Annotated in this window: 50 protein-coding genes, 4 tRNA genes and 1 other RNA gene (2 of these 55 running past the window's edge); 23 read left to right on the forward strand and 32 right to left on the reverse strand. The window is 37.1% G+C overall.

Features of this window, described 5'->3' with window-relative positions:
• The 3 genes in view from miaA to tsaE are tightly spaced (at most 3 nt apart) and all read right to left on the reverse strand, a layout consistent with a single transcriptional unit that may run on beyond the window.
• A protein-coding gene (gene miaA / locus FIT79_RS03715; protein ID WP_139875663.1) for a tRNA (adenosine(37)-N6)-dimethylallyltransferase MiaA crosses the window boundary here: on the reverse strand, window positions 1-928 show its 5' portion. Its footprint begins 14 nt before the window's first position; only the first 928 of its 942 coding nucleotides appear in the window; the start codon lies at window positions 926-928; the stop codon falls past the left edge of the window.
• Window positions 929-931: 3 nt separating this feature from the next.
• On the reverse strand, window positions 932-2,194 hold the full coding sequence (locus tag FIT79_RS03720; protein WP_139875664.1) for an N-acetylmuramoyl-L-alanine amidase: 1,263 nt from the start codon (window positions 2,192-2,194) through the stop codon (window positions 932-934).
• A complete protein-coding gene (tsaE, locus tag FIT79_RS03725; RefSeq protein WP_139867754.1) occupies window positions 2,173-2,634 on the reverse strand; it encodes a tRNA (adenosine(37)-N6)-threonylcarbamoyltransferase complex ATPase subunit type 1 TsaE in 462 nt (153 codons plus the stop codon). The genes FIT79_RS03720 and tsaE overlap by 22 nt, the downstream gene beginning before the upstream one ends.
• Before the next feature lie 31 nt (window positions 2,635-2,665).
• Here tsaE and queG point away from each other — a divergent pair, with 31 nt between their 5' ends.
• Both queG and pgi read left to right on the forward strand, forming a co-directional pair.
• Window positions 2,666-3,739: a tRNA epoxyqueuosine(34) reductase QueG gene (gene queG / locus FIT79_RS03730; RefSeq protein WP_139875665.1), complete on the forward strand. Its 1,074-nt coding sequence runs from the start codon at window positions 2,666-2,668 to the stop codon at window positions 3,737-3,739.
• A gap of 70 nt (window positions 3,740-3,809) precedes the next feature.
• Entirely contained in the window at window positions 3,810-5,462 is a 1,653-nt protein-coding gene (gene pgi, locus FIT79_RS03735) for a glucose-6-phosphate isomerase (protein ID WP_139870364.1), read from the forward strand.
• Window positions 5,463-5,472: 10 nt separating this feature from the next.
• Here pgi and sppA read toward each other — a convergent pair whose 3' ends face one another.
• From sppA to FIT79_RS03755, 4 genes are read right to left on the reverse strand one after another with little or no spacing between them, the layout of a single operon-like run.
• Window positions 5,473-6,447, reverse strand: a complete 975-nt coding sequence (gene sppA, locus FIT79_RS03740; RefSeq protein ID WP_139875666.1) for a signal peptide peptidase SppA — start codon at window positions 6,445-6,447, stop codon at window positions 5,473-5,475.
• A gap of 21 nt (window positions 6,448-6,468) precedes the next feature.
• Complete coding sequence (locus FIT79_RS03745) at window positions 6,469-6,816, reverse strand: Rieske (2Fe-2S) protein (RefSeq protein ID WP_139870366.1); 348 nt, start codon at window positions 6,814-6,816, stop codon at window positions 6,469-6,471.
• Window positions 6,813-7,466: an HAD family hydrolase gene (locus FIT79_RS03750; RefSeq protein ID WP_139867763.1), complete on the reverse strand. Its 654-nt coding sequence runs from the start codon at window positions 7,464-7,466 to the stop codon at window positions 6,813-6,815. Before FIT79_RS03750 ends, FIT79_RS03745 begins: the two co-directional genes overlap by 4 nt.
• Complete coding sequence (locus FIT79_RS03755) at window positions 7,463-8,452, reverse strand: RluA family pseudouridine synthase (protein ID WP_139870367.1); 990 nt, start codon at window positions 8,450-8,452, stop codon at window positions 7,463-7,465. Before FIT79_RS03755 ends, FIT79_RS03750 begins: the two co-directional genes overlap by 4 nt.
• Before the next feature lie 392 nt (window positions 8,453-8,844).
• On the opposite strand from FIT79_RS03755, the gene FIT79_RS03760 reads away from it, so the two are divergent.
• Window positions 8,845-11,178, forward strand: a complete 2,334-nt coding sequence (locus tag FIT79_RS03760) for an Rne/Rng family ribonuclease (protein WP_139871566.1) — start codon at window positions 8,845-8,847, stop codon at window positions 11,176-11,178.
• Here the strand turns inward: FIT79_RS03760 and crcB are convergent.
• Both crcB and orn read right to left on the reverse strand, forming a co-directional pair.
• A complete protein-coding gene (gene crcB / locus FIT79_RS03765) occupies window positions 11,171-11,554 on the reverse strand; it encodes a fluoride efflux transporter CrcB (protein ID WP_223254700.1) in 384 nt (127 codons plus the stop codon). The genes FIT79_RS03760 and crcB overlap by 8 nt on opposite strands.
• A complete protein-coding gene (orn, locus tag FIT79_RS03770) occupies window positions 11,551-12,099 on the reverse strand; it encodes an oligoribonuclease (protein ID WP_189340310.1) in 549 nt (182 codons plus the stop codon). Before orn ends, crcB begins: the two co-directional genes overlap by 4 nt.
• A 100-nt stretch (window positions 12,100-12,199) precedes the next feature.
• Between orn and FIT79_RS03775 the strand changes: the two genes are divergently transcribed.
• Window positions 12,200-13,429, forward strand: a complete 1,230-nt coding sequence (locus FIT79_RS03775) for a M48 family metallopeptidase (protein ID WP_139875667.1) — start codon at window positions 12,200-12,202, stop codon at window positions 13,427-13,429.
• Between the two features lie 73 nt (window positions 13,430-13,502).
• On the forward strand, window positions 13,503-13,940 hold the full coding sequence (queD, locus tag FIT79_RS03780; protein ID WP_139867771.1) for a 6-carboxytetrahydropterin synthase QueD: 438 nt from the start codon (window positions 13,503-13,505) through the stop codon (window positions 13,938-13,940).
• Window positions 13,941-13,946: 6 nt separating this feature from the next.
• On the opposite strand, the gene dnaQ is transcribed toward queD, so the two are convergent.
• Genes dnaQ through FIT79_RS03795 form a run of 3 tightly spaced genes read right to left on the reverse strand, consistent with a single transcriptional unit; the run spans window position 13,947 to window position 15,786 of the window.
• Window positions 13,947-14,627 (reverse strand): DNA polymerase III subunit epsilon, encoded by a 681-nt coding sequence (gene dnaQ, locus FIT79_RS03785; protein ID WP_139875668.1) that lies wholly within the window; start codon window positions 14,625-14,627, stop codon window positions 13,947-13,949.
• Window positions 14,627-15,076 carry a ribonuclease HI gene (gene rnhA, locus FIT79_RS03790; protein ID WP_420886371.1) on the reverse strand — a complete coding sequence of 150 codons (450 nt, stop codon included), beginning with the start codon at window positions 15,074-15,076 and terminating at the stop codon, window positions 14,627-14,629. The genes dnaQ and rnhA overlap by 1 nt, the downstream gene beginning before the upstream one ends.
• Window positions 15,073-15,786: a class I SAM-dependent methyltransferase gene (locus FIT79_RS03795; RefSeq protein ID WP_139867774.1), complete on the reverse strand. Its 714-nt coding sequence runs from the start codon at window positions 15,784-15,786 to the stop codon at window positions 15,073-15,075. The genes rnhA and FIT79_RS03795 overlap by 4 nt, the downstream gene beginning before the upstream one ends.
• 43 nt (window positions 15,787-15,829) lie before the next feature.
• Here FIT79_RS03795 and gloB point away from each other — a divergent pair, with 43 nt between their 5' ends.
• From gloB to FIT79_RS03825, 6 genes are all read left to right on the forward strand, one after another.
• The gene (gloB, locus tag FIT79_RS03800) at window positions 15,830-16,555 is read left to right on the forward strand and encodes a hydroxyacylglutathione hydrolase (RefSeq protein WP_139871570.1); all 726 of its coding nucleotides are present in this window, start codon (window positions 15,830-15,832) and stop codon (window positions 16,553-16,555) included.
• A 1-nt stretch (window position 16,556) separates the two neighbouring features.
• Window positions 16,557-17,963, forward strand: coding sequence for a transglycosylase SLT domain-containing protein (locus tag FIT79_RS03805; protein ID WP_189644844.1), 1,407 nt, complete (start codon window positions 16,557-16,559; stop codon window positions 17,961-17,963).
• Window positions 17,964-18,089: 126 nt separating this feature from the next.
• A complete protein-coding gene (locus FIT79_RS03810; RefSeq protein ID WP_223259608.1) occupies window positions 18,090-19,610 on the forward strand; it encodes a peptide-binding protein in 1,521 nt (506 codons plus the stop codon).
• 1 nt (window position 19,611) lies between these two features.
• Entirely contained in the window at window positions 19,612-20,631 is a 1,020-nt protein-coding gene (locus FIT79_RS03815; protein WP_139875670.1) for an ABC transporter permease, read from the forward strand.
• Entirely contained in the window at window positions 20,628-21,455 is an 828-nt protein-coding gene (locus FIT79_RS03820) for an ABC transporter permease (protein ID WP_139867782.1), read from the forward strand. The genes FIT79_RS03815 and FIT79_RS03820 overlap by 4 nt, the downstream gene beginning before the upstream one ends.
• Before the next feature lie 11 nt (window positions 21,456-21,466).
• Entirely contained in the window at window positions 21,467-22,249 is a 783-nt protein-coding gene (locus tag FIT79_RS03825; RefSeq protein ID WP_139872353.1) for an enoyl-ACP reductase FabI, read from the forward strand.
• Here FIT79_RS03825 and FIT79_RS03830 read toward each other — a convergent pair.
• The 8 genes from FIT79_RS03830 to FIT79_RS03865 form a co-directional block, all read right to left on the reverse strand.
• The gene (locus tag FIT79_RS03830) at window positions 22,246-24,141 is read right to left on the reverse strand and encodes a SurA N-terminal domain-containing protein (protein ID WP_139871573.1); all 1,896 of its coding nucleotides are present in this window, start codon (window positions 24,139-24,141) and stop codon (window positions 22,246-22,248) included. The two genes, FIT79_RS03825 and FIT79_RS03830, sit on opposite strands and share 4 nt — an antisense overlap.
• A 104-nt stretch (window positions 24,142-24,245) precedes the next feature.
• Window positions 24,246-24,322, reverse strand: a tRNA-Asp gene (locus tag FIT79_RS03835).
• Window positions 24,323-24,340: 18 nt separating this feature from the next.
• Window positions 24,341-24,416, reverse strand: a tRNA-Val gene (locus tag FIT79_RS03840).
• A gap of 62 nt (window positions 24,417-24,478) precedes the next feature.
• Window positions 24,479-26,896: an endopeptidase La gene (gene lon, locus FIT79_RS03845; RefSeq protein WP_139867786.1), complete on the reverse strand. Its 2,418-nt coding sequence runs from the start codon at window positions 26,894-26,896 to the stop codon at window positions 24,479-24,481.
• Window positions 26,897-26,979: 83 nt separating this feature from the next.
• Window positions 26,980-28,260, reverse strand: coding sequence for an ATP-dependent Clp protease ATP-binding subunit ClpX (gene clpX, locus FIT79_RS03850; RefSeq protein WP_139875671.1), 1,281 nt, complete (start codon window positions 28,258-28,260; stop codon window positions 26,980-26,982).
• Between the two features lie 12 nt (window positions 28,261-28,272).
• A complete protein-coding gene (gene clpP / locus FIT79_RS03855) occupies window positions 28,273-28,890 on the reverse strand; it encodes an ATP-dependent Clp endopeptidase proteolytic subunit ClpP (RefSeq protein ID WP_139867789.1) in 618 nt (205 codons plus the stop codon).
• Window positions 28,891-28,892: 2 nt separating this feature from the next.
• Window positions 28,893-30,206: a trigger factor gene (tig, locus tag FIT79_RS03860; protein ID WP_139867791.1), complete on the reverse strand. Its 1,314-nt coding sequence runs from the start codon at window positions 30,204-30,206 to the stop codon at window positions 28,893-28,895.
• A gap of 28 nt (window positions 30,207-30,234) precedes the next feature.
• A tRNA-Leu gene (locus FIT79_RS03865) sits at window positions 30,235-30,319 on the reverse strand.
• 223 nt (window positions 30,320-30,542) lie between these two features.
• Here FIT79_RS03865 and FIT79_RS03870 point away from each other — a divergent pair.
• From FIT79_RS03870 to FIT79_RS03880, 3 genes are read left to right on the forward strand one after another with little or no spacing between them, the layout of a single operon-like run.
• Entirely contained in the window at window positions 30,543-31,913 is a 1,371-nt protein-coding gene (locus FIT79_RS03870; protein WP_139875672.1) for a TolC family protein, read from the forward strand.
• Window positions 31,903-32,976, forward strand: a complete 1,074-nt coding sequence (locus FIT79_RS03875) for an efflux RND transporter periplasmic adaptor subunit (RefSeq protein ID WP_139875673.1) — start codon at window positions 31,903-31,905, stop codon at window positions 32,974-32,976. The genes FIT79_RS03870 and FIT79_RS03875 overlap by 11 nt, the downstream gene beginning before the upstream one ends.
• A 6-nt stretch (window positions 32,977-32,982) precedes the next feature.
• The gene (locus tag FIT79_RS03880; protein ID WP_139875674.1) at window positions 32,983-36,069 is read left to right on the forward strand and encodes an efflux RND transporter permease subunit; all 3,087 of its coding nucleotides are present in this window, start codon (window positions 32,983-32,985) and stop codon (window positions 36,067-36,069) included.
• A gap of 1 nt (window position 36,070) precedes the next feature.
• Here the strand turns inward: FIT79_RS03880 and pabB are convergent, their stop codons facing one another.
• From pabB to tal, 4 genes are all read right to left on the reverse strand, one after another.
• Window positions 36,071-37,453, reverse strand: a complete 1,383-nt coding sequence (gene pabB, locus FIT79_RS03885) for an aminodeoxychorismate synthase component I (RefSeq protein WP_189644845.1) — start codon at window positions 37,451-37,453, stop codon at window positions 36,071-36,073.
• 99 nt (window positions 37,454-37,552) lie between these two features.
• Window positions 37,553-38,086, reverse strand: coding sequence for a 6-phospho-3-hexuloisomerase (gene hxlB, locus FIT79_RS03890; RefSeq protein ID WP_139871586.1), 534 nt, complete (start codon window positions 38,084-38,086; stop codon window positions 37,553-37,555).
• 102 nt (window positions 38,087-38,188) lie between these two features.
• Complete coding sequence (gene hxlA / locus FIT79_RS03895) at window positions 38,189-38,821, reverse strand: 3-hexulose-6-phosphate synthase (protein ID WP_028818081.1); 633 nt, start codon at window positions 38,819-38,821, stop codon at window positions 38,189-38,191.
• A 168-nt stretch (window positions 38,822-38,989) separates the two neighbouring features.
• Window positions 38,990-39,940: a transaldolase gene (gene tal, locus FIT79_RS03900; RefSeq protein WP_028818080.1), complete on the reverse strand. Its 951-nt coding sequence runs from the start codon at window positions 39,938-39,940 to the stop codon at window positions 38,990-38,992.
• Window positions 39,941-40,411: 471 nt separating this feature from the next.
• On the opposite strand from tal, the gene ppsA reads away from it, so the two are divergent.
• On the forward strand, window positions 40,412-42,775 hold the full coding sequence (ppsA, locus tag FIT79_RS03905) for a phosphoenolpyruvate synthase (RefSeq protein WP_139875676.1): 2,364 nt from the start codon (window positions 40,412-40,414) through the stop codon (window positions 42,773-42,775).
• Window positions 42,775-43,590, forward strand: a complete 816-nt coding sequence (locus FIT79_RS03910) for a pyruvate, water dikinase regulatory protein (RefSeq protein ID WP_139875677.1) — start codon at window positions 42,775-42,777, stop codon at window positions 43,588-43,590. The genes ppsA and FIT79_RS03910 overlap by 1 nt, the downstream gene beginning before the upstream one ends.
• A 6-nt stretch (window positions 43,591-43,596) precedes the next feature.
• Here the strand turns inward: FIT79_RS03910 and FIT79_RS03915 are convergent, their stop codons facing one another.
• Complete coding sequence (locus tag FIT79_RS03915) at window positions 43,597-44,130, reverse strand: glutathione peroxidase (RefSeq protein WP_139875678.1); 534 nt, start codon at window positions 44,128-44,130, stop codon at window positions 43,597-43,599.
• Window positions 44,131-44,190: 60 nt separating this feature from the next.
• On the opposite strand from FIT79_RS03915, the gene FIT79_RS03920 reads away from it, so the two are divergent.
• The gene (locus FIT79_RS03920) at window positions 44,191-44,715 is read left to right on the forward strand and encodes a hypothetical protein (RefSeq protein ID WP_139875679.1); all 525 of its coding nucleotides are present in this window, start codon (window positions 44,191-44,193) and stop codon (window positions 44,713-44,715) included.
• Between the two features lie 4 nt (window positions 44,716-44,719).
• Here FIT79_RS03920 and FIT79_RS03925 read toward each other — a convergent pair whose 3' ends face one another.
• The 3 genes from FIT79_RS03925 to FIT79_RS03935 all read right to left on the reverse strand — a co-directional run bounded on the left by FIT79_RS03925 (window position 44,720) and on the right by FIT79_RS03935 (window position 48,990).
• On the reverse strand, window positions 44,720-46,243 hold the full coding sequence (locus FIT79_RS03925; protein WP_139875680.1) for a fumarate hydratase: 1,524 nt from the start codon (window positions 46,241-46,243) through the stop codon (window positions 44,720-44,722).
• A gap of 3 nt (window positions 46,244-46,246) precedes the next feature.
• Entirely contained in the window at window positions 46,247-48,811 is a 2,565-nt protein-coding gene (gene acnB, locus FIT79_RS03930; RefSeq protein ID WP_139875681.1) for a bifunctional aconitate hydratase 2/2-methylisocitrate dehydratase, read from the reverse strand.
• Window positions 48,812-48,899: 88 nt separating this feature from the next.
• Window positions 48,900-48,990, reverse strand: a tRNA-Ser gene (locus tag FIT79_RS03935).
• Between the two features lie 205 nt (window positions 48,991-49,195).
• Here FIT79_RS03935 and adh point away from each other — a divergent pair.
• From adh to recR, 6 genes are all read left to right on the forward strand, one after another.
• Window positions 49,196-50,716: an aldehyde dehydrogenase gene (gene adh / locus FIT79_RS03940; RefSeq protein WP_028818088.1), complete on the forward strand. Its 1,521-nt coding sequence runs from the start codon at window positions 49,196-49,198 to the stop codon at window positions 50,714-50,716.
• A gap of 55 nt (window positions 50,717-50,771) precedes the next feature.
• The gene (locus FIT79_RS03945; RefSeq protein ID WP_028818089.1) at window positions 50,772-51,158 is read left to right on the forward strand and encodes a DUF779 domain-containing protein; all 387 of its coding nucleotides are present in this window, start codon (window positions 50,772-50,774) and stop codon (window positions 51,156-51,158) included.
• Window positions 51,159-51,188: 30 nt separating this feature from the next.
• An RNA gene (gene ffs, locus FIT79_RS03950) (signal recognition particle sRNA small type) lies at window positions 51,189-51,286 on the forward strand.
• A 29-nt stretch (window positions 51,287-51,315) separates the two neighbouring features.
• Window positions 51,316-52,968 carry a DNA polymerase III subunit gamma/tau gene (gene dnaX / locus FIT79_RS03955; protein WP_139875682.1) on the forward strand — a complete coding sequence of 551 codons (1,653 nt, stop codon included), beginning with the start codon at window positions 51,316-51,318 and terminating at the stop codon, window positions 52,966-52,968.
• Between the two features lie 11 nt (window positions 52,969-52,979).
• Window positions 52,980-53,288 (forward strand): YbaB/EbfC family nucleoid-associated protein, encoded by a 309-nt coding sequence (locus FIT79_RS03960; RefSeq protein ID WP_028818091.1) that lies wholly within the window; start codon window positions 52,980-52,982, stop codon window positions 53,286-53,288.
• Between the two features lie 9 nt (window positions 53,289-53,297).
• Window positions 53,298-53,900 carry a recombination mediator RecR gene (recR, locus tag FIT79_RS03965; protein ID WP_139867820.1) on the forward strand — a complete coding sequence of 201 codons (603 nt, stop codon included), beginning with the start codon at window positions 53,298-53,300 and terminating at the stop codon, window positions 53,898-53,900.
• Here the strand turns inward: recR and FIT79_RS03970 are convergent.
• The 4 genes in view from FIT79_RS03970 to FIT79_RS06720 are tightly spaced (at most 6 nt apart) and all read right to left on the reverse strand, a layout consistent with a single transcriptional unit that may run on beyond the window.
• Window positions 53,890-54,540 (reverse strand): HAD family hydrolase, encoded by a 651-nt coding sequence (locus FIT79_RS03970; RefSeq protein ID WP_139875683.1) that lies wholly within the window; start codon window positions 54,538-54,540, stop codon window positions 53,890-53,892. The two genes, recR and FIT79_RS03970, sit on opposite strands and share 11 nt — an antisense overlap.
• Window positions 54,537-55,262, reverse strand: a complete 726-nt coding sequence (gene ubiG / locus FIT79_RS03975) for a bifunctional 2-polyprenyl-6-hydroxyphenol methylase/3-demethylubiquinol 3-O-methyltransferase UbiG (protein WP_139875684.1) — start codon at window positions 55,260-55,262, stop codon at window positions 54,537-54,539. Before ubiG ends, FIT79_RS03970 begins: the two co-directional genes overlap by 4 nt.
• Window positions 55,232-56,566 (reverse strand): TRZ/ATZ family hydrolase, encoded by a 1,335-nt coding sequence (locus FIT79_RS03980; RefSeq protein WP_139875685.1) that lies wholly within the window; start codon window positions 56,564-56,566, stop codon window positions 55,232-55,234. The genes ubiG and FIT79_RS03980 overlap by 31 nt, the downstream gene beginning before the upstream one ends.
• Window positions 56,567-56,572: 6 nt before the next feature.
• Window positions 56,573-57,671: the 3' portion of an adenylosuccinate synthase gene (locus FIT79_RS06720; RefSeq protein WP_189644846.1), read on the reverse strand. The gene runs 215 nt beyond the window's last position; 1,099 of the gene's 1,314 nt are visible here — the last part of the coding sequence; its start codon lies beyond the right edge, outside the window — the gene reads right to left on this strand; it ends in the stop codon at window positions 56,573-56,575.

Consider the following 57,671-nt stretch of genomic DNA (forward strand, 5'->3'; position numbering starts at 1 on the left):
CCCTAACGAAAGCTATCGCTTCATTACATATGTTGTCATTGGAAGCATCAAATAAATTAAGATTTTCCATACTCCTCATCCAAGTCATTTGTCTTTTGGCTAGCTGGCGAGTTGCAAAGATAATCTTATCGATACATTCTTTTTCCTCAATGCCCCCATTAAAGTACTCAAGAGTTTGACGATATCCCACTGATCTCATGGATGGCATATGACTCTGAAGTGTAGGATATTTTTGAAGTAAAGATCTCACCTCTTCAAATAAGCCGGCCTCTATCATTTCATGAACTCTAAACTCAATTCGCTGATGAAGAATTTTTCTATTGCTTGGCATGAGTCCTAATTTACAAACTGAAAACGGGAATACATCTTTATTTTTTGATTGATGATAAGAAGATAGAGGTTTTCCTGATGAGTAAAAAACTTCTAAAGCACGACTGATGCGCTGGGCATCATTAGGATTTAACTTTGCTGCCGTTTCTTTATCAACGGATTTAAGCTTTTCATAAAGCTTAGGCCAGCCGACTTGGCGCGCTTCTTCTTCTATAACTTTTCTAAACTGATCATCAGTCGCTGGCATTTGATTAATTCCTTTTTCAAGGGCATTAAAATACATCATAGTGCCTCCAACAAGGAGCGGAATACGCTTTCGCAATAAAATTTCATCAATACGCTGTAGAGCATCTTGTGTAAATTGCGCTACGGAATACGATTCATTTGGCTTCATGATATTAATAAGGTGATGAGGTGCCTTTTCTAGAATGTCTTGATTTGGTTTAGCTACACCAATATCCATGTCTTGATATATTTGGGCTGAATCAACGCTAATAATTTCGAAAGGAAAGGTTTTAACAAGCTCAACAGCAAGACTTGTTTTGCCTGAAGCTGTAGGACCCATCAAAAAAAATATAGCTGGCTTGTCTATAGCCATAGTTTAAAAATTCTTAGCGATATTAGGATTGGAAGCCAAATATTTTTTTATCCCAATTAAAATATTTTTAGCTAGAAGTTCTTGATGCTCTTCATTATTTAAAATCTGCTCTTCCTTTGGGTTGCTTATAAAAGCTGTTTCCACAAGGATAGATGGAATATCAGGCGATTTAAGAACTGCAAATCCGGCCTGTTCTACATTTGACTTATGTAGATCATTAATGTCGCCCAATTGCTCCAGCACAAAATTTCCAAGTTTTACACTGTCGTTGATCGTTGCTGACTGAGATAAATCGAGCAATGTCTTAGCAAGCATCGGATCTTTATCATCCAAACTTACGCCACCAATTAAATCAGACTCATTTTCTTTATTCGCTAAATATTTAGCGGAAGCTGATGTAGCTCCTCTTTCTGACAATGCAAATACAGAAGAACCTTTAGCCTCTGGATTTGTAAAAGCATCTGCATGAATAGAAACAAAGAGGTCTGCTTTTAATTTTCTTGCCTTAACAACACGTCCATGAAGAGGTACAAAATAATCATCATCCCTTGTAAGCACAGCTCTTAATTGCTCATCATCATCAATAATTTTTTTAAGTTTCCTTGCAATAGATAAGGTAATATTTTTTTCTAAGCTGCCGGCTGCCCCTCTAGCTCCAGAATCTTCACCACCATGTCCAGCATCCAAGGCAATCACGATTTTTTTGTTTAAATTTTTATTTACTTGAGGTGGTAACAGGGCCTCTTGAGATGTTTTTTCTTTTTTAATTTCTGGAGCTGTTAAAACAATCTCTTTTTTTGAAGGCGTGAGATCTTTTTTTTCTTTATCTTGAACGAACGCCATTAATTCATCAACTCTTGGATACACATCTATGACCAAACGATGTTTGTATCCACCTGCAGGCTTTAGAGAAAAAATATTAATTTTAGACTCTGTTCTTAATTCAATCACGACTCGAGATACCTGATTATTAAACTTCGCAACACGAATTTGTTTAATATTAGGATCGCTTGATAATATTTTAGTGCTTAAATTTTTTAAATCGTCATTAAGGTCAATATCATGAAGATCAATGACCAGACGATCTGGATTTTTTAAGATCATTTGATCATTGCTAATAGCTTTGATGGACTCAAGAGTTACACGGGTATACTCTCTTGCGGGCCATACACGTGCCGATTCAATCGAATTTTTTGCCCAAATGTAATTGGGAAGTATCCCCAACGTGAGTATAAAAATAATTTTTAGATAATAGTTTTTAAGCATTCACTTCCTATAGCGGTGCAGCCAATCAGATGAAGATGACGGCCAAATGATTCATGACTTAGCTCAATCGAAATATCAGGCTCCGGAAGAAAATGCCCCGCTTTTTCTGGCCACTCGATTAAACAAATAGACTTTTCATTAAAGTATTCTCTAAATCCAGAATCATCCCACTCATGCTCGCCTTTGAAGCGATAAAGATCAAAGTGATAAATCATAAATTTTTCAAAGTGATAAGGCTCGACTAATGTATAGGTTGGGCTTTTCACTTTATCCTGATAACCAAGCCCGCGAAGGAGACCTCTCACAAATGTCGTTTTTCCTACACCTAATTCGCCTTTTAAATATAAATTCATACCGGGATGTAAATGGTTCGCCATGCTTTCTGCGAAACGAAGTGTTTCACTTTCATCTTTTAAGTCATAATTAGAATCAAACATCATAGACACTACTTATATAAAAAATAATTAAAACATGGCAGACATTTGGGATCAATTAGCATTGCAAATTAAAGACTGGGGCCGAGAAATTGGTTTTAATCAAATTGGCATTGCTGATATAGACCTCAATCATACAAAAGATCATTATCTAGAATGGATTAAACAAGGGTTCCATGGTGAGATGCATTATATGGTAAAACATGGTTCTCGGCGATATCAGCCAGATGAGTTGGTGCCAAATACCATCCGAATTATTACGGCCAGACTCAATTATCTCCCCCACTCTCACAATTCAGAAGCTATTTTAGAGGATGGTCAAAAAGCTTTCATTTCTCGATATGCTTTAGGCCGTGATTACCATAAAGTGATGCGTACTAAATTAAAAAAACTTTCAGAAAAAATTCAAAAAGAAGCACATAAAACATTAGATCGATCATTTGAATTTAGATTGTTTACAGATAGCGCTCCTGTCATGGAGGTTGAGCTTGCTGAGAAATCTGGACTTGGTTGGAGAGGAAAACATACCTTACTCATCAATAAAGAGCATGGCTCCTGGTTTTTCCTAGGTGAGATTTATATCAATTTACCCCTGCCCGTTGATAAAAAAGTAGAAAATCATTGTGGCACATGCACAAGTTGTATCGATGTATGTCCCACCAAAGCTATCGTAGGGCCCTATATGCTTGACGCAAGAAAGTGCATTTCATACCTCACTATTGAACATAAATCCTCTATACCTTTGGAATTTAGAAAACAAATTGGCAATCGTGTTTATGGTTGTGATGATTGCCAATTGTTTTGTCCTTGGAATAAATTTGGCCAAATAACTAAAGAGGAAGATTTTAAAGTAAGGCACGGTTTAGATGATATTGAGCTTGTGGAATGCTTCTTATGGACTGAAGCAGAGTTCATCAAATACATGGAAGGTAGCGCAATCCTTCGTATTGGTTATGACCAGTGGTTAAGAAATATTGCGATAGGACTTGGCAACGCTAAAACATCTGAAACTATCGTGAATGCTCTTAAAGGAAGGTTAAATGAAGCCTCTCCGCTTGTGAAAGAACATATATCCTGGGCACTTGCGCAACATAATTTTCATATGAATTAAGTATGTCTTTGCTATAATGAGCGGCTATATTGAAATTTTCATCATTAAATCCTTGAGTTGAACGTTATACATGTCGCAAATTAATCAGTCGCCTATCTGGCAAGCGCTAAATCAACATAAAAAAGATATCGAACCCATTTCACTCCGCGAGATGTTCAAATCAGACGCTACTCGGTTTGATCAATTTCATATTCAGTTTAATGATTTACTTCTAGATTATTCAAAACATCTGATTTCAAAAGAGACGATCAACCTCTTAGTTAAGCTTGCAAAAGAAGCTGATATAGAAGGTTGGCGAGATCGTATGTTTAAAGGCGAAAAAATAAACTCCACTGAACATCGTGCAGTGCTTCATACAGCACTTCGTAATCAAAATGAAACACCTATTATGTCCGATGGCGAAGACGTCATGCCTAAAGTTAAAAATGTACTCAAAAAAATGAGACGTTTTAGCGAAGATGTAAGATCAGGTCAATGGAAAGGCTTCACTGGTAAAGCAATTACGAGTGTTATTAATATCGGCATAGGCGGTTCTGATTTAGGTCCTGCTATGGTATGCCAAGCCTTGAAACCTTACGGCTCAAAAACTATTACACCCTATTTCGTTTCTAACGTAGATGGTGCTGACCTTTCCCAGGCATTAGAAAAATGTGATCCAGAAACAACACTTTTTATTATTGCCTCTAAAACATTTACAACGCAAGAAACAATGACCAATGCATATTCAGCAAGGGATTGGCTTCTCAAGGCTGCAAAAGATAACCAACATATTAAAAAGCACTTTGTTGCATTATCTACAAATCAACATGTTGTATCGCAATTCGGTATCGACACAGAAAATATGTTTGAGTTTTGGGATTGGGTAGGCGGTCGTTACTCTCTTTGGTCTGCGATCGGGCTTTCTATCGCGCTATATATTGGTATGGATAGCTTTGAAGAGTTACTTAAGGGTGGATTTGAAATGGACGAGCATTTTAAAACAGCGCCCATACAACAGAACATTCCAATGATGATGGGATTGCTAGGTATTTGGAATATTAATTTCTTCAACTTTTCAACCCATGCAATCTTAGCTTACGATCAAGGATTGTCAAAACTCGCACCTTATCTTCAACAAGCAGATATGGAAAGTAATGGTAAATTTATCAATCGCGATGGCGAGCACATCGACTTTCATACAGGCCCTGTGCTCTGGGGTGAGGTCGGCACCAATGGCCAGCATGCTTTCTATCAACTCCTGCATCAAGGTACTGAAATCGCTCCTGCTGATTTCATCATGCCTATAGAATCCCATTATAAGATAGGTAAAGACGGTGATGAGCATCACAAAATCTTGCTTTCAAACTTTATTGCGCAAACACAATCCCTCATGCTAGGGAAAACATATGATGAAGCGCGAACTGAGATTGAAAAACAAGGCTTCGAAGGGGAGGATATTGAAAGCTTTATCCCCCAAAAAACATTTGAAGGTAATCGGCCCACTTCATCCATACTTTTTCAAAAACTAACCCCAAAGACTTTGGGTCAACTTATTGCGATGTATGAACACAAGATCTTCACCCAGGGCATCATATGGAATATCAATTCATTTGATCAATGGGGTGTGGAATATGGCAAGCAAATTGCAAAACAAGTTTTACCTAAACTGTCTGAAAAAACACCTACACATGACTTTGACAGCTCTACAAATGGATTAATTAATTACATTAAAAAATATCTATAACCTGTTGATATTATTTAATAATTAATTTTTGATTTAATATAGCTGTTCGTAAAGATTCATTCATAGAAGAGCCTAAGCTTGCACCAAATTTACGTGCAAAACGATCAGCAAAACCTTCGTAAGTCGTGAAATCAACTACCTCTTCAACTTTAATAATTTCACGCGCAACATAATCGTAATTACCAAAACTATCAACTAACCCTAATTTAATTGCAGCCTCACCATTCCAAAAAAGACCACTAAATGTGTCTGGGGAGTCTTTGAGTCTATTACCACGGCCATCTTTTACCACTTGGATAAATTGTTGGTGAACCTGATTTAGCATTTCTTGAACAAAAGCTTGTTGCTTTGAATTAACTGGAGAGAAAGGGTCAAGCATGGCTTTGTTTGAGCCTGCTGTCATAAGTCGTCGTTCAACCCCTACTTTCTTCATGGTATCTGTAAAACCAAAGCCATCCATAAGGACACCAATAGAACCTACGATACTCGCTTTATCCACAAAAATTTCGTCGGCAGCCACAGCAATATAATAACCACCTGAAGCACAGATATCTTCTACTACAGCATAAACAGGAATATGGGGATGTAATTTTTTTTGTCGTTTAATTTCATCATTAATCATTCCTGCTTGCACAGGACTTCCGCCTGGGCTATTAATTTTTAAAATAATGCCTTTTGTGCCGCGACTGTCATAAGCCCTTTGTATGCTCTCGAAAAAGTCTTTTGCATTAACCTCATCCTTTTCACCTATCACGCCATTTATTTCAATCAATGCAGCGTGGTTGCTAGAGCCGCCTTTGGTATGCGTAGCGCCAAATGCAAAAAACAAAAGCACAAAAAGATATAAAAATGTAATGGATTTGAAAAAAATACCCCAGCGCCTTGCAATTTTTTGCTCACCTAAAGCTGAAAGCGCAATTTTTTCTAAAGCCTCTCTTTCCCAATGCGTATTTGTTTTGCTTGTCGTTTTTTTTCTCACTGCCATTTGCTATGCTCCATAAATGCTTTAAATAATTTCAACACATAATACATTGTTTGATTCTGTTACATTTAATTTTTGTAAAGCTTCACCGCGACAAGGACCTGAAATACATTCTCCAGAAGCAGGATGGTATATGGCGCCATGCGTAGAACATACAATCCATTCTTTTTGGTCATCCATAAACTCATTGGGCTTGTAATCAAGCTCAATTGGCATATGCCGGCATTGATTAAGATAGGCATGGTACTTGCCTTCAAAAAGAACTACAAAACCTGATTGCGTTGCAGAGGCTATTTGATATTCAAATTTAACGGTTGAGCCTTCACCCTGAAAATCTTTTTTATCTATTTCAATTTTTACGTTTGCACTCATGACAACAAGAAATCTACAACTTCATTAAAAGAGTCAAAACAAGCCAAAGGCTCATAACTCAACAACACGTCTTTAGGCTGAGCTCCGTAAGTCACTGCTATAGTTTGAATATGTGCATTCTTTCCCATTTCAAGATCGTAGTGAGTATCACCTACAATCACTGCGCGGTTAGCTGGAATCTGAGTTTCTTCTAAAATAGCTTCTACCATATGAGGATGGGGTTTAGAAAAGCACTCATCGACAGTTTTAGTTGATAAAAAATATCTATTTAATTCAGTATCTTGCAACGCAAACTTCAACCCTTTTCTGCTTTTACCTGTAGCAACAGCGAGCTTACATTTATGCTGATAAAGTCGCTCAATACCTTCTTTTACCCCATCGAAAAGATATGAATTGCCTTCATTTGCATGATAATGCGAGCGGTAACCTTCAGCCACTTTCTCTAATAATTCAGAGGATAAATGAGGAAACAATTTAAGTAATAATTGGTTTAAACCTAGACCCAAAGTTTTTAAAATTAAAGCTCTGGGGGGTGCTATAACGCCAGCGCCTTCGGCTGCTGAAATAACGGCATCCACAATGATGCCTGTCGAATCTGCTACTGTGCCATCCCAGTCTAGAATTACTAAATCAAAACGTGGTGATTTCATATAGCTTGTTGACTTAAAAATGCATCAAGTTCCCGTGGCAAAGGGGCTTTTAACTCCAAAGGCTCCTCAGTTAAGGGGTGTTTCATTTTCATAGAGAATGCATGAAGAAACATCCGTTTTAAGCCCTTTTTTTGGAGCACCTTGTTTAAGGAAAAATCTCCATATTTATCATCTCCTAAAATAGGAAAGCCTAGATGCGCAAGTTGAACCCTTAGCTGATGGGTTCTGCCAGTGATAAGCTTAGCTTCAAGGAGGGTGTAAGGCCCTAAAGATTTTTTTAAATAGAAAATGGTTTTGCTCATTTGATTTTGGCTATCATCTTCATCCTCAGTCACATTGACACGCCTCTCGCCCCCTTGGGTGAATGTTTTTTTGAGCAGAAGTTCGACTGTTTTTTTGGGGTCAGTCCACTCTCCCTCAACCATCATGGTATATTTTTTTTCAATGCGATTATGTCGCATCATGTCGTGCATATTCACGAGCGCCGACCGCTTTTTAGCAATCAATAAAATGCCGGAAGTTTCTCGATCAATACGATGAACGAGCTCTAAAAACTTAGCCTTAGGTCTTGCATGACGAATCAGTTCTATAACACCAAAGTTGAGGCCGCTGCCACCGTGGACAGCATAGCCACTTGGCTTATTAATTGCCAATAACGCGTCATCTTCGAAAATAACATTTGTGTCTAACCAAGCCGTTTGTTGTTGTTTGGGCTCAATAACGTGTGGCGCTCTTTCTCCTTCAACAGCGATAGGAGGAATTCTTACTTCATCATCTATCTGAAGACGATAAGTGGTATCGACTCGCTTTTTATTCACTCTCACCTCGCCGCTTCTAAGGATTTTATAAATATGGCTTTTAGGCACATTTTTTAAAATTTTTAAGAGAAAGTTATCGATTTTTTGTGTTTCACTTGCTTCGTCCACAATAACAAATGTGGCTTTTTCATGAGAAAAAATATTTTTAGTGTTTGTGTTTTGCGTCATATTTTGTTTAATTGGGTTTATACCCTATACTAGATGTGTTCAGTCTCTCTTAATCAATTGAATTGAAGAGATGATTTAAGCTGAATTATACCGTGACAACAAATTACTAAGGCTTTTTCCGCTCGCCTTATTTTAAGTAGCGGCCTTGAAACAAGGTTTAAAAATTTAAAGAATATTTTAGTTTTATTGCACATGTACATAACAAAGATTCATAAATATTTTGCTCAACAATCTTACGAATAAGATCTGTGACTAAGTAAATAATTTAAAAAACTTTTTGAATAGAAAAAGTTTTAATTTAAGAAATACTAACCTTCCTTAAGGTTAGATGTGCACCTGAATAGCTGAAATACATTCTTTATCTTAAAACCTACTTGTAGGAGTTTTAGATAATGAAACGTATGCTTTTTAATGCAACCCAATCAGAAGAATTGCGTGTTGCCATTGTAGATGGTCAAAAATTAATCGATCTTGATATTGAACGTGGAAGTCGCGCTTTAAAGAAAAGTAACATCTATAAAGGCATTGTGACTCGTGTAGAACCTTCACTTGAAGCTGCTTTTGTAAACTATGGTACAGAGCGTCATGGCTTTCTTCCCTTCAAAGAAATTTCTCCGCAATATTTTAAAGATGCAACTCAAAATCGCCCTCGCATTCAAGACGTTATTGAAGAAGGTCAAGAAATTATCGTTCAGGTCACAAAAGAAGAACGAGGCAATAAAGGGGCTGCACTTTCAAGCTACCTTTCTCTTGCAGGACGATACATTGTATTAATGCCAAACAATCCTGATGGCGGAGGCGTTTCAAGACGTGTTGAAGGCGAAGAACGTAATGAATTCCGCGATCATATTTCAAACTTAGATATTCCAGAAGGCATGAGTGTCATTGGTCGAACAGCAGGCGTAGGTTCGTCTCTTGAAGAACTGCAATGGGATTTAAATTATTTAAAGCAATTGTGGACAGCAATTGCTGAAGCATCTCAAGGTCAATCAGGCGCATTCCTGATCTATCAAGAAGGCAATCTTGTGATTCGCGCCATCAGAGACTATTTCCATCCTGAGATAGGTGAAATTCTTATCGATACGCAAGAGATCTATGATCAAGCCACACAATTTATGAATCATGTGATGCCAAATTATGTAGACCGCGTAAAACTCTACGAAGATGAGGTTTCTTTATTTTCCCGCTTCCAAATTGAACATCAAATTGAATCTGCTTTTTCAAGAGAAGTTAGATTACCTTCCGGTGGCGCTATTGTGATTGATCATACAGAGGCTCTTGTTTCTATTGATGTGAACTCATCAAGAGCTACTAAAGGAAGTGATATTGAACACACCGCATTTAATACCAATATTGAGGCTGCTGAAGAAGTGGCTAAACAATTAAGGCTTCGCGACTTGGGCGGTCTAGTTGTAATTGACTTTATTGATATGGAAAGCCAAAAAAATCAACGTGAAGTAGAAAATCGATTTAGAGATGCGCTTCATCACGATCGCGCAAGAGTCCAAACAGGCAAAATTTCGCGTTTTGGATTGCTCGAACTTTCGCGTCAACGACTTCGTCCAAGTATTGGCGAGTCAAGTAATAGTATATGCACTAAATGTAATGGCACGGGCTCAATTAGAGATATTCAATCATCAGCATTACATATTCTTCGTATGATTCAAGAAGAAGCAATGAAAGAACATAATGCAACTATCTCAGCTCAATTACCAATTGAAGTTGCTACATTCCTTTTAAATGAAAAACGTTCAGATATCTTTAGTCTTGAACAACGCTTAAAAGTTGAAATTATATTAATCCCTAATAAACATCTTGAGTCTCCAAATTATTCCATCTCAAGCGCCAAGCAAGAGGATCTTGCAAATCAATCTAAGCCAAGCTATCAAATGATGGAGTCACTTAACGAGGGCAATCAAGTCTTAAATTATAAACAGGCATCTAATGAACCAAAACAAGAGCCTTTAGTAAAAGGTATCATTCCTGACACCCCTGCTCCGTCAGGTTCAGGCAAGCCAAATAAAACATTATTTGGCTTCTTTAAAAATCTGATTGCTGGTGATGATGAAAGCACTGGAAATTCTAGTGAAGAAAAAACGGAAGTTTCTGAAGCAACAGAAAACAATCGTCCAAGACCGCAGCATAATAATCGAGGACGTAATAATCGTAATCAGAAATTTAAACAGCACAATAAAAAGCAACCTCAAGGAGAGATTCAGCCTTCTGAAACGGATGTAAGTTCAGCTTCAGAAAAAGTAACTCCTCCAGTTTCAAGACCGAATCAAGATAATAATAAACGAGGAAGAAACAATAATCGCGGACGATTTAATAAAGATCGTGGTGCGAGATCTAATCAGGGTCCAAATGATTTTGAGAAAAAAGCTTTAGCATCTCAAGAGGCACCCATTTTGAATAAATCTGCTGCTGAAGCAAGACCTAGTCAAGTAACAAAAACAGAGTCTAAGCCAATTGAAGCATCGAAAAAACCTGCTCCTCCCAAGCCTAGAAAAAAAGTAGAAGAAAAGCCAGTTGACCTAAAGGCAATCGGTCTTGAGCTTGTAGAAACAAAAGCTAAATCAAAACCTAAGGCTGCAAAAGAAGTAGAAGAAAAGCCGAAAAAAGTAGCGCCAAAGAAAACAGCTGCTTGGCAAAAGAAAGAAAAAGCTAAAGATGAGCCTATCGTAATGGTTGAAACAAAAGCTGCAAAGAAAAAATCTACTAAATAGATTGTTTAATGAAGCTTACTGATAACCAACCAAGGTAAGCCATTAATACTGACCCAACGACATGAAGTGCAATAAGAGTGAGTGAGGCGACAAGCTCATTCTTTTGCAGTAACTGAAAAATCTCAGCAGTAAATGCAGAGAATGTAGTAAGTCCCCCTAAAAAACCTATATTAATAATAAGTTTCAAATCTGGACTTAAGTCACTAAATAGTTCAAAAGCCCCCATCGATATACCCATTAAGTATGCGCCTGCAAGATTAACTGTTAATGTGCCCATCGGATATATCGGATGAAGGGTATTTAATAAAATACCTATGCCCCAACGACTCCATGCGCCCATAGCTGCAGCAAAACCTATATATAAAAAATTTTTCAAGATAATTTTAAGAAATGCTCTCGATAATATTTTAATTCGTCGATCGAATCATATATATCCGATAAGGCTTCATGTTTGCTTGTTTTTTTAAAGCCTTGATAGAGTGTGGGTCTCCATCGACGCGAAAGCTCTTTAAAAACACTGACGTCTAGATTTCTATAATGAAAATAACTTTCCAAATTGGGCATATGCTTTGCCATAAAACGTCGATCTTGACAGATTGAATTGCCGCACATCGGAGATTTATTGGGTGCAATATGTTTTTTTAAGAATTCAATGGTTGCTTCTGAAGCGTAATTTTCATCAAAAGACGACTTTTTAACTCTTTCAATCAACCCTGATTTTGAGTGGGTAGATTGATTCCATGTATCCATACCATTCAATATCTCATCTGTTTGATGAATAACAATGACTGGGCCTTCTGCAATAATATTTAAATGGGGATCAGTCACCACAGTTGCTATTTCAAGTACTTTGTCGGTCTCGGTATTAAGGCCGCTCATTTCCATATCAAGCCATATTAAATTATCGTCCGAAGAGCTCATCATGATTTCCATTAAAATAATACTAATTGAGTGAAACAATCTACAACGCAAGATTGTTTTCATACAGAATACTAGAATATTAACTTAATTCAGAGACATTATGGACGAAATACTACGCAACACCTTTATTGCTGTTCTTACTTTAAGCACAGGCATTCATCTATGGCTTGCGCGAAGACATATTAACTTTGTATCCAATCATAAAAATAAAGTCCCTGATGCGTTTAAAAAAAATATCACTCTTAAAGATCATCAAAAAGCTGCAAATTATGCAATCGCAAAAAGTGAATTAGGTTCAAAAGATACAATCATCCAAGCTTCATTGCTTCTACTTCTTACTCTAGGAGGATTGATTAGTGAGATCTCACATCTTTTTGATTCAATTTCATCGCCCCTCTTAAAAGATATTGCACTAATCTTGAGTGTCATGCTTGTTACCAGTCTGATTGATCTACCTTTCAATTACTACAAAACATTTAAGATTGATGAAGCATTTGGTTTTAATCGCATGACAAAGAAACTATTTTTTTCAGATCTTTATAAGCAGATGATTTTAGGCTTATGTCTTGGTCTGCCTATTTTATTTGTTGCATTATGGATGCTGCAAAATGCTGGGGCCTATTGGTGGTTTTATCTATGGGCAGTTTGGAGTTTATTTAATCTTTTAATTCTTGCAATCTACCCTACTTGGATCGCTCCTTTTTTCAATAAGTTCTTACCTCTCAAAGATAAGACCTTAAAAACTAAAATTATTGCGCTATTAAAAAAATGTGGTTTTAAGTCTCAAGGATTATTTGTCATGGATGGTTCTGCAAGAAGTAACCATGGGAATGCTTATTTCACAGGCTTTGGCAAAAATAAACGTATCGTATTTTTCGATACGCTTTTAGAACGTCTTAATCACAATGAAATTGAAGCTGTCCTGGCTCATGAGCTTGGGCATTTTCATCACAATCATGTTAAAAAAAGAATTGTAATGATGTTCGTTGTAAGTTTTATTGGCCTTGCAATTTTGGGCTATCTAAAAGATCAAACATGGTTTTATCATGCGCTGGGTATTAGCGAGCCAACAAATGGTAGCGCCTTACTTCTTTTTATGTTGGTTGGCCCCACTTTCATTTTTTTTATAAGGCCTATCATGGCATTCTATTCAAGGCAAAATGAATTTGAAGCTGATCGCTACGCTAAAACTCACTCGAGCGCAAAATATCTTAAAGAGTCATTAGTTAAACTTTACCGAGATAATGCATCAACTTTAACGCCTGATCCATTATATTCGGCATTTTATGACTCTCACCCCCCTGCATTACAGCGTATTGCAAGACTGTAACATTTCAAGGAAGCTTTTTTAACAGCACCAATGGTAAAATGTCGTATACCTTTATGGCACAGCGCTTATAAAAATGGATATTACAACACGCCTAGAATTTGATGCGGGGCATCGCATACCCAATCACAAAAGTAACTGTAAAAATCTACATGGTCATCGTTACGCAATTGAGGTCACGGTTACGGGCCCTATTCATGACGACAGAAAAAGTTCAGACTTTGGTATGGTGATTGATTTCTCTGATGTAAAGCAAATCATTAAGGATTTAGTAGTTGAGCCTTGGGATCATGCGTTCATTGTTTATCAAGACGATAAAGAGATTGTGAATTTTTTAAAAACACTACCAGATCATAAAACCGTTATATTTCCAGTTGTACCAACAGCAGAAAATATGGCATCAGAAGCTCACCGAATTTTAAATAGTGAATTTAATAAACGCTTTGATGGCCAACTTAAAATAAAACAAATTCGTATGTATGAAACGCCCAACAGCTGGGCTGATGCTATATAACTCAGATTACCAAATAAGCTTTTTTTCGCCTTTCATTTTATTCAAATAAGCTTCGTGACTTTTAAGCTCTTCGTCACTTGCTTTAAGAACAAAAAGATTGGCGGGGCGATGAGTATTTTTTTCTCCTGCAATATCTGTTCCACTATATTGAAAATCAATCATTAGATCTTCTTGTCCGCGAGTCATAGCAAGGTAAACTTCAGCTAAAAGTTGTGCATCCAGTAAGGCACCGTGGAGACTTCTTTGCGAATTATCTATATTATAAAAACGGCATAAAGCATCTAAACTATTTCGCTGGCCTGGCCTCATATCCTTTGCCATTTTTAACGTATCAATAATATTAGCGACCACGTTTTCAATAGGCTGTCTTTCTATTAGTCCAAGTTCCATATTAATAAAACCCACATCAAATGGCGCATTATGAATAATGAGCGTTGTATCTTTTATGAATTCAATAAAATCAGAAGCTATTTCTGTAAATTTTGGTTTGTCTTGCAAGAAATCTAGAGTAATACCGTGAACCTCTTGAGCTGCAGGATCTATTTCCCTGTCTGGATTCAAATAAAAATGAAAAGAATTATTTGTGGGTCGGCGATTTACGATTTCAACCGCTGCGATCTCAATAATTCGATGGCCCTGATTTGCATATAAGCCAGTTGTTTCTGTATCTAAGAAAATATGTCTCACTATAACCCTTTCAATAAGTTATCAACGCCCTGATTTGCTAGTTGATCAGCTTTCTCATTTCCATCATGACCTGCGTGCCCTTTAACCCAAAGCCACTCAATAACGTGCCCGGAAGCCAATTCATCAAGTCTTTGCCATAAATCTATATTTTTGATAATTTTCTTACTGCTATTTTTCCAATGATTACGTTTCCATGTATGGATCCACTCCGTAATTCCTTTTTGCACGTAAGTAGAATCCGTGTATATTTTAATCTCTGAAGTCTGCTTAATGATTTCAAGCGCTTTAATTACAGCTAATAGCTCCATACGATTATTTGTAGTATCTTTTTCACCGCCACATATAGATTTCTCATTAGCTCCAGAGATTAATAATGCACCCCATCCACCATCTCCAGGATTACCTCTGCAAGCACCGTCTGTATATATGGTAATTGCAGGCTTCATCATTTGACTTTGAAAGTTCTGGATTTTTGTGCTGAATACACCGGCGCTTTAATCAATTTCTTTTTCCATGAAGGTTTAATAGTCGTCATACCATGCACTCTCTTTTGTATAACAAGAAAATAAAAACCTCCCAACATAGGCCACCATCGATCTCCTAGTTTCTCTATAGCATGTATTTTTTTTAACCATGATACTTGCTGAATAGGGGGAACATAACATCCCATTTTCCCTTCAGCCATTTCTAATCCCACAATAGGAAGCCATTCTTTAATCTTACTAAGTGATATAAATTTTGTATTCCAAGGGTAATCAATATCAAAACTTAAAAGTCTTTTTAAACCCCATAAGCTCGCTGGGTTAAATCCAGTAATGATGAGACGCCCTTCCGGCATAAGAACTCGATGGATCTCTTTAAGCAACTCATAAGGCTCGACCATTTGCTCAAGTATATGGGGTGCGATAAGTAAATCTACCGATGCTTCATCAAAAGGTAATGCATCGTTAGACGTCATTAAATCAGCGTGATTTGAGTTTAATGAAAACTTATTTTGAATGCGTGATTGATCTAGAAAGTCAATATCGAAATTACCCATTTGAATCGCATAAAATCCAAACGTATCCATGACCACAGGATTTATATAATCATATTCTAACGTAAGTAAATATTGGCCTAAGGGGCTTTTAAACCATTCTTGTGGTGAAATTTTAGGCATAAATGTATCTTATAATGATCGAAATACTTTACTATGAATACAAATGACAGGCTACAAAGAAAATCAATTAATTCATATAGATCCCATTGAAGCCTTTCAAGATAATTATATTTGGTTAATTCATAACGATCAAAATAGTATTATTGTTGACCCAGGTGATGCTAAGCCCGTCGTAAGTGCCTTGGAGAGAGAAAAACTAAATCTAGTCGCTATTTTAATCACCCATCATCATGCCGATCACATTGGCGGTGTTATCGCACTTCAAGAGAAATATCCACATATAAAGATCTTTGCGCCACAAAAAGATAAATATGACTTTGTCAATATAAGCCTTAAAAATGGGGACGAAATTAATATTCCGGAGCTTCAAATAAACTATAAAATAATTGAAATTCCTGGGCATACCCAAGGTCATATCGCGTATTACGATATGAAAAACCTTTTCTGCGGCGATACACTTTTTGCCTGTGGTTGTGGAAGAATATTTGATGGAACCCATGAGCAAATGTATAACTCGTTAAAAAAAATTAGCGCACTACCCAAAAGCACAAAAATTTATTGTGCGCACGAATACACTAAAAAAAATATTGCATTTGCCTTGTCACTTAATCCAAATGATGTAAATCTCAAATCAAGAGAAAAACTTCTATCTAATGTAAAAAATACCATTCCATCCTCTCTTGAGGAGGAGTTAAAAACAAACCCTTTTTTAAAATGCACTTCTTTTGAAGCATTTAAGAAGCTTAGAGATCTCAAAGATCAATATTAATATGTCATCGCCATTTAAATATGCCTTATTTTTTATTTGCATCTCAGTATCGATGGCACCCATTGCTTTTGCCGAAAAAAATACCCTAGGAGAAGAAATTAGTATTCTAGATAACGATGTACTTGATCAAGAAATCAATAAGCTAAATTCATTAAACCTAAACTCAGCAGCCTCCCCTAGTAAAACACAAAATTACCAAGCCAATAAAGCCGAAATAAATCTATGGCAACGTATTTATTCCAGATTTGAAATTAAGAATGACAATAATTCAAGATCTAAGAAATATGAAGATTGGTATTCTGCGAGGCCTGAATATGTAGAAAGAATGATGGATCGCAGCCAAAAATATTTATTTTATGTTGTAGGTGAAGTTGAAAAAAGGGGTATGCCATCAGAAATAGCCCTTCTTCCAATGATAGAAAGCGCTTATAACCCTATTGCAAATTCAAGGAGCAAAGCTGTAGGAATATGGCAGTTTATTCCGTCTACAGGACGAGTCTATGGTTTAAAACAAGACTGGTGGCATGATAAAAGACGTAATGTTGTGGAAGCAACAAATGCTGCTCTTGATTACCTTCAAAAGCTTCACGCATTGTTTGGCTCATGGGACCTTGCTTTGGCTGCTTACAATGCTGGCGAAGGTACAGTAGGTCGGGCCATAGCTAAAAATAAAGCGAAAGGGCTCCCAACTGACTATGCGTCTCTTAAACTTCCAGGCGAAACGAAAGATTACGTTCCGAAGCTGCAAGCTATTAAAAATATTGTTTCAAACCCAACACAATACGGACTTTATATAGACCCCATACCTAATAAACCTTACTTTACATCTGTGGAAGCACCTGCCGTTATTGATGCTGATCTTGCTGCAAATCTTGCTGAAATTTCTTATGATGAATTTTTACTTTTAAATGCTGAACATAGAAGACCACTTATTAGAACAAACGATAAATCACAACGACTTATTTTGCCTATCAATGCTGCAGATACGTTTGTAAAAAATCTTAGTCAAAATGAAAAACCTTTGGTGTCATGGAATATATACCAACCAAAACATAACGAGAAAATAAAAGCGATAGCAAATAAATTTGATATGCAAGAAAGTGATCTCATCAAAGCAAATGATTTGAATCCGCAAAGAGTAATCAAGACCTCAACGATGATATTGGTATCTAAAAAAGAAGGTGTGGGATCTAATGCGAACCAAGAGATTGATGAGTTAAAAGTTCAAAGTTATAAAAAAACTGAAAGCTCAGTTAAGCCAAACAAGCATAAAGTAAAATCAGGAGATACACTTAATAAAATTGCTAAAAGATATGATATACATATTGATGAATTAAAAGATATCAATCAAATGACTTCCTCAGATATTCAAATTGGGTCTATCCTTCAACTTCAAAGAAGCAATTAATTAACTACACATATGTATTTCAAATATATATTCCTCTTATTCGTTTTGGCAAATATAACATCGTGCAGCGATAAAAAAGAAATCGCTTACAACTATGAAGGTACATTCCAAAGTGAAAGAGGCGGAATGCTTATTGATGCCATGTCTGGTGAGCCAAGCAATCTCATTTCCATGATTGCAGGTGACTCAGCATCATCAGCTATCTCAGGAAATATTTTTAATAAACTTATTAAATACGACAAAAATTTAGAGCTAGCTCCTGAAATAGCAGAAAAATGGACGATTTCAAGCGACCAAAAAACAATTACCTTTTATTTAAAAAAGAATCTTAAGTGGTCTGATGGTCATGATTTAACCAGTGAAGATGTTTTTTTTACATGGAAACTTGTTACCGATGACAAAACAAGAACTCCTTATGGCTCCGATTACAAGCTAGTGGATAAGGCAGAAGTTCCAGATCTTCATACGTTCAGAGTTGTATATAAAAAAGCTTATGCGCCTGCCTTAGATAGCTGGGCAACACTTCAAATTCTTCCGAAACATATTCTGAAGGATGAGGATATTAATCGCACTTTTTTCTCAAGAAAACCTGTTGGCTCTAGTTACTATAAATTGGCAAATTGGGTAAATGGTGAGAAATTAACTTTAGAGGCTAGCTCCTCCTCTGTGATGGGTGAGCCCAATATAAGTAAACTCACTTCCCGCTTCATACCTGATACATCGTCTCAATTTTTAGAATTAATCGCTGATAATATCGACCTTATGAATATTAATCCTATTCAATTTGCTCGCGTTATTCCTTCTAGACCAGACCTGAAGAATAAATTAGCACTTTATAAAGAACTTGGAAATAGCTACACCTACCTTGGCTTTAATTCAAAACGTTCTCCATTTAATGATATTAGAGTCAGGCAAGCGATTAATTATGCGCTTGATAAACAGGAAGTTATAGATGGCGTTCTCTTAGGCCTGGGAGAGCCTGTCGCATCACCCTATAAACCTGGGACTCGATGGAGCGATCGAGCACTTCACCCCTACCCTTATGATAAAAATATGGCACTTAAGTTACTCCATGAAGCAGGCTTTAATGACACTAATCATGATGGTATTTTAGAGAAAGATGGCAAACCTTTCGCATTTGAAATTCTCACCAATCAAAATAAACAAAGAGAGATGACTGCAGTTCTTATTCAAAGAAGACTTAAAGATGTCGGTATTGATGTGAAGATTCGTGTGATTGAATGGGCAAGTTTTGTAAACCAATTTATCAAAACAAGTGATTTTGATGCTGTTATTCTTGGCTGGAGCTTATCGCTCGATCCTGATCAATATAATATTTGGCATTCATCTCAACAAAAACCTGGCCAATTTAATTTTATTGGATACAGCAATAAAGAAGTTGATCAATTACTTGAAGAAGGTCGAACTGAATTAAATCCTGATAAACGAGAAAAAATTTATCATGCTTTTTCAAAAATATTACTCAGAGAAAGCCCTATAGTTTATCTGTACGCTGGATATGGCCTAACTGCTATGAGTAAACGTATCAAAGGTATTGAGTCACCTACCCCACCTGCCGGAATTGCGTATAATTCTTACGAATGGTTTATTCCTTCCACCCTTAGAAGAAATGAAATAACGCCATAAAATGCTTAACTATCTAATTAAACGTTTGTTATGGATGATTCCAATGTTAATTGGTATCAGTCTTATTTCTTTTTTTATTATGCATCTAGCTCCAGGGGACATCACCGCATCAGAATCAGCCTTTAATCCAAAAGCATCTGAAGAATCTCGTCAAAAACTAAGAGCACTTTACAATTTAGATAAGCCCTTGATGACGCAATACAGTTTATGGTTAAAAAGAATTGTGAAATTAGATTTTGGGAATTCTTTTACTTCGCATCAGCGTCCTGTTTTATGGGAAACGAAAGATGAAAAAGGCAATATCACCAAAGGCATGATTCAAGATGCCTTACCCATAACGCTTATGATTAATCTGATAGGTCTACTTATTATTTTTGTGCTTTCGATATTTTTAGGTGTTGTTTCAGCAGTAAATCAAAATAAATGGCCGGACCGACTCATAACTATTATTGTATTCCTAGGCTTTGCTGTCCCTGGTTTTTGGTTAGCACTTTTACTGATGTATTGGACTGGGGTGACACATTCTTGGCTTCCCATTTCAGGTCTCCATAGCGCAGGGTATGAAAATATGGATTTAATTTCACAATATCTAGATTTATTTAAACATCTGATACTACCAGTCTTTGTTTCAAGTTTAGGCGGCCTTGCAAGCATTTCTCTGTATGTGAGAAATGGAATGTTAGATGTGCTGCAACAAGAGTTCATAACGACTGCACGCGCTAAAGGACTCACGGAAAATAAAGTGATTTATGGTCATGCATTAAGAAATACATTATTACCGCTTATCACTATTGTAGGCCTATCAATTCCTGGCTTGATTGGTGGCTCTGTAATTGGGGAATCTATTTTTGCAATTTCTGGTATGGGTAAATTATTTTTTGACGCTGTATTAATGAGAGACTTTCCTGTGGTCATGGGAATCCTTACAATTGGATCCGTCTTAACGCTATTTGGAAATCTAATCGCAGATATTGGTTATGCTTGGGCCGATCCGCGAATTAGACGAGGTATTTCAAATTGAAAATCCTCACGCAAAACCCATTAACTTTAAGTGGAATTATAATTATTTCCCTCGTTTTATTCATTGCGGTATTTGCTCCATGGCTATCGCCTTACGATCCAAATTACATTGATATTCATTCAATACTTTTGCCACCTTCCGTCTCGCATTTTATGGGAACTGACGGACTAGGAAGAGATGTTTTTTCACGCATGCTTTATGGATCTAGAATTTCACTTTTAGTAGGCATTGTAGCTGTAGGTATTGCTACAGTAATTGGCACTTTTTTAGGTGCCATTGCTGGATTTTATCGTGGATATATCGATTCTATAATCATGCGCTTTGTAGATATTATGTTATCCATTCCTACTTTTTTTCTGATACTTGCGGTCATTGCTTTTTTAACACCGTCAATTTGGAACATTATGATTGTGATTGGACTGACTTCCTGGATGGGTGTTACTCGCCTTGTTCGGGCAGAGTTTTTAAGTCTCAGAAATCGAGAATATATACTAGCAGCTGAAGCTATGGGCGCTTCAGATTACAGGCTTATTTCAAAGCACCTACTCCCTAATAGCCTAACGCCCATCATCGTAACTTCTGTTTTAGGAATTGCAAGTGCAGTATTAACCGAATCTGGATTGAGTTTTCTTGGGCTTGGGGTTCAAGCGCCACAGTCCTCATGGGGTAATATTTTGACCGATGGCAAAGAGTACATTCAATTTGCATGGTGGCTATCATTATTTCCAGGACTGGCCATTTTGATTACAGTCCTAGGTTATAATTTACTCGGTGAAGGGTTAAGAGATCTGCTTGATCCGAAAAATAAGAATCAAAGAAAATAAAGGAATACATGATGGGGTTTTTAACTGGTAAACGGGTTTTAATTCTCGGTCTTTTGAGTGATCGATCTATTGCTTATGGCATTGCTTCCGCAATGAAACGCGAAGGAGCTGAATTAGCCTTTACTTATCAAATGGAAAAACACGATGAACGAGTAAAAAAACTTGCTCAAGATTTTAATTCAAATATCGTGCTACCTTGCGACGTTTCAAGTGACGAGCAAATCGACAATCTATTTCCTTTGTTAAAGAAACACTGGGATAAATTAGATGTTATTGTTCATTCGCTAGCCTTTGTTACTAAGGAAGCTTTAAAGGGAGATTTCGTTGAGGCAACAACGCGTGAAAACTTCAGAGTAGCTCATGATATAAGCTCTTACAGTTTTACAGCATTAGCTAAAGCAGCACTGCCGATGCTGAGCGAGCATGCGAGTTTACTTACATTGAGTTATCTTGGCGCGGAAAGAACAATGCCAAACTATAATGTGATGGGACTTGCCAAAGCAAGTTTGGAGGCTAATGTAAGATACATGGCTCAAAGCTTGGGGCCAAAAGGTATTCGAGTTAATGCAGTATCAGCAGGACCAATAAAAACCCTTGCTGCATCAGGAATTGCTGACTTTGATCGCATGATAGGCTTTAATGAGAAACATGCTGCATTAAGACGAAATGTTACGATTGAAGAAGTTGGAAATGCTGCTGCATTTCTATGTAGCGATCTTGCATCAGGTATTACAGGCGAAATTACTTATGTAGATGGCGGCATGAATATTACTGCCGCAGGTTCAATCGATTAATTCTTTTGTGTTGCTTCAAAGAATTTTTGATTAACTGATACACTCGACTTCGCTTTTAATCCTTTCAGATAAGCACTCAGGTATTCACTTGATAATGCCTCTGTATAACTAGACGCAAATTCTTTTTTATTCTCTTCGTTGTCATCGTTCGGAAATGCTACTTTACTTACTTTAACAATCACATAACCGTTATTACCATCTACAAAACCACTATAGCTCGGAAGCTTGTCTGTAGGCATCTTATAAGCGTGATTAGTGACAGCCTGACTCAAGCCTTTTGTGTTTTTGCGGTCGACTAAAACTGTAGCCTGCCAATCAATTTTACGAGAAGCATCAGCAACAGACTTTAATGCTGCCTCACCTTCAGTAGCTACTAATTTTTTTGCAGCTTCAAATTTTAAATAATCTTCAATACTCTTTTTAACCTCAGCAAATGGTTTTGTTGATTGCGCTTTGTAATCAACTACACGGGCGGAAATTAAGTTATTAGGAGTGACTTCAATCGCTTCAGTATTTCTTCGATCCTTAATTGATTCTTTTGAATATAAAGCATTCATCAGCGCTTCATTTTTAAAAAATTTATCTGATTCGTTACGGCTAATCCAATCAGTTTTTTGAATGGGCAGATTAAATTTCTTCGAAACCACATCAAGACTTGAAGACTGCTCGTAAACTTTATTACTAAAATCTTCCGCAAGGGCTGCATATTTGTCTTGAGCTTTTTGGTAGATTAATTCGGCTTTAATTTGTGGCTTTATGGCATCGAAACCACCGCCCTCACCTATGACTTTTGTTAGCTTAATAATGTGGTAACCAAAGTCAGACTCAACAATACCGCTAATCTCGTTAACTTTCATTGAGAAAACAGCATCATCAAAAGGCTTAACCATCATGCCACGGCCAAACGCACCCAAGTCACCACCTTTTTTAGCGGATTCAGGATCTTGTGAGTATTTTGTTGCTAGCTCCTCAAATTGCTTAGGATTCTTTTTAATCTGACCTAAGACATCTTCAGCTTTTGCCTTAGCCTTAGCTTTTTCTGCAGGTGCGGCATTCTTAGATGCAGCTATTAAAATATGACTTGCTTCTCTTTGCTGCTGATTTTGATATTTATCTGCATTTGTTTTATAAAAAGCCTTCACTTCATCTTCAGATACAGTAATGCTTGGAAGAATGCTTGTTAATGAAAATACAACAAATTCGGCTTTCACCTGTTCAGGTGCTAAGAACTTAGATTTATTTTGATCATAGAAAGCCTGCATGTCTTTTTCGGAAATATTTGCCTTAGCCATATATTCTTTTGTTTTGAATTCAGCAACAGTCACTTCCCTTTGTTGAGATGTTGCTTTTAATGTTTCTGTTAAATTATTTGGTGGAATAAATGTAAGTTTTTGAAGCCCATCTCGCACTTGCTGAATGAGTAAATCGTTTCTGATACTTTCTTCAAATTTCTTAGGGTTAAGCTGATTATTTTGTAGAACTTTATCGTAAAGTTCCTGTGAAAACTTTCCATCTTTTTGAAAATCAGGCATACCAATAATATATTGGCTTAGTTGTTGATCTGTGATTTTAAATTGAGATTTTTTAATATCATTATTGATTAATTGTTTTGTGATAAGCCCATCAACCACTGACTCTTTGAATTCAAATGAATCAAACATTGCTGGGTCTACTTTCTTGCCTTCACTCATCATGCGATTACGGACATTTTCAATGGCACGGTTATATTCTGGTAGTGCAATTTTATAACCATCAACTTTAGCAATGCTTAAATTATTGCCAGCTTGGTTGAGATATGAATCAATGCCAAATAATGCGAAAGGAATAAGAACGAGCGCTAAAATAACTTGGGCAGCCTTAGTTTGAGCGTAACTTCTAAATTTGTCTAACATTGGATTTATCCTATTATCTTTATAAGCTTTATGATAAAAAAAGTTACCAAAAAGTTCTCACTGAATGAACAAAAAGGCGAATCTTAAGATTCGCCTTAATGATTTGGCGGAGTGGACGGGACTCGAACCCGCGACCCCCGGCGTGACAGGCCGGTATTCTAACCAACTGAACTACCACTCCAAAACTTGTTACTAAAATTGGTGGGTGCTGACGGGGTCGAACCGCCGACATTCGCCTTGTAAGGGCGACGCTCTACCAACTGAGCTAAGCACCCATGCACACTCGTTAGTAAGGCGGCTATTTTACAACATAGTCCTTACCAACGCTAGGTTTACGCTAATGTGTAATGGATTTTGTGATAGTGCTGGCGTTTTTATGGGGCACAGGAACGGCTTTTTGGTCCTTTGTGGCAATATTTTTTGGCATTTTAGTCAAAGCAAGCTCTAAAACTTCGTCTATCCAGCGCACAGGATGAATTTCTAAGGCATTTTTAACTTCATCAGAAATTTCAGTTAAATCTTTGACATTTTGCTCTGGAATAAGCACGGTTTTGATGCCGCCTCTATGCGCTGCAAGCAGCTTCTCTTTTAGGCCGCCAATTGGTAAAACTTCACCTCTTAATGTTATTTCCCCTGTCATAGCGACATCAGCTCGGACTGAAATATTAGTTAAGGCCGATACAATCGCTAAAGTAATGCCAATACCGGCACTTGGGCCATCCTTAGGTGTTGCTCCTTCGGGTAAATGAATATGAATATCATTTTTTTCGTAAAAATTTTCGGCTATTCCTAGTTTGTTGGCGCGACTTCTCACAACGCTCATCGCAGCATGAATAGACTCTTGCATGACTTCGCCTAACTTACCTGTAATGATTGTTTTTCCTTTGCCTTGTAAAACGACAGCCTCAATCGTCAATAATTCTCCTCCGACCTGAGTCCAAGCGAGCCCCGTAACCTGGCCTATTTGATTTTTCTTTGAAGCAAGTCCAATGTCGTAGACTTTAACGCCTAAATAAGCCTCTAAATTCTTACTATTCACAATGACTTTTTTGAGCGATTTTTTGCTCAATAACTCCTTAACTGCCTTTCGACATATTTTAGAGATTTCTTGTTCTAATTTTCTAACGCCCGCTTCTCTCGAATAATACTGAATAATTTCTCTTACAACTTTAGAGGTAATGCTAATTTCAGATTTTTTTAAACCATGCATTTTAAGTTGCTTGGGTAATAAGTATTGCATTGCAATGTTAAGCTTTTCTGCCTCTGTATAACCCGATAGACGAATAATCTCCATTCGATCCAAAAGTGGTTCAGGAATATTCATTGAGTTAGCTGTTGCGACAAACATCACATCAGATAAATCATATTCGACTTCTACATAATGATCTGTAAAAGTATGATTTTGTTCTGGGTCTAAAACCTCTAAGAGCGCTGAGGCTGGATCTCCCCGATAATCTTGACCCATTTTGTCCACTTCATCTAGTAAGAATAATGGGTTAGTGACTCCAGCTTTAGTCATGCTTTGTAAAACTTTACCGGGCATAGAGCCAATATAAGTTCTTCTATGACCGCGAATCTCTGATTCGTCTCGCACCCCGCCTAAAGCCATACGAATAAACTTACGATTTACTGCTTTGGCAATACTTTGTCCTAAGGATGTTTTCCCGACACCCGGAGGGCCTACTAAACATAAAATAGGCGCTTTCAGTTTATCAACTCGTTGTTGAACTGCAAGATACTCAATAATACGTTCTTTGACTTTCTCGAGACCGTAGTGATCTTCATCCAAGATCTTTTCTGCAAGTGCTAACTCACGACTAATTTTAGTTTTTTTCTGCCAAGGCAATCCTATTAATGTATCAATATAATTTCTTACTACTGATGCTTCAGCCGACATTGGCGACATCATTTTTAATTTTTTGAATTCAGACGTAGCTTTATCGAGAGCCTCTTTTGACATGCCAGATTCTTGAATGCGTTTTTCAAGCTCATCTAAATCCGCGCCTTCATCTTGCTCACCCAATTCCTTTTGAATGGCTTTGACTTGTTCATTAAGATAGTATTCCCTTTGACTTTTTTCCATTTGACGCTTAACACGACCACGAATTCTTTTTTCGACTTGAAGAATATCAATTTCAGATTCCATGATCTTCAGAAGATGATCCAAACGATTTTTAATTTTTAATGTTTCTAAAATCGTTTGCTTCTCTTCTAACTTTAACGTGAGATGCGCTGCGATCATATCTGCCAGCCTGCCAGGATCTGTAATAGCAGCAAGAGATGTTAAGATTTCAGGAGGAATTTTTTTATTTAATTTAACGTATTGATCAAACTGTGAGAATACTGTCCTCATTAATGCTAATGATTCTTTATCTTTAGGTTCAGGGATATTGATTTCATCGAATCGAGCGACGAAACAAGCCTCTTGGTCAAGTACTTCTTTAATTTTTACACGGCTTAAACCTTCAACCAGAACCTTGACTGTGCCATCAGGTAATTTAAGCATCTGAAGAATAGATGCAACAGTGCCGTATTCGTAAAGATCTTTGGCATCAGGCTCATCTTTGCTTGCAGATTTTTGAGCTACTAAAATTATTTTTTTATCTTTATCAGATGCAATTTCTAAAGCTTTTACAGATTTTGTTCGTCCAACAAAAAGTGGAATCACAAGATGCGGATAAACAACTACATCCCTTAAAGGTAAGAGGGGCATGAAATCTTGCTGGGGATCTTTAATTTTAATTTCTTGAGCCATTAGGAGCTTTCATAAGCGTTAATTAATCTTAAACATTGGGTCAGTTTATAATATTTCAAGGCCTTACTGACCAACTGCGAAGCTTATTTTTTTCCTGAAACTTGTTTCTTTTCTGAGAATAAAAGTATAGGTTTGCTTGATTGTTCGATCACACCATCATCAATGACAACCTTTTCAAGATTCTTAATTGAGGGTAATTCATACATCGTATCTAATAAAACATGCTCCATAATTGAGCGAAGACCGCGCGCTCCTGTTTTTCTTTCTAGCGCTTTTTTTGCAATTAGCCTGAGTGCTGAAGTTCTAAATTCTAGCGATACATGTTCCATCGCGAAAAGTTTAATATATTGTTTGGTTAACGCATTTTTAGGCTCGGTAAGAATCTGAACTAGAGCATCTTCACTTAAGGACTCAAGAGTTGCAACAACCGGAAGTCTTCCTATAAATTCAGGAATTAAACCAAATTTAATTAGATCTTCCGGCTCAACATCTTTAATGACATCACCGATTACTTTAGCATCTGCCTTACTATTTACTTGAGCTCCAAAACCAATGCCACCTTTTTCTGATCTTTGTTTAATAATTTTTTCTAGCCCATCAAAAGCACCACCGCAAATAAACAATATATTTGTAGTGTCGAGCTGAACAAATTCTTGATTTGGATGTTTGCGACCACCCTGAGGCGGAACTGAAGCGACAGTGCCCTCGATAAGTTTTAAAAGAGCTTGCTGAACACCCTCTCCTGATACATCTCTTGTAATTGAAGGATTTTCAGATTTTCTTGAAATTTTATCGACTTCATCGATATAAACAATCCCTCTTTGGGCCTTTTCAATATCGTAATCACATTTTTGTAATAATTTTTGCATGATATTTTCAACATCTTCACCAACATAACCAGCTTCAGTAAGTGTTGTTGCATCTGCCATTACAAAAGGAACATCAAGTAATTTTGCTAGCGTTTGTGCTAAAAGTGTTTTTCCGGAACCTGTGGGACCAATAAGAAGAATATTACTTTTTGAAATTTCAACATCTTTGTGTTCAATATCTACCTCATAATTACTATCTCTAAGTCTTTTGTAATGGTTGTAAACAGCCACAGCTAAAGTTTTTTTAGCGCTTGTTTGTCCAATGACATGCTCATCAAGTTGATCACAAATTTCTTTTGGTGTGGGAAGCTGATCGTGGTCTTTAGCTTCTTTTGAAGGGCTTTTAACTTCTTCTTTAATAATGTCATTACATAAATCAACGCACTCATCACAGATGAAGACAGAAGGACCTGCAATTAGTTTTTTTACCTCATGCTGACTTTTGCCACAGAATGAGCAATAGAGTAATTTTTCGTTATCGCTTTTAGTAGCCATAAATAGATAACATCAAATGACTTGGGATCTCTTTGAAATAACTTGGTCTACCATACCATAATCTACAGATTGCTCAGCACTTAAGAAGTTATCTCTATCTGTATCAGCAGCAATTTTTTTAAGTGTTTGCCCAGTATGGGTTGCTAGGATTTGATTTAACTTTTCTTTTAAAAATAAAATTTCTTTTGCGTGTATTTCTATGTCTGATGCTTGCCCTTGGAATCCACCTAAAGGCTGATGAATCATTACGCGAGAATTAGGTAAACAGAACCGTTTTCCTTTTTGCCCTGCAGCAAGTAATAAAGCACCCATGCTGGCCGCTTGCCCGATACATAAAGTACTTACATCAGGTTTAATAAATTGCATTGTGTCGTAAATAGCCATTCCTGCCGTGACAGAACCGCCTGGGGAATTGATATACAAAGAGATGTCTTTATCGGGATTGTCTGCTTCTAGAAAAAGTAACTGGGCAACAATAACATTCGCTGTCATGTCATCTACGGGACCTACTAAAAAAATGACACGCTCTCTTAAGAGTCGCGAATATATATCGTAAGCTCTCTCACCTCGACCGCTTTGCTCAATCACCATAGGCACATAGCCTAAATTATTTGGGGTTGTATAAGCCATAATTATGCTTTAGCTGGTCCAGACATAAGCTCATCAAATGTTGTTTTTTTGTTTTGCACTTTACACTGCGTCATAAACCACTCAACTACATTTACTTCAGTTGCAAGAGCTGTTGGCTCTTCAAGTCTTGAAGGTTCGGCATAAAACCATTGAACGGCTTCTTCTGTGTCATCAAAATTAAGTGCAAACTCATTCACCATCGCTTTAATTTGATCTGCAGTAGCGCGCAAATTATTTTTTTCTACAATTTCAGCGAGAATAAGTCTGAGCTTGCATGTTTTCTTCGCTTGATCTTCAAACATTGAGGGTTCTAATTTGAATTGTTTTAAATCAGCTCCACGCTGTTTTAAATTAGCGTAGGTCGATTGAGCCATGCGGTTGATTTCAACATTAATTAATGTTTTAGGTAAATCTGCCTTACAAATATCTAATAACTGAGTAAATACCTGCTCTTTTAATTTAATTTTTACTCTTTTGTCTAATTCTTGCTCCAGACTTTGTTTAATTTCTTCACGCATTTGATCAACATTACCATCAACAACGCCTAGCGATTGCGCAAACTGCGCATTAACTTCTGGAAGCTTAGGTTTTGCAATTAAAATAAAATTCACATTATATTGAACTGTTTTTCCTGCTAATTCTTTGGGGTTATGTGTTTCTGGATAATTCACTTCAAATGTTTTGGACTCACCTGCTTTTCCACCTACAAGATGATCATCAAAAATTGCAAAACGAGAATCGTCACCAAGGATAATCTGAATAGGTTTATCGCCTGTCGTTTCGACTTGTTTGTCATTAATAAAGGAAGTTAAAGTTAAAGTAAGTCGATCGCCTTTAGCGGAAGCTTCTTTAGACTCAATAAATTGGGCTCTTTGTTTAAGAAGGACATCGATGGTTTTATTCACATCTTTATCGGTAATTTGAGCGTCAGGCTTATCAATTGAAGCAGCTTTAAAGTCGCCTAAAGTGACTTCAGGGAATACTTCGAATGTCGCTGTATATTCAAAATCTTCATTTACTTGATTAAGGGGCTTATGCTGAATATTAGGCATGCCAACAACACGCAGTTTATTTTCTTGAATAGCTTGGCCAAATGAAGTCTCAATAGCTTCAGAGAAAACTTCTTCTTTTACTTGAGGACCATATTGTTGCTCAATCATTTTTAGAGGCGCTTTACCGGGTCTAAAACCAGGAACTTTTGCTGTTCGAGTTAGACGTTGAAAACGACTCGACATCTCTTTTTGAAGAGGTTCGACAGGCACTTTAACGGTTATGCGTCTTTCTAAATTACTTAATGTTTCAACTGCTGTAGCCATACTTAAAATTCCCTAAAATTCATATCTGTGGTGCGAAAGGAGAGACTCGAACTCTCACGCCTTGCGGCGCTGGAACCTAAATCCAGTGCGTCTACCAATTCCGCCACTCTCGCGATGATTAAAAAAGTTATATATAACAAAAATTTAGCTCTATTTTATAACAAGTTAGTCTTTATCTAAAAGGAATAATTCAATGAATCAATGAAATACGTAGATATTTTGATTTAAGATGTCATAAATTATTAGAAACTATAAAGTCACAAACCCAAAAGATTCAAATTGAAAACACGAGCCCTTAAATTGCAATTTCTCCCGTCCCTATTTTTCGTATGTCTTATGGCGTTCTATCTATCGGGCTGCAATTTTATCAGTTATGAGACCAAACCTATTGCGAATCAACAGGTTATTGAAAAAATCACCGCCAAAGATCCAGAAGATCCGAGATTTAAAGAATTTTTAAAAATTCAGGGATTTAAGGAGGATAGCCTTCCAATTAAAGAATGGGGGCTTAATGAGCTTATGCTTTGCGCACTTTTTTTCAACCCAAGAATTGAAATTGCAAAAAAAGAATGGGATGTTGCAAAAATTCAAGAAATGATCGCTCCAATTAAAGCGCCCTCCTCTGTTGGTTTTGAAAGCGGCAGACAAACTACAGGCGTCAAAGAAAACTCAAGAGATGCTTTTGGATTAAGTTTAACAACGTTATTTGAAACAGCTGATAAAGCTAAAATTAGAGAGGAAAGAGCAAGAAATCAGTCTTTGATCAAACGCTTAGAGCTAAGAAAGCTCGCATGGGATATTAAAACAGATCTCACTTTAAATTATCATCGCTATCATCAACTGCTTCTAAATCTTCAAATAATAAGAAGCGAAATTAAACTGCAAAATGAAATCTTAAATATGTTGAAAAAAAGAAAGTCACTTGGGCTAAGTTCATCAATAGATAGCAATTTCAATCAAATTGAACTGAATAAAAACATACAAAAATTAAATGAGGAGCAATACCAACTTAATGAAACGAAATCAAAATTAGCCTCGATTTTAGGTATATCAGCAGAAAAACTTAATACAATGAGAATTGCAAATATAAATATGGATCAAAGCATTGAGATCTTTAGCAAAACGCTTGATGATGAAACAAAACAACGAGATGTTATCAATCTTGGGCTTTTTAATCGTATTGATTTAAGAATAGCTTTAGCAAAATATGCAGTTTCAGAATCGCAACTAAAATTAAATGTAGCAAATCAATATCCAGATATTAGATTTTCACCTGCTTATATTTTTGATTACGGATCCAGCAAATGGCTTCTTGGTGTAACTTCACTGATTCCAACAGTGGAAAAAAATAAAAATCTAGTTGAAGAAGCAAAAAAACTAAGGGACATTGAAAGCTTACAAGTTGAAAAAATCCAAACGTCTATCATTAATGAACTTGCAAAACTAAGAGATAATTATATAAATGCTAAAGATATGGTGCGAAAAGATACTGAAGATCTATCAGCTGCAAATGAGTTAGAAAATTCAATTGAAAGTAAATTTAACCAGGGTGAAATTGACCGAATTGAATTAACTCAACAAAAATTAATTACTATGCAATATAAGCGAAGATTTTATACCAACAAAATTACACTAATGAAAATAGGATTTGATTTTGAAGCGCTTTTACAAGAACCTCTAAACACTAATAAAAATAATGAAAAATAAACTGAATGCCTTTCTTGTAATCCAAGCGATACTAATCCTGATTCTGGTTTGGTTATTAACTTATTTCGGCCGAGATGAATTTAACAACATAAAACCTAATTCAGATATTTCAAAAAACACTCAAAGTTTAATAAAGTCAGCCAATGGGGTTAACTATATAACTCTTAGCCCAGAAATACAGTCAAATAGTGGAATAAAGACCCAACCAGTTCAAACTTCAGATTACATAAAGAATCTTACAAATTATGCAACAGTCCTTAGCATTGACTTATTGATTGAACAAAAAAATAGATTTAATGAAATTAAAAATCAAATAAGCCTCTTATCCAATGAGTTAGAAAGGGATAAAAAAAATTACGAAAGATTCAAAGCTCTTAATGATGACAATAAAAACGTATCAGACAAAGCTTTACAAGAAATGAAAGTCAATTTTGAAAATACAAAAATAAAACTTCAGACCACCCAAGAACTTATAACTGGGATTAAGCAAAATATTAGAGCTCAATGGGGAGAAATAATACTATCGATGATTGATGCTGGGGCACGAAAAGAATTATTTGAATTTCTTGTTCAAGGAAAAGCAAGGATTATAAAAGTAACATTACCTGAACATGCTGATAATCAACCTCCGAAAAATATTAGTTTAGCTTTAATCGACAATCTAAATGAAAAATTTTTAGCAAGTTATCTCGCAGAATCGCCTACATTAGATAAGTCGATAAAAGGAAAAACTTATTTTTATATTGTTTACAGCAATCAATTAAGAATTGATTCAAAAGTAATTGCCAATCAAGTTCAAGATAAACTATCTTCTGAATCCGGCAAGTACTTAGCAATTCCAAAAGAAGCAGTAATATGGAACTCAGGGCAAGCATGGGTTTACGTTCAATCAAGTGAAAATAAATTTTTCCGTAAATCTATTGAAACAAGTACTGAGAGCTCAGATGGTTGGATTGTCAAAGAGAATCAAATTAAAGAAAATGACCTTATTGTAATTAATGGCGCTCAACTTTTACTCTCGGAAGAATTTAAATATCAAATAAAAAATGAAAACGATGATTAAATCAAAATGATGTCTTCTATCGTAAAGTTTTCAATAAGATATACAGGGGTCATCATCGGCCTTGCAGTTATTGCAATAATATTTGGGTTATACCAAATTACCAGAAGTCCCTTGAATGTTTTTCCTGAGTTCGCTCCTAACCAAGTTATTATTCAAACAGAATCTCCAGGACTTTCATCTGATTTAGTAGAGTCGCTCGTTACCCTTCCTATTGAGAAAAATTTAGGTGGAACTATCGGCATTGAAACAATAAGATCCCAATCCATTCCTGGACTATCGGTTATCACAATCATTTTTAATGAGCAGACAGATATCTATAGAAATAGGCAGGTAATTTCTGAAAGACTTGCTTCGATTTCAAGCAGTATGCCTCCAGGTATTATCCCTAAAATAACGCCACTAACATCGGCAGCGTCATCAGTTTTGGGTATTGGAATTACATCAAAAACAAAATCTTTAACTGAAATTAGGACAGTGACTGATCGAGTAATTATTCCTCATCTCTTGTCAATCCCAGGGGTTGCAGATGTAAATATATTTGGTGGCAAAGTTAAGCAATATCAAATTGAAATCCAGCCAGAAAAATTGATTCAATCAAATATTTCGATTGAACAAATAATTAATGCGGCTAGCAAGTCTTCTGGGGTAAGAGGGGCTGGTTTCATTGAAAATAGCAATCAAAGAATTATTGTTAATACAGAAGGCCAATCTAAATCTTTAGAAGATATTGGTAAAACACCTGTAATTAGTAATAAAAATCAGATCATTTATCTTAAAGATCTAGCTGTGATCAAAGAAGGGTCGGTCCCCACGATCAGCGCAGCATCAATCAATGGTGAGGAAGGAATTTATTTATCTGTCCAAGGCCAGTTAGGTTCTGACACTTATAAACTCACCCAGCTAATTGAGGCAGCAGTTTTAGATATAAAACCATCACTTCTTGATCAAGACATTCAAATCAACCCCGAATTATTTAGGCCTGCAAATTTTATTGATGCTTCGATAAAGGGCGTTCGCCTTGACATATTAATTGGCTCAATGCTTGTTATTATAATTTTATTTTTATTTTTATTTAACCTAAGAACGGCTTTTATATCAGCAACAGCAATACCACTTTCACTTCTAAGTGCAATTATTGTTTTAAGCTATTTTAATCTTGGTTTAAATATTATGGTTTTAAGTGGTCTCGCTATTGCTTTAGGCGAGGTTGTTGATGACGCTATAATTGATTCTGAAAATATTTTTAGGCGATTAAAAGAAAATATAAAATTAAAGAATCCACTACCAATTAGCAAGGTTGTTTACGACGCATCAATGGAAGTGAGAAGTTCGGTAGTATATGCCACGATAATTGTTGTAACTGTTTTTCTTCCCCTTCTTTCGTTAAATGGCGTTGCTGGAAAACTTTTTGGCCCGTTGGGTATTGCATACATCCTATCAATATTAGCTTCTTTAGTTGTCGCGCTCACAGTCACCCCTGCTCTATCTTACCTCCTACTTGGTAAATCAAACTTCAAGTCATCTGAGTCACCATTAATGTCTTACATAAAGAATAAGTACATTGATGTACTTCATTTCATAGAAAAGAAATCAACTGCAATCATTTTGCTAACGTTCACATTTATCTTAATAGGATTTTCGTTAGTCCCATTATTTAAAACACAATTCATTCCTCCACTTCACGAGGGTCACTTCATTATGCATATGACTACACTTCCGGGGACCTCAGAAAAAGAATCCTTGCGCATAGGAAACGAAATAAGTAAAAAAATTCGTGATATAACCGGGGTGAAATCTGTTGCACAGTGGGTAGGTAGATCACCAATGGGCGCTGATACGTTTGGAACGCATTATAGTGAATTTGAAATTGAACTTAAAAATTCAGACGGGCCAACACAAGATAAAATCTTAGAGCAAATTGAAGACTTAACACATAATAATAATTATGTAGGACTAAATTTTGCTATTAATACATTCTTAACAGAACGTATCGAAGAGACAATTTCTGGTTACTACTCTTCAGTAGTAATCAATATTTTTGGCACAAATCTTGACACTATTGACCAAGATACTCAAAAAATATCTTCTACTCTGGCTTCTATTAAGGGTGCAAAAAATATCAATATAGTATCCCCTGCTGGTACACCTCAAATTACGATACATTTTTTATCTGAAAAATTAAGCCAATGGGGTATTCAAAAAACCGATCTTCTGAATGCTATTCGTGCAGCGTTTGAAGGTCTTCCAGTAGCGCAAGTGTACGAAGGAAATGCAAAGGTAAATATTTCTATTATTTTAAACAAAAACTTTCGAGATGATATTACAGATATTCAAAAATTACCTATCATGGCAGCTGATGGCAAAATTGTTGAGCTAGGTCAAGTTGCCTATATTGCTCAAGAAAACGGAAGATCTAAAATTCTTCATCAAGGAGGAAAGCGCATTCAAACTATAACAGCTGATATTGATGAAAGAGATATTAATGATTTTAATAATGATCTAAAGAGTGAGCTAAATAAACTTAAGTTAAATCAAGGTAACTACTTTGAAATTACTGGGGCAGCTCAGGCGAATGCAAAATCACAAGAGGAGCTTATAGTCCACTCTATTATTGCAGGTGCAGGCATACTACTAATGCTATATATAGCTTTTGGAAATCTGCGCAATTTATTACTTACATTATTTAATCTACCTTTTGCATTAATTGGGGGTGTATTTGCTGTTAGTTTTAATGCAGGTTGGATATCTATTGGCTCACTTGTTGGGTTTGTAACGCTTTTTGGAATTACCTTGCGAAATTCAATAATGCTGATATCTCATTACCAACATTTAATTAATGTTGAGAATCACACTTGGAATTTGGAAACATGTATTAAAGGGGCTTCTGAAAGACTTCCTTCTATTTTAATGACTGCTATTGTCACTGCATTAGGTTTGCTTCCATTGGCTCTGGGAAGCGGTCAGCCAGGTAAGGAGATTGAAGGTCCTATGGCTAGTATTATTGTAGGCGGCCTTGTCACATCTACTATATTGAATCTTCTAATACTTCCAAGCATTATGTTACATTTTGGAAAATTCGAAAAAGAAGAATAAATTAATTTTCTTTAAAGAAATCAATCCATTTTTTAATATTAGAAGCCTTGTAAGCAATTTCATCAAATTCGCTTTTTGGATTCGATTGAGCAACAATCCCTCCTCCCGAATAGAAATGAAGCGTGTTATCTTTTTTGATCAATGTACGAATTGCAATATTAGTATCCATTTGGCGATTAAACCCGATATAGCCAATCGAGCCACAATAAATGTCACGTCTATGGGGTTCTAACTGATCAATAATTTCCATTGATCTAATTTTTGGAGTCCCTGTAATGGAGCCTCCAGGAAAAGAATCTTTAAGTAACTTAGGCAGAGATGAGTGAGGCTTTAAAATACCTTCTACTATACTTTCAAGATGATGCACATTGCTATATGACTTGAGTTCACAAAGCGCTTTAACATTTACACTTCCAGGAATACAATTTTTACCCAGATCATTGCGTAATAAATCAACAATCATTAAATTTTCCGCGCGATCTTTTTCGCTCTTAAGTAAGCGCTCTGCATTCTCTTTATCTATTGAAGGATTTGGATCTCTCGGCTCAGTGCCCTTAATAGGCCTCGTTTCAACATGCTCATCCGTTGATTTAATAAACCTCTCAGGAGATCCACATAAAACATCAAAATCTTCATGATGTAAATAGGCCATAAAAGGTGAGCGATTAATTGTTCTTAATTTTTTATATCCTGTCCAGCCACTACCTTCACACTGAGCTTGATATTTATTGGAAATATTTATTTGGTAACAGTCGCCTGCTTTAATAAAAGCTAAAATTTTATTTACAATCAACTCGTAGGCATTGAAATCTAAAAGTGGTTTAGTTGATGAGCGAGTCTTAAATGAGTGATGACTAGCTTTTGCATTCTTAAATTTTTCGGCAAGATCGTTTAGATAATTATTTGTATCTTTATTTAATAAATGAGATGCAATACATGCTTTTTTTTCTTGATGATCTACAATCAGAGCCCAGTCATAGATACCAACCATCATAAGGGGAATGCCAACATGATCTTTATCGTTCTGAACGTATGTTTGGCCTAATTCGTAAGAAAAGTATCCTAAAGCTCCTCCAGTAAAGGGTAGCGAGGAATTTTGAACTTCAAATCGCGCAAGAACTTTATCTAAAACATCAAAAGCATTTTCCTTAACAATTTTTTTTTGATTGTCTTCTTCAATGCTGACAGTATTTTCATCTGCGATTATTTTGATAAATGGACGGCTGACTATAATGTCGAATCTAGATTTATCTGAAATATTTTTATCTAAATCATCATGAATACCGCTATCTAAATAGCAAGACCATGAATCATCAGCAATAGCTTCAAAATAAACGGAGCTATCCGAAAAGTAAGGTAATGAAATGAGGTGTGTATTATTCAACGGCTGTTGAGATTTAAACTTAATGATCTGAAATTATATGCTGATTAAATAATTAAGGGCGCATAAAGCGCCCTTAATTATTTAATGCCTTATAGAAATTTACTCTAGGTTTGCGTGAATTGCGCGCATACCTTCTTCAGTCAATCCTTTAGCATGAATTAATTCTGAAATAACTGCTTCAAGGTAGATCAATGTAGATAATTCAAATGAAGTGCCCATAGGCATTCCTTGGGTAAGACCAAAAGAATCATCATTACCAATTTGTACAGTTAAATCAGCCATATCCGACATAGGTGATTTATTTTTCATTGAAACAACAACAATCTTAGCGCCTTTTGATTTAGCAGTTTCAAGAAGCGGCAAAAGTGTTTTTGTGCCCCCAGAACCTGAAATCACTAGAAATAGATCGCCTGATTTAATTGCTGGCGTCACAATTTCGCCCACCATATTAACCTGATAGCCACTATGCACGAGACGCATTGCAAAAAAGCGTGAAACAAGTCCTGATCGTCCAGCGCCACCTACAAAAATACGACCTGCTTCATCTATAAGCTTAAGAAGCTTAGCCGCATTACTTTGCTCAGTCACTGCTAAAACGCTTGAAATTTTATCTAATAGTAATTTTTGATGCATGTTGAACCCTTTTTATTTAAAAATAAACAGCCTATAAAAAAAATCCCGACTCATTGCTAAGTCGGGACTTGATTTAGTTCATCAATAATTGTTTCTTAACAATTATCCATGAGCAATTTTTGTGATTTCTGCAGCAGCAGCAGCTGGATCAGCAGCGCCGTAAATTGCAGCACCAGCAACGATAATAGATGCACCAGCATCTTTAACTTGCTGAGTCGTAGCAGCTTTAACACCACCAGCAACTGAGATTTTAACGCCAGTTTTTAAACCAGCAATCATAGCTAAGTCAGCAAAAGGAGTGTGACCAGCAGCTTGTGCATCAAGACCAGTGTGAACACCGATAATTTGAACGCCTGCAGCAACACATTCTTTTGTTAAAGCTTCTTTGTTTGCAACGTTGATCATGTCAACTTGAACTTCTTTACCATATTTCTTAGCAGCAGCAACTACGCCTTTGATTGTAGCAATGCCTGAAGCGCCAAGAACTGTACAGATGTCTGCGCCAGCTTTGTAGAATGGCTCAGACTCATATTCACCTGCATCCATTGTTTTTAAGTCAACAAGGATTTGGTTCTTTGGGAATTTTGCTTTTAATGTTTCAAGAAGCTTGATACCGTTATGCTTAATGCATGGTGTACCAATTTCAAGGATGTCTACGTGTGGAGCAACTTTAGCTGCTAATGCAACTGTTGCGTCAAAATCTAATGAATCTAATGCCATTTGTGTTAAAGCCATGGTTTTTCTCCGTATTTATTACAAGTTTTCTAAAATAGTTCGTTGCTAAAAGGAAGTTTGAACTTCATGAAGCAGGAAACCGATCATATAGGGCTAATCATTTTGTGTCAATAATCAACCCTACTCACTCTATAGTCATTTAAGGTCATTTTTATGACAATAAATGGTTTATAGCTTTTCGTTTAAAGCTGTTTCGAGTTTGTTTTGGTCCACTACGAAACCACGAATACCTTCTGAAAGTTTTTCAGTTGCCATCGCATCTTCATTCAATGCAAAGCGGAATTCATCCTCAGTCATTTTAGCTGGGGCTGATTTTGTAGCGCCGCCGTCTTTGAGAAGTCTTGGTAAATCTCCCTGGGTTGCTTCAAGCTCCTGAAGTAAATTTGGTGCAATTGTTAAACGATCACAACCAGCTAGTGCTGTAATTTCACCGATATTTCTAAAGGAAGCGCCCATCACAACTGTTTTATATCCATGCTCTTTATAGTAAGCATAAATTTTACGAACTGATATAACGCCTGGATCTTCTTCAGATGTATATGTATTTCCAGTTTTAGCTTTATACCAATCAAGGATACGACCCACGAATGGAGAAATAAGGAATACGCCAGCTTCAGCGCACGCACGCGCTTGGCCAAAACCAAATAGAAGCGTTAAGTTACAGTTGATACCTTCTTTTTCTAAGATTTCACCTGCTTTAATGCCTTCCCATGTAGATGCCAATTTAATAAGCACGCGATCTTTTTTAACGCCAGCTTCATCATAAAGGCCTATTAATTTTCTACCTTTTTTAACCATTGCATCAATATTAAATGATAAACGTGCATCTACTTCGGTAGAAATGCGGCCAGGAATATGTTTTAGGATCTCAAGTCCTACAAGAACAGCCAGCTTATCAGCGGCATCTTCAACTTGCTGAGCTTTATTGCTACTTTTTGATTTTGCATAAGCAATAGCTTCTTTAATCATTGGCTCGCATTGAGGAAGCGTACTTGCCTTTAAAAGTAAAGATGGGTTAGTCGTAGCATCGTAAGGTTTTACTGTTTTAATTGCTTCCACGTCACCAGTATCTGCAACGATCGTTGTCATGCCTTTTAATTGTTCTAATAATGTTGCCATTGCTTTAAATCTCCAAAAAATGATGTCTTTGAAATCGGATCGTAAATTATATATGAATTGACTTGCAATCTCGTGATTTCAAAACTTGTTTTACACATTAGACAGCTCATTTAAGGACGAATCAACGCATCCAAATGAAATATCTTATAAAATAATCACTTTAATGAAAGTTAACGTATTTTGTTTGCTTTTAATCTAATTTAAACGGTATTTAGGCACATTTAACGTAATATATGCTCTATTTTGGGCCACATACTGCTCGTCCATTCTTACTACCCCAAGAAATGAAAGGGTTAGGATGAGTATTCAGATGACAATAAGGTGTTAATTTGGCAAAATGACGTCTTTTTATGACACCTACCATTAAAGATTTTGAAGTTAAGATCTTTGTCGTAAAAACCAATTAAACTTAAAACATCATTATAAAAAGTTCAATGTTAAGTTCTTCTCGTTATTAACCTAAGGGCCCTTATGTCAGCACATGTCATTCCATTAGAAAATCTTCGAAATACAGACGTCGGTTCTGTTGGAGGGAAGAATGCATCTCTAGGTGAAATGATTTCTCAGCTTCATGCTAAAGGTGTTCGAGTGCCTACCGGATTTGCAACAACAGCGCATGCATTTAGAGAATTCTTAGCGCATAACAAACTTGATGAAAAGATTGCTAATGAACTGAAAACATTAAATACAGACGATACGACTGCATTAGCAATTAGCGGTAAAAAAATTAGGCAATGGATTGTTGATACGCCCTTCCCTTCTGGCCTAGAAAAGTCTATTGAAGAAAATTACACACGACTGATTAAAAATTCTGCAGACGGTACAACATTTGCAGTTAGATCTTCTGCTACAGCAGAGGACTTGCCTGATGCTTCCTTCGCTGGCCAGCAAGAAAGTTTCTTGAATATTCATGGTGTAGAACATATTAAGCACGCCATTAAAGAAGTGTTTGCATCACTTTATAACGATCGCGCTATTTCATACCGCGTGCACAAAGGTTTTGTGCATGCTGATGTTGCAATTTCAGCAGGTGTGCAACAGATGGTAAGAAGTGATATTGGCTGCTCAGGTGTGATGTTTACGATTGACACCGAATCTGGATTTAAAGATGTTGTATTTATAACAGCCTCTTACGGGTTAGGTGAAACAGTTGTTCAAGGCGCTGTTAATCCAGATGAGTTTTACGTTTTCAAACCTCTTCTAAAGGAAGGTAAACCAGCAATCGTAAGACGCTCTATTGGATCTAAAAAAATTAAAATGGTTTTTAGTGATGCTACGCAAGCTGGAAAAAGTACACATACAATTGACGTAGATCCTAAAGAAAGTGATTCGTTTAGCTTAAACGATCAAGATATTCTAGAACTTGCTCAATACGCCGTCACTATTGAATCTCATTATGGATGTCCTATGGATATTGAATGGGGCAGAAATGGTTTAGATGGAAAAATTTATATCCTCCAGGCAAGACCGGAAACCGTAAAGTCTCAATCAAAAAATGCGGTTGAAGTTTTTAAATTAAAAGGAACTGGTAAAGCGATTGTCGCTGGACGTGCGGTCACGCAAAAAATTGGTGTCGGTCCTGTTCGTATTGTGAAAGACCCATCTGAAATGCATTCAGTGCAACCTGGTGATGTTCTCGTCGCAGATATGACTGATCCTAATTGGGAGCCTGTGATGAAAAGAGCTTCAGCACTTGTTACTAATCGAGGTGGACGCACATGTCATGCTGCGATCATTGCGCGTGAACTAGGCATCCCTGCTATTGTAGGTAGTGTTAATGCAACCGAACTTCTTCAAGAAGGTGACATTGTCACCGTATGTTGCTCAGAAGGTGAAACTGGCTTTGTTTTTCAAGGTGCGCTTGAATATGAAGTTAATACAGAAAAAGAAACTGTCCTTTCTACCCCACCAGTGAAAATTATGATGAATGTGGGCAATCCCGATATGGCATTTACGTTTGCTCAAACACCAAATGATGGTGTGGGTTTAGCGCGCCTAGAATTTGTGATTAATAATATGATTGGCATCCACCCTAAAGCCATTTTAAATTATTCAGCTATGCCACAAGATATTCAAAAACAAATCGCGCACCGTGCACGCGGCTACGCTAATCCTAAACAATTTTATATAGATAAAGTGGCTGAAGGTGTTGCAACGATTGCTGCGGCATTTTACCCAAAACCTGTGATTGTAAGAACATCTGATTTCAAATCAAATGAATATAAAAAATTAGTGGGGGGAGATATTTACGAGCCGGATGAAGAAAATCCAATGATTGGATTTAGAGGTGCAGCACGTTACATGTCAGAAGATTTTAAAGAGTGCTTCGTCATGGAATGCCAAGCTATGAAAAAAGTACGTGAAACATTAGGCTTAACAAACGTAGAAATTATGATTCCTTTTGTGAGAACCCTAGAGGAAGCAAAAGAAGTTACATCAATTATGGCAGCTAACGGTCTTAAGCGAGGCGAACATGGTCTTCGTTTAATTATGATGTGTGAAGTGCCTTCAAATGCTATCTTAGCTGAAGCATTTCTTGAATACTTCGATGGATTCTCGATTGGGTCAAATGATTTAACTCAACTTACATTGGGCACTGATCGTGACTCAGGAATTTTAGCGGATGGTTTTGATGAAAGAAATGATGCAGTGAAAGCACTAATTCAAATGGCGATTATAGCTGCTAAAAAAACAAAGAAATATATTGGGATTTGTGGCCAAGGTCCATCAGATCATCCTGACTTTGCTGAGTGGCTTGTTAAAGAAGGTATCTCATCGATGTCACTAAATCCTGATACTGTGATCAGCACATGGAAACGTATTAGCCAAAAATAATGGCACAACAAAAAAGAACAGCGTTCTTTATCTCAGATGGAACAGGCATTACCGCTGGTGCATTAGGTCAACTTTTAGCGCACTTTCCAGAAACACAATTTACGCAAATTAGAATTCCATTTACTGATTCGGACGCTAAAGTGGATGATGCGCAAAAGCGTATCGTCAATGCAAGAATGGAAAATGGCGAAAGGCCGATCGTCATCATGTCAATTGGCAATCAAAAACTTCGTGCGGAACTTAAAGAAGTTGATGCTTATTACATCGATCTTTTTGATGCATTTATAGATCCTTTGGGTGTTGAGTTAAAAGAAGAGCCTCTGACTCGCCCAGGCGTGGCACATAGTATTTCAGGCGCTAATTATTCAGACAGAATGGAAGCGATTAATTTCGCGTTAGGTCATGATGACGGGATGACACATAATGGTTTAAATCAAGCCAATGTCATTTTAGTGGGCGTATCAAGATCAGGCAAAACACCAACCAGCATTTATCTCGCGATGCAATTTGGTATTAAAGCTGCGAACTACCCTCTCACACCTGAAGATTTTGAAAGAAAATCGCTACCACCTATTTTAGAAGGTTATATTGATAAAATTTTTGGATTAACGATACAAGCAGATCGTTTGAGCAGTCTTCGAAGTGAAAGGCGTCCAAATAGTACATATGCTTCGCTTGATAACTGCAGAAAAGAAATTACTGATTGCGAAAATCTTATGAAGCGAGCAGGCATTCCTTGGGCAGACTCTACTACGCGCTCAGTCGAAGAGTTATCAGCTATCATCCTACAAAAAATTCGCCAACCTAATACTTAAAGCGTATTACTTTAATTCTGCTTTAATTTTGTCCAGTATCTCGGATGAGTCAGGCGCTACATCACTCGTAAATGCATATACCTTTTTACCTTGAGGCAATATTAAGTATTTGTGAAAATTCCATTGAGGCATTGAGCCTGAAGCCTTAATGAGCTCTTGATAAAATGGATTTGCATTCTTGCCAGTGACGTTTGATTTTGTGGTCATAGGAAATTCAACTGCATAAGTGAGCTTACAGAATTCCCTAACTTCTTTGTCAGTACTTAATTCTTGATTAAAGTCATTAGATGGAAAACCTATAACCAATAAACCTTTGCCATGATATTTCTTATAGAGCGCTTCTAAAGAATTAAATTGTGGCGTAAACCCGCACTTACTTGCAGTATTCACAACCAGTATCGGTTTTGACTGATAATCACACAAGTTAATTTTCTCACCTTGAAGTGTATTAAATTGATGGTCATATAGAGGCAGGCAGGCGGCATAGGACATAACAGGAATCATCCAAAAAAGTAATAAAGATTTTAAAAGGCTTTTCATGAACTAATTATCCTGAATTAATGTCATTATGACAATTGGCATTTTAAATAATTCAACCATATGAAAAAAATTAAATTTTATATCTTTCTCATTTTCGCTTTTAATATCATTTGTGCGCATGCAAATTCTGGAAATGATTATCTTATATATGTAAGTAGCAGTTTTGATAAGCATCCTACTTATCTCAAATCGTACTCTATAGGCTATTGGATTCCTCAGGCATCTATCCTTAAAAATTCAAGTAAGTCAGTTTTCACTTCAAGCGCTTCTTGCGAAAAAGATCATTATGGAAGGCTGATTCTATCTCTAGAGCCACATCTTTTTTATAACCCACTGATGAAAATACTCTACGGAGGCATTTCAACAAAAGTGTATGGATATAACGGAAAAATAATTACAACGATAAAGTCTGAAGATGAGGTGCCAGGATATCTCACCATATTGCACGAAAAATTAATTGATCAGCTTTATAAAAAAATCTTAACAAAACTTCAAAATCAAATTAGTTCTAATGAAGCAGTTAATTTATATTTAAAGCAAAAAAATGGGCCTATTGAGGGGACTTTTTGTTTAATGCTTAACTAAGTTTTTATGAGGAAGCCTTGAGAGGAATCGATTTATTTTTCCATCGAGATGGCGCCTCTGAATAAGTAGACTTGCCATGAGTGTCGATAGATACCATTACTGGCATATCTTTCACTTCAAATTCATATATAGCTTCCATACCTAATTCAGGAAATGCAACTACCTTAGATGAAGTAATGGCTTTTGAAACCAAATAAGCCGCACCCCCTACTGCGCTTAAGTAAACGGATTGATATTTTTTGATTGTCTGCACCGCACTTTCACCGCGTTCTGCTTTTCCAATCGTGCCCATAATACCTAATTCGGCTAACATCATTTCCATAAATTGATCCATACGTGACGCAGTTGTAGGACCTGCTGGACCTATTACCTCATTACGGACAGCATCAACAGGCCCTACATAATAAATAAATTTATTTTTTAAGTTTACCCCATCAGGTAAAGCTTCTCCCTTCTTAAAGAGATCAGCAATTTTTTTATGTGCACCATCTCTTGCAGTGAGTAATTTTCCAGATAATAAAAGTAAGTCGCCTTCTTTCCACTCTTCAATTGATTTTTTATCGATTGAGTCAAGATTAATTCTTTTAGCTTCTTTTTGAGCGGCCCATGTATCTTTAGGCCATAAACCTAAATCAGGTATTTTAAAATGTGCTGGGCCTGAGCCATCCAAGGTGAAGTGCGTATGTCTTGTTGCTGCACAATTGGGTATTAATGCAACAGGCAAGGAGGAAGCGTGGCATGGGTAATCGATGATTTTAACGTCAAGCACAGTGGTTAAACCACCAAACCCTTGTGCGCCTATACCTAGCTGATTTATTTTATTATAAAGTTCTATACGCAACTCCTCCGTCTTATTCTTTGCGCCGCGCTTAACGAGCGAGTGAATATCGATCGGCAACATCAATGACTCTTTTGCCATTAACATTGCTTTTTCAGAAGACCCGCCAATACCAATACCAATCACGCCAGGTGGACACCAGCCCGCTCCCATCTCAGGAATGACTTTTAATACCCAATCTACAATACTATCCGATGGGTTAAGTGTTATGAATTGAGCTTTATTTTCTGAGCCTCCACCTTTTGCACTGATAGAAATACTTACTTTGTTACCTTTGATTAACTTCACGTGCGTGATTGCGGGTGTATTGTCTTTTGTGTTCTGTCTCTTGCCAGCTGGATCTGACACCATAGATGGGCGAAGCGGATTGTCTTGATTTGAATAAGCGCGTTTAACACCTTCATTCACCATATCTTCGATTGAAAGATCTGATTCCCACTCCACATTCATTCCAACTTCAACAAAGGCAATCACAATGCCCGTGTCTTGACATATAGGTCTATGACCTAAGGCGCTCATTTTTGAGCTCGTAAGAATCTGAAGCATGGCATCTTTAGCAGGAATAGATGTTTCTTTTTCATATGCTTCACGCATAGACAGAATAAAATCTTCTGAATGATAGTAAGAAATAAATTGCAAAGCATCACTGATGCTTTCGATAAAATCTTCTTTTTTTATAGATGTCTTCATGTATTAAATTTCAGTAATCTCGATCACTTTTTTTGGTTTGTATTCTGGCATCTGATCAAAATTTAAATATCGATAAATTGAATCTAAGTCTTTCGAAAGTTTTTGATTGTTAATTGCAAGATATTCATCAAGCGTTGGAATTTTACCTAAAGCTGCGCAAACTGCTGAGAGTTCTGCAGATCCTAAATATACTTGTGCATCTTTTCCCATGCGATTATCAAAATTTCGTGTGCTTGTTGAAAAAACATGTGCTCCATCATCAACTCTCGCCTGATTTCCCATGCATAGAGAACATCCAGGCACCTCTGTTCTAGCGCCTACTTTATTGAAGACTTCATATACACCCTCTTTCTTAAGCTCTGTTTCATCCATTCGAGTAGGAGGTACGATCCATAATCGTGTTGGAATTTTATCTGTATCTTCAAGGACTCTAGCTGCTGCTCGATAATGTCCAATATTAGTCATACAACTTCCAATGAACACCTCATCAATTTTATTACCTGCAATTTCAGACAAGGGCTTAATATTATCTGGATCATTTGGACATGCAATTAAAGGCTCTTTAATTTCATCAAGATTAATTTCAATAATACTTGCGTACTCTGCATCATGATCAGCTTCTAATAATGCTGGATTTTTTAACCAATCCTCCATCGCTTTCATGCGACGCAATAATGTTCTTTTATCTTCATAATTGTTATCAACTAAATTTTTAATAAGCGCAATATTAGATTTGATATATTCAATGATCGGTTCTTTATTAAGTTTTACCGTACATCCATTTGCAGATCTTTCAGCCGATGCATCAGCAAATTCAAATGCTTGTTCAATTTTTAGATCAGGCAACCCTTCAATTTCTAAAATACGCCCATTAAACACATTTTTTTTATTTTGTTTTGCTACCGTGAGATCACCATTTTTAATAGCAGCATAAGGTATTGCATTTACGAGGTCTCTTAATGTAATACCTGGTTGCATCTTTCCCTTGAATCTCACCAGGACGGATTCAGGCATATCAATTGGCATGGCTCCCATGGCTGCTGCAAAAGCTACAAGGCCTGAGCCTCCTGGGAATGAAATACCTATAGGAAAGCGAGTGTGCGAATCACCTCCTGTGCCTACAGTATCTGGAAGTAAAAGGCGATTAAGCCAAGAGTGAATAATTCCATCGCCAGGTCTTAAAGTAACCCCTCCTCTACTCGACATAAACTCAGGAAGCTCGTGTTGTAATTTAAGATCTACAGGCTTCGGATAGGCTGCTGTGTGGCAAAAACTTTGCATAACTAAGTCAGCATTAAATCCGAGACAGGCTAACTCTTTTAATTCGTCTCTTGTCATTGCACCCGTTGTATCTTGCGAACCAACAGAAGTGACTTTCGGCTCACAATATGTGCCAGGCCTAACACCGATACCTACCGGCAAGCCGCAAGCTCGACCTACCATTTTTTGTGCAAGCGTAAATCCTTTTTTAGAAGAGACTAATGGTGCTGGAGTTAAGAATAAAGTACTTGGAGATAATTTTAAAAACTCTCTTGCTTTAGATGTTAATCCTCGACCAATAATAAGAGGTATTCTGCCACCTGCGCGATATTCGTCTGCAAGCGTAAATGGTATTAAATTAAATGTAGCGATGGATTCATTTTTACTATTTAGAATTTTTCCTTCAAATGGTTGAATAGTAATTTCATCTCCTGTTTTCATCTGACTAACGTCACACCCAATAGGAAGCGCGCCTGAATCTTCTGCTGTATTAAAAAATATAGGCGCAATCTTATTACCTAAGACAATGCCACCCGTTCTTTTGTTTGGAATAAAAGGAATATCACTTCCCATGTGCCATTGAAGAGAATTAATTGCTGATTTCCTGGATGAACCTGTTCCTACAACATCACCCACATAAGCTATAGGTAATTGTCTTGTTTTTAAGTCCTGAATTGTTTTAATGCCGTTTGGCAATTTATTCACTAACATCGCTTTTGCATGTAATGGGATGTCTGGTCTCGACCAAGCTTCTTGCGCTGGGGAAAGGTCATCGGTATTTGTTTCGCCATCTACTTTAAAAACAATTGCTTTTATTTCTTTGGGTAATGCGGATTTTTTTAAAAACCAATCGCCATTCGCCCATGACTCCATTAGTTTCATTGCAGCTTTATTACCTGACTTTACTTTTTCGCTTACATCATGAAATGCATCAAAAATTAAAATGATATGAGATAAAACTTTAACGGCATCATCAGCAAGATCTGAGTCTAGAAGAGAAATAAGTGATTGAACGTTATAACCACCAACCATGGTTCCTAATAATTCAATAGCATACTTAGGTGAAATGATTTTTGATTGTTCTATACCCTTCGCAATATCTGTAAGGTAAGCAGCCTTAATATAAGCAGCTTGATCAACGCCTGATGGAACGCGATGACAAAATAATTCCATCAACGTCTGAGTATCTTTTGTATCGGGTGACTTTAATAAGGTGACGAGTTCTGCGGTTTGCTTTGCTGTCAGAGGAAGTGGCGGCAGGCCCTCATTTAAACGATTAGCGGCTTCTTTTCTGTAATCATCGATCATTGGATTTTGATGGGCTTTAAAAAGGTAATTGAATATCGATTAGTATAAAGCCAATGCATTCGTCTTTAAAAGATAAATCACTAGAATATGGCGGAAGGGGCGGGATTCGAACCCGCGTTAGGTTATTCACCTAAACACGCTTTCCAGGCGTGCGACTTAAACCGCTCATCCACCCTTCCGAAAAGAGTCGGCATTATAACTTATGCCTCACTTCGCTTTAAGAATGATCTTTTCTCTCTTGATTAAAGTTCGCAGTCGTATTAAGGTTGACCTATTGAATTTATTTACCGTACGTCTACCGCAGTACATCCGTTTTAATAATTTCATAACTTATTGATTTATTTAGCATTTATTATTAATTAACTATTAACTTAGGGGCGATTTATGGGCTTAGAAACATTAAATAATCTTGGAGTAAAACATCCATTTAAGGCCAAATATGACAATTATATTGGCGGTAAATTTGTACCTCCAGTAGACGGCAAATACTTTGAAAATATTTCACCAGTCACCGGCAAAGTTTTTTGTGAGGTTGCACGTTCAAACGAAAAAGATATTAATTTGGCGCTAGATGCAGCGCATGCAGCCAAAGATGGCTGGGCTAAGAAGAGCCCTACTGAACGCGCAAATATCTTGATGCAAGTAGCAGACATCATGGAAAAAAATCTTTCAACGATTGCGATTGCTGAAACAATCGACAATGGCAAGCCTCTCCGTGAAACTACTTATGCTGATATTCCATTAGCGATCGATCACTTCAGATACTTTGCAAGCTGTGTAAGAGCACAAGAAGGCAGTATCGGTGAAATTGATCACGAGACAATGGCTTATCATTTTCATGAGCCTTTAGGTGTTGTCGGACAAATTATTCCATGGAACTTCCCTATTCTTATGGCAGCCTGGAAATTAGCGCCTGCGATTGCTGCAGGTAATTGTGTAGTCATTAAACCAGCAGAACAAACACCTGTATCACTTCTAGTTGTGCTTGAGTTAGTAGGTCATCTCATCCCCCCTGGCGTATTAAATATTGTGAATGGTTTCGGTTTAGAAGCTGGTAAACCACTTGCAAGCTCGCCACGTATTGCAAAAATTGCATTCACAGGCGAAACATCAACAGGTCGATTGATTATGCAATATGCATCACAAAATCTTATTCCAGTAACTTTAGAGCTTGGTGGTAAATCACCTAATATCTTCTTTGAAGATGTGATGGATAAAGATGACAACTTCTTTGATAAAGCGCTAGAAGGCTTTACATTGTTTGCACTCAATCAAGGTGAAGTATGTACATGCCCTTCACGTGCCTTAATCCAAGAATCTATTTACGATAAATTTATGGAGCGTGCACTTAAACGTGTTGCGGCAATCAAACAAGACAATCCCCTTGATATGACAACAATGATCGGCGCTCAAGCATCAAGTGAGCAAGTTGAAAAAATTATGTCTTATATGAAGATTGGTCAAGAAGAAGGCGCTCAAATCCTCATCGGTGGTAATCGAAAAAAATTAAGTGGTGAACTCGCAGAAGGATATTACATTGAACCTACTGTATTCAAAGGTCATAACAAAATGCGTATTTTCCAAGAGGAAATTTTTGGACCTGTCGTTTCAGTTACAACATTTAAAGATGAAGATGAAGCGCTTGAAATTGCAAACGATACGCTCTATGGCTTAGGCTCAGGCGTATGGTCACGTAACGGCAATCGCGCATTTAGAATGGGCAAAGGCATTCAAGCAGGTCGTGTATGGACTAATTGCTACCATGCTTATCCTGCACATGCAGCATTTGGTGGCTATAAACAATCAGGTATCGGTCGCGAAACACACAAGATGATGCTTGATCACTACCAACAAACAAAGAATCTTCTAGTGAGCTACAGTGAAAATAAACTTGGTTTCTTTTAAGATTCAATTTAACTAAAATCAAAGGCAGGACTTATACGTCTTGCCTTTCTTTTTTATGGAAAAAACTTTTACACGCATAGATACAACAGAAACTGCAAACACACTGATTGATTCTTTAAAGGAAAAATATGGTGAAATTATATTTCATCAATCAGGTGGCTGTTGCGATGGAAGCGCACCTATGTGTTATCCCAAGAGTGAATTTTATTTAGGCGGCTCAGACGTTGAGGTTGGCATTACGCATGGCGTTCATTTTTATATGGGCGCTAGTCAATTCTCCTACTGGGAACACACACATCTAACGCTCGATGCCATACCAGGCAATGGTGGCCAGTTTTCACTAGAAAACGGAACAGGCATGCGCTTTATTATTCGGTCGCGTTTATATAGCGATGAAGAATGGGCGTATTTAAGCCAACATCCTGTTAAACATTGCGGGTAAAAGGCGTTCCCTTAGGTTAAAATAATCACTGGCGGGCCTCCCCGCATTGTAATTTAGCCAACCTGGTCAGATGCGGAAGCAAGCAGCCACAACTAAAGAAACAAGTGCCGGGGGTCTGGCTCGCCTCTTATTAAATTGGATTGGTTAAAAATTATTCATGAGCTATCAAGTTCTTGCACGCAAATATCGCCCCCGTTCGTTTGATACGCTCGTCGGTCAAGCGCATGTTGTGCAAGCACTCAAAAATGCACTCGATCAAAAAAGACTTCATCATGCTTACTTATTTACAGGTACACGTGGTGTCGGCAAAACGACATTAGCGCGAATTCTAGCGAAAGCGCTTAATTGTGAAAATGGTATTAGCTCCTCACCCTGCGGCACTTGTTCCGCATGTACGGAAATTGATCAAGGCCGCTATGTAGATCTCATTGAAGTCGATGCGGCATCCAATACGCAAGTCGATAATATGCGAGATTTGTTAGATAACGCTCAATACGCACCGACCCAAGGCCAATTTAAAATCTACATCATCGACGAAGTGCATATGCTTTCAAAAAGTGCATTCAATGCAATGTTGAAAACATTGGAAGAACCTCCTGAACATGTCAAATTTATCCTAGCAACTACAGATCCGCAAAAAGTCCCGGTCACTGTTTTATCAAGATGCCTCCAATTTAATTTAAAACAGATGCCGTCTGCTTCTATTTCAGAGTACATGGAAAAGATACTAAAAGAAGAGGCGATTAATTATGAAATCAATGCAATTTATTTAATTGCAAAAGCTGCAAATGGAAGCATGCGTGACGCGCTATCAATCTTAGATCAAGGCATTGCCTATTGTGGTGGAAAAATAGAAGAAGCGACAATTAAAAAAATGTTAGGCGCAATAGATCAATCATATTTATTTAATTTAATTCAAGCGGTTATTGATCAAGACGGGCAAAAAGTGATTGAAATTGCAAAACACATGGATGAAAGAAACTTATCCTTTGAAGCGGCACTTAATGACTTAGCAAATCTCATTCAAATAATTAGCGTGACTCAAGCAATTCCAGAGAGCTTAGAAGTTTCTTATCTTGATCGCGATCAAGTGATCGCATTATCCAAAAAAATAAGTGCAGAACAATTACAACTTTTGTATCAAATTACGATATTAGGTCGACGAGATCTTTATTTGGCACCCGATGAGTATGCAGGCTTCACAATGACGCTTCTTAGAATGCTTTCCTTTGCCCCTCAAGATGCAGTGATTGCCAAAAATCCAGCAATTGCAAAAACTGATGTTGCTCATAGCGCAACAAAAATGGAATCTGCGGCAATATCGAAAGATGTTTCATCTGAAACATTTGAATTTAAAAAAAAAATTGAAGTAATTCACGAAATCGATGAAGATATATCAGATAAAGAAATATCAAAAGAAGCAGTCCCATTCAATGGAAATTGGCGTGAACTTGTTGACCAACTAAAACTAGGCTTAGTCAAAGCGCTTGCGCAGCAGTCTGAACTCGTCAGCTTTAAAAATAACGAAATAATTTTGTCAATTGCAGATGAGCACAAGCATCTTCTTAATGAAGCCTATCAAAAAAAATTAGAGCTGAGCTTGTCAGAGCACTTCAGTCAACGCATTAAACTTGTAATCCTTCAAAAGGGTGCAAATAATTCACCGCTCAAACAAAAACAAGAAGAACGGTCAACACTTATGAAAGATACTGAGAATGCTATTCTTCAAGATCAATTCGTAAAATCATTACTTACCGAATTTAATGCTGAGATTATTCCATCTAGCATTAAACCTAATCAAACCACATAAGGAGTCATCATATGATGAAAGGCGGCATGGGCAATTTAATGAAACAAGCGCAAATGATGCAAGCTAATATGCAAAAAGCGCAAGATGAACTTGGGTTAATAGACGTTGAAGGTTTAGCAAGTAATGGGCTTGTTAAAATCGCTATTTCTTGCAAGCACCAGATTAAAAAAATATCGATCGATCCTTCTGTCATGAATGATCACGAAATGTTAGAAGATCTTCTCATTGTGGCTTTTAAAGATGCATTACAAAAAATTGAACAAACTACCAATGCTAAGATGGGCAATATGTTGCCTCCTGGCATGAAATTACCTTTCTAAATTCACTGCATGAAAAATACTGAAGCACTGGAACAGCTCGTTGATGCCTTAAGGTGCTTACCAGGTATTGGCCCTAAATCAGCTTTACGTATGGCTTATCATCTTCTGCAGCACAATAGAAAAGGTGCCTCGCAACTCTCAAGCGCTATTGCTAACGCAATCGAATTAGTTGGTCACTGCTCACATTGTAATAACTTTTCTGAAGAAGTGATTTGTTCACTTTGCTCATCGAAAGATCGTGATCCATCCATACTCTGCGTGATCGAAATGCCAAGTGATCTCATGATGTTGGAACAAACGCATTCCTATAACGGCATGTATTTTATTTTAATGGGCAAGCTCTCACCTTTAGATGGTATTGGCCCTAAAGACATTCATCTAGACAGGCTTTTAAAACGTCTTGATGCTGGAATTGTTAAAGAAGTAATCTTAGCGAATAATTTTACGGTCAGTGGAGATGCGACAGCCCACTATGTCACCGAGCTCCTAAAAGCACGTGGTATTCGGTTAAGTCGAATAGCAAGAGGTTTGCCCATGGGTGGTGAAATTGAATACGTGGATAGTGGGACTCTTGCCCAAGCTATGATTGAACGTAAAATAATTAAGGACTGAGATAGCTTAAGAGATCAGACGGCTTATCAATAATGTGCTGAGCGTTCCAAGTGTTTGCATCATCCCCTGCTTCTAAATAACCGTATCGTGCCACTATACTTACCATACCTGCATCATTTGCTGCCATGACATCGCGCCTATCATCGCCTAAATAAATAATGTCAGATGGCTTTATTGAGAGGAGTTGTGATGCTTTAAGAAGTCCTTCGGGTGAGGGTTTGGGGACGCTCACCTCATCACCTGCAATCAGACATTCTGTAGTTGATAAAAGTGGATGAGAAGCCACCAGAGGCTGTGCAAATTTCTTTGCTTTATTCGTGACAATACCCCAGGATATTTCTCTAAAATTTAAAGTATTAATCAATTCTTCAATACCTTCCATACATTGCACATTTTGATTAAAAACTTCTTTATAAATATCTAAAAATTCTTGCACACGAGAATCATAAGCAGGATCATTTTTATCCATATCAAAACCAGCTTTAAGTAAACCTGCCGCACCATGGGAAGCAAAAGGACGGCCTGCCAAAAAAGGAATGGGGGGTAAATTATACTGTTGTCTTAATTGATTAAGTGCTCCTACAAGTTGTGGTGCGCTATCAATCAAAGTACCATCTAAGTCAAATAGAACAGCTTTCATGATGAATTTTTTGCAACTTCAATTAGATAATTCACCGAAACATCATCGCCTAACTTATACACATCTGTGATGGGGTTATAAGTCATACCTTTTAAAGTCACAATCGTTAAATCTTGCTGCCGACACCAAGAAATGAGTTCAGAAGGTTTAATAAATTTTTCATAATCGTGCGTGCCACGTGGTAATAATTTAAGAATATATTCAGCACCAATGACTGCAAACAAATAAGCTTTTATATTGCGATTAATAGTTGACATAAAAAGCGTGCCACCTGGCTTTAAAAGTTTTGCGCATAAAGATACAACAGCCGAGGGCTCTGGGACATGCTCTAACATTTCCATACATGTAATCACATCAAAAATAGGCTTATGTTTTGACGTAAACGTCTCTAGGGAAGTGCATTGATAATCGATATCTAATTTTGTCTGAAGCGCGTGAAGTTTTGCAATATTGATCACTTTCTCACCCATATCAATCCCTGTGACATCCGCACCTAGATTTGCCATGGATTCAGAAAGAATACCTCCGCCGCAACCGACATCGAGCACTTTTTTATTCTTTAAGTTTATTTTTTCATGAATAAAATTAAGACGAAGAGGATTGATGTCGTGAAGTGGTTTAAATTCACTCGTCTTATCCCACCATTTGTGAGCAAGCTCATTAAATTTAGCGACTTCTTCTTCTGAAACGTTTATACGTTTTGTTTTAGCTTGAGTTGCCATCTTAGCGCTATATCCTTACATGTTTGAACATCAATAGATGTGAGATGTCCTTCTTCGTATTGCAATAAACCATTGACCCATACATGACTAACTTCTTCTCGGGTGGCTGCATAAACTAAGTGGCTCATAGGGTCATACATCGGCAATGTAGATATGTGATCCATATTAAATACTGTCAAGTCTGCGAACTTTCCTTTTTCAATCGAACCAATACAGTCTTCAAGTCCAAGTGCTTTTGCACCATTAATAGTGACCATTTCTAAAGATGTTTTAGCATCAAGTATCGCAGGGTTTTTTGTCATGCCTTTAGCAAGCAAAGATGCTAATTGCATATCGTGCAATACGTCTTGCTTATTATTGCTGGCACTTCCGTCTGTACCAATACATACATTAATATGGTTTTTTTGTAACGCTTCAATATGAGCGATACCACTCCCTAATTTTAAATTGGATGTCGGACAATGAATGACAGATGCAGACTCTTTTGATAGCGTGTTTAAATCTTCATCGTTCAGATAAACAGCATGCACAGCCATAAATTGTGGGCTCAGAATCCCAAGACGATTCAGTCTCTCAATGGGTCTTAGTTGATATTCCTTTAGACTACTATTGATCTCATGTTCCGTTTCATGCACATGCATATGAATCGTAAGATTGAGTTGATTCGCATAGGTTACGACTTGATTTAATGTTTTATCTGAGACTGAATAGGGAGCGTGAGGAGCTAGGCTTGATGTGATAAGATTTTCATCACGCCAGCCATCTCTAGCTTCAAGCCCTTTCATTAAATAATCCTCTCCGTCATTCGCGTAATTAGAGGGGTAATCCATTACAAAAAGACCGATGTTAGCTCTCATACCAGTTTGCTTAATCGCGCGAGAGGCTGCCTCGGGATAAAAATACATTTCATTAAATGTAGTGATCCCACTCTTTAACATTTCAGCGCATGCAATCAATGTCCCGTCATGGACAAAATCAGGTGTGACCCATTTTTTTTCAAGCGGCCAAATAGAGTCATTAAGCCATGTATCAAGGGGTTGATCGTCGGCAAACCCTCTAAATAAATTCATCGCAGCATGTGTATGCGCATTTATAAGACCAGGCGTAACGATATGATGATGAAGCTGAAAGTGTTGATTGGTTTGATAAAGGGATGTGACTTTTTTTGTTTCTATTACATCAATGATTCGATTCTCATCAATAATAATCGAATGATCTTCGAGTGCTTTATTCTGGGGTCTCACGGGACAAATCCATTTGGCAGAAATAATCGTGCTGACAAGCTGGATACGAGTATCTGTCATGAGCTATTATTCGAAGGGGTGTTTAAGGACGATCGTTTCATCACGCTCAGGACCGGTCGATACAACATGAATCGGCACTTCGCATAATTTTTCTAGTGTCTTGAGGTATAGCTGCGCATTCTTCGGGAGATCATCCATCGATTTAATGCCAAAGGTACTTTCGTCCCAACCATCGACTTCAATAAAAATAGGTTTACAACGCTCTACTTGATCAGCACCCAAAGGTAGAAGATCAATTTTTTTACCATCTAATTCATAGCCCACACAGATACCAATTTTTTTAATGCCATCTAAAACATCAAGTTTGGTGATACATAAACCTGTGAGACTATTAATCATCGCGGAGCGTTTTAATGCAGCTGCATCAAACCAACCGCAACGTCTTTTTCGTTTAGTCACTGTACCAATTTCCTTACCTTTGGTTGACATTTGATAGCCTGGTGTCCCTTGAGTTTCTATATCAAGCTCACTCGGAAAAGGTCCGCCACCGACTCGAGTCGTATAAGCTTTTGTAATACCTAAAATATAATGCAACATATGTGGACCCACACCAGCACCTGCTGCTGCTTGGCCTGATACGCAATTTGACGAAGTGACATAAGGATAAGTCCCGTGATCAATGTCTAGAAGTGAACCTTGCGCGCCTTCAAATAATAAATTCTTATTTTTAGCATTGGCTTCATAAAGTTTCTGTGCTACATCAGCAAGGAAAGGTTTTATCTTTTCTGCATGCGACATAGAAAGATCAAATTGCTCATTGACATCAATCGGATCTTTTTTTAAATAATGCTGCAAGACAAAATTATGGTAATCCATGACTTCAGCAAGTTTATTTTTGAAATTATCTGGATTCAGTAAATCGTAAACACGAAGCGAACGACGAGCCACCTTATCTTCGTAAGCAGGCCCAATACCTTTTCCTGTGGTACCGATTTTAGCTTCACGCATCGCTTCTCGACCCTGGTCGAGTGCTATATGATGTTTTAAGATTAGAGGGCAGCCTGGACTTACAAATAAACGACTTTTAACTTCAATACCATCGGCTTCGAGCGTCTTGATTTCGTGAAGCAAGTGCTCAATATCGAGCACGACACCATTGCCAATA

The sequence above is a fragment of the Candidatus Methylopumilus universalis genome (assembly GCF_006365315.1).
Classification (GTDB): Bacteria; Pseudomonadota; Gammaproteobacteria; order Burkholderiales; family Methylophilaceae; genus Methylopumilus; species Methylopumilus universalis.

What these genes read in the sequence shown, in the direction of transcription:
- hxlB (WP_139871586.1), bottom strand. Translation starts at nt 38,086, where the DNA reads ATGCATCAAAAATTACTATTAGATAAAATTTCAAGCGTTTTAGCAGTG.
- queD (WP_139867771.1), top strand. Translation starts at nt 13,503, where the DNA reads ATGGATATTACAACACGCCTAGAATTTGATGCGGGGCATCGCATACCC.
- ubiG (WP_139875684.1), bottom strand. Translation starts at nt 55,262, where the DNA reads ATGGCAACTCAAGCTAAAACAAAACGTATAAACGTTTCAGAAGAAGAA.
- FIT79_RS03830 (WP_139871573.1), bottom strand. Translation starts at nt 24,141, where the DNA reads ATGTTAGACAAATTTAGAAGTTACGCTCAAACTAAGGCTGCCCAAGTT.
- FIT79_RS03980 (WP_139875685.1), bottom strand. Translation starts at nt 56,566, where the DNA reads ATGACAGATACTCGTATCCAGCTTGTCAGCACGATTATTTCTGCCAAA.
- tig (WP_139867791.1), bottom strand. Translation starts at nt 30,206, where the DNA reads ATGGCTACAGCAGTTGAAACATTAAGTAATTTAGAAAGACGCATAACC.
- tsaE (WP_139867754.1), bottom strand. Translation starts at nt 2,634, where the DNA reads ATGATGTTTGATTCTAATTATGACTTAAAAGATGAAAGTGAAACACTT.
- clpP (WP_139867789.1), bottom strand. Translation starts at nt 28,890, where the DNA reads ATGGCTTATACAACCCCAAATAATTTAGGCTATGTGCCTATGGTGATT.
- hxlA (WP_028818081.1), bottom strand. Translation starts at nt 38,821, where the DNA reads ATGGCTTTAACACAAATGGCATTAGATTCATTAGATTTTGACGCAACA.
- FIT79_RS03870 (WP_139875672.1), top strand. Translation starts at nt 30,543, where the DNA reads ATGGCGTTCTATCTATCGGGCTGCAATTTTATCAGTTATGAGACCAAA.
- FIT79_RS03805 (WP_189644844.1), top strand. Translation starts at nt 16,557, where the DNA reads ATGTCATCGCCATTTAAATATGCCTTATTTTTTATTTGCATCTCAGTA.
- FIT79_RS03825 (WP_139872353.1), top strand. Translation starts at nt 21,467, where the DNA reads ATGGGGTTTTTAACTGGTAAACGGGTTTTAATTCTCGGTCTTTTGAGT.
- tal (WP_028818080.1), bottom strand. Translation starts at nt 39,940, where the DNA reads ATGGCAACATTATTAGAACAATTAAAAGGCATGACAACGATCGTTGCA.
- FIT79_RS03755 (WP_139870367.1), bottom strand. Translation starts at nt 8,452, where the DNA reads ATGACGCAAAACACAAACACTAAAAATATTTTTTCTCATGAAAAAGCC.
- FIT79_RS03925 (WP_139875680.1), bottom strand. Translation starts at nt 46,243, where the DNA reads ATGAAGACATCTATAAAAAAAGAAGATTTTATCGAAAGCATCAGTGAT.
- recR (WP_139867820.1), top strand. Translation starts at nt 53,298, where the DNA reads ATGAAAAATACTGAAGCACTGGAACAGCTCGTTGATGCCTTAAGGTGC.
- acnB (WP_139875681.1), bottom strand. Translation starts at nt 48,811, where the DNA reads ATGATCGATGATTACAGAAAAGAAGCCGCTAATCGTTTAAATGAGGGC.
- FIT79_RS03970 (WP_139875683.1), bottom strand. Translation starts at nt 54,540, where the DNA reads ATGAAAGCTGTTCTATTTGACTTAGATGGTACTTTGATTGATAGCGCA.
- orn (WP_189340310.1), bottom strand. Translation starts at nt 12,099, where the DNA reads ATGAGCTCTTCGGACGATAATTTAATATGGCTTGATATGGAAATGAGC.
- FIT79_RS03720 (WP_139875664.1), bottom strand. Translation starts at nt 2,194, where the DNA reads ATGCTTAAAAACTATTATCTAAAAATTATTTTTATACTCACGTTGGGG.
- queG (WP_139875665.1), top strand. Translation starts at nt 2,666, where the DNA reads ATGGCAGACATTTGGGATCAATTAGCATTGCAAATTAAAGACTGGGGC.
- FIT79_RS03810 (WP_223259608.1), top strand. Translation starts at nt 18,090, where the DNA reads ATGCTTATTGATGCCATGTCTGGTGAGCCAAGCAATCTCATTTCCATG.
- rnhA (WP_420886371.1), bottom strand. Translation starts at nt 15,076, where the DNA reads ATGATGAAGCCTGCAATTACCATATATACAGACGGTGCTTGCAGAGGT.
- FIT79_RS03760 (WP_139871566.1), top strand. Translation starts at nt 8,845, where the DNA reads ATGAAACGTATGCTTTTTAATGCAACCCAATCAGAAGAATTGCGTGTT.
- FIT79_RS03750 (WP_139867763.1), bottom strand. Translation starts at nt 7,466, where the DNA reads ATGAAATCACCACGTTTTGATTTAGTAATTCTAGACTGGGATGGCACA.
- FIT79_RS03920 (WP_139875679.1), top strand. Translation starts at nt 44,191, where the DNA reads ATGAAAAAAATTAAATTTTATATCTTTCTCATTTTCGCTTTTAATATC.
- FIT79_RS03775 (WP_139875667.1), top strand. Translation starts at nt 12,200, where the DNA reads ATGGACGAAATACTACGCAACACCTTTATTGCTGTTCTTACTTTAAGC.
- FIT79_RS03795 (WP_139867774.1), bottom strand. Translation starts at nt 15,786, where the DNA reads ATGCCTAAAATTTCACCACAAGAATGGTTTAAAAGCCCCTTAGGCCAA.
- FIT79_RS03815 (WP_139875670.1), top strand. Translation starts at nt 19,612, where the DNA reads ATGCTTAACTATCTAATTAAACGTTTGTTATGGATGATTCCAATGTTA.
- pgi (WP_139870364.1), top strand. Translation starts at nt 3,810, where the DNA reads ATGTCGCAAATTAATCAGTCGCCTATCTGGCAAGCGCTAAATCAACAT.
- FIT79_RS03945 (WP_028818089.1), top strand. Translation starts at nt 50,772, where the DNA reads ATGGAAAAAACTTTTACACGCATAGATACAACAGAAACTGCAAACACA.
- FIT79_RS03915 (WP_139875678.1), bottom strand. Translation starts at nt 44,130, where the DNA reads ATGAAAAGCCTTTTAAAATCTTTATTACTTTTTTGGATGATTCCTGTT.
- dnaX (WP_139875682.1), top strand. Translation starts at nt 51,316, where the DNA reads ATGAGCTATCAAGTTCTTGCACGCAAATATCGCCCCCGTTCGTTTGAT.
- clpX (WP_139875671.1), bottom strand. Translation starts at nt 28,260, where the DNA reads ATGGCTACTAAAAGCGATAACGAAAAATTACTCTATTGCTCATTCTGT.
- FIT79_RS03880 (WP_139875674.1), top strand. Translation starts at nt 32,983, where the DNA reads ATGATGTCTTCTATCGTAAAGTTTTCAATAAGATATACAGGGGTCATC.
- FIT79_RS03875 (WP_139875673.1), top strand. Translation starts at nt 31,903, where the DNA reads ATGAAAAATAAACTGAATGCCTTTCTTGTAATCCAAGCGATACTAATC.
- sppA (WP_139875666.1), bottom strand. Translation starts at nt 6,447, where the DNA reads ATGGCAGTGAGAAAAAAAACGACAAGCAAAACAAATACGCATTGGGAA.
- ppsA (WP_139875676.1), top strand. Translation starts at nt 40,412, where the DNA reads ATGTCAGCACATGTCATTCCATTAGAAAATCTTCGAAATACAGACGTC.
- FIT79_RS03745 (WP_139870366.1), bottom strand. Translation starts at nt 6,816, where the DNA reads ATGAGTGCAAACGTAAAAATTGAAATAGATAAAAAAGATTTTCAGGGT.
- gloB (WP_139871570.1), top strand. Translation starts at nt 15,830, where the DNA reads ATGACAGGCTACAAAGAAAATCAATTAATTCATATAGATCCCATTGAA.
- FIT79_RS03910 (WP_139875677.1), top strand. Translation starts at nt 42,775, where the DNA reads ATGGCACAACAAAAAAGAACAGCGTTCTTTATCTCAGATGGAACAGGC.
- FIT79_RS03960 (WP_028818091.1), top strand. Translation starts at nt 52,980, where the DNA reads ATGATGAAAGGCGGCATGGGCAATTTAATGAAACAAGCGCAAATGATG.
- adh (WP_028818088.1), top strand. Translation starts at nt 49,196, where the DNA reads ATGGGCTTAGAAACATTAAATAATCTTGGAGTAAAACATCCATTTAAG.
- lon (WP_139867786.1), bottom strand. Translation starts at nt 26,896, where the DNA reads ATGGCTCAAGAAATTAAAATTAAAGATCCCCAGCAAGATTTCATGCCC.